Here is a 57,671-nt window from a genome sequence, read left to right as displayed (position 1 = left end):
CGGTTCGTCATGGTGCGCTTACGCATGACCTCGCATGGTTCACCCGTCCGGGGCATGCGGAGCGCACATCAAGGTCCGGGAGCTCTGGACAACGTGGGAGGCCCGTGTCGGCGACCTGGGTCTTCGCGAAAGAGGGACTGGAGGAGACCGCCCTCGTCTACCTCGCGATCGCCTGCCACTGGACCGGTGCGTGGGACGACGCGGCCATCCACGCCGCGGCCGCCGTGACCACCGCCACGACCGGACAGCTCCTGTACGCGTACGGCGGGGTCCACGCGGTCTCGGCCTGGGCCCCGGCCGGGCGGGGGGACGCCGACCGGGCACGGCACCCCAGCAGGGGTGGCAGCGACGGGCACGGCGGCACCCGTCCCGGGAGACGACGCGGCGCGTCGAAGGGGAGGAGCGGCCAGGGTCACTAGGCGTTGCTCCACCCGGCTGTGCCGGAATACAAGTCCAGCAGGTCCACCACGAAGACCAGGGTCGAGCCGGCCGGGATCAACGGCGAGGGCGACTGATTGCCGTAGCCGAGACGCGGGGGAACGATGATCTCGCGCCGACCGCCGACCCTCATCCCCCTCACCCCCCGGTCCCAGCCCTTGATGACCCTGCCACTGCCCAGGGCGAACTTGAACGGCTGGCCCCGGTCCCAGGAGGCATCGAACTCCTTCCCGGACTCGAAGGTCACCCCGACGTAGTGGACCCTGACCACCATGCCCGGCTTCACCTCAGCCCCGTCCCCGACGACCAGGTCCCGGACGGTCAGCTCGGTGGGAGCGTCACCCTCCGGAACGTCGACCTCGGGCTTCGTCAGTTCACTCATCGCTGCCTCATCACTCTCCGTTGGAAGCCCTGGCACGAACCAGCCGGACATGGGTGGCACGGTCTCCGGAGGCCGTCGTGCCGGGTGAGTATGATCGCCTACGCCGGTCTGAGTACGTGAGCGGTTGCCCGCCGCGCGAGGCGCCGGAAGGGTGGACGCATGCGCCGACTGCTTCCGCTCGTCCTGCTGTTGCTGTTCACCGCGGGCTGCGGAGTGGTGCAGTCCTCCGAGGGTGAGGCGACGGACGCCGCACGGGAAGTGGCCAGGAAGGCCGGTGAGCGGCTCTACGGTCAGCGTCCGCGCACGGCGGAGGAGGTCGGGCGCTCCGCTTCCGGCATCGACGGGGTGGAGGTGCTGCGGGTGACGGGTACCTCGACTCACGACGGGAACGGCATCGGCGTGGTCGTCCGTACGTCCGGCTCGGCTTACAAGGGGTGGCTCAACCCTGAGGAGATCGTCGTGCGGCGCTGCTTCGCGGTGCGGGTGTCGCCCAAGTCGGAGTGGCGTGAGGATCCCCGTGACGTGGACTGTCCGGACGGCCCCGCGCTGACCTTCGCCCCGCCACCAGAACCGCCCCGGCTGCCGTACGAGGAGCTCCGCGCGAAACTTCCCCGGGTGCCCGAGGGCGGCCGGGCGGACGAGGCCGACGTGCGCCGTGCGCTCGCCGCCCTGGACCTGGATCCGGCGATCCGTACCGAGGTGAAGACGGTCGGCGGCCGGGTCGGCGTCCTCCTCTCGGTGAAGGGCAACGGCTTCGACGCGCAGGACTGCCTTCTGGCCCGCGTGGGCCCCGGCGCCACCGAAGTGTGGGTGCCGACCCGGATCCAGCGGATGCCCGGAGAGGGCGGCTGCACCGTCGGGAACGCCCTGGACCCGCAACCGCCGCCGCACTGACGCCCGCGCGGCGGCTGCGGCTGCCTTCCCGGTCGCGGGTCGGCGAAGATGGTGGCGTCACCTGTTCTGCGCACGTGAGGAGCGACGGCACATGGCCACTTCCGGGTCCGGCTCAAGGCCACCCACGATCGCCGACGTCGCCCGTGCCGCCGGGGTGTCACGCACGACGGTCTCGCACGCTCTCAACGGGCTGGGCAAGGTCGATCCGCGGACCCGGGAGCGCATCAAGCAGGTTGCCGCCGAGCTGGGTTACCGGCCCAACCTGCGGGCGCAGCGGCTGCGGCGCGGCCAGGCCAAGGCGATCGCGCTCGCCTCGTCGATGCCGTTCGCGGTGGCCGCGGGGCCGTCCCGGCTCGGGTTCTACATGGAGATCGCCGCGGCCGCCGCCGAGAGCGCACTGCTGCACGGGTACGCGCTCGTACTCGTACCGCCCGTCGGTCAGTCCGGTTCGGGTCTGTATTCCGTCGACATCGACGGGGCCATCGTCGTCGAGCCGGATGTCAGCGACGCGGCGGCGGCCCAACTGAAGGACCGTGGGCTTCCGTACGTGGCGCTGGGCAGGCCGGTCTCGCCGGACGAGAGCGCGCCGTTCGTCGATCTGCGGGGCGAGCGCGTCGCCGAACTCCTGCTCAGGCACCTGCACGAACAGGGTGCGAGGCGCCCGGCGCTGATCATCGGAGCGGGGGCACGGCACTCGTCGATCGACGCGCGTGCCGCGTACGAGCGCATCGCCGAGGAGTACGGCTGGGCGCCGATCGTGGCGACCGCGCCGGAGTCGGGCGGCGAACAGGCCGGTTACGAGCGCTGTGCGGCCCTGCTCGCCGAGCATCCCGGGATCGACGCGGTGTGCGCGCTGGTGGACGCCTTCGCCGTGGGGGCGGTCCGGGCGATCCGTGACAGTGGGCGCTCCGTGCCGGCCGATGTCATGGTGGTCACCCGGTACGACGGACTGCGCGCCCGTACGTGTGAGCCGCCGCTCACGGCCGTTGATCTTCACCTGGACCGGGCGGCGTCCGACGCCGTGGAGCTGCTGTTGGGAAGGCTGCGTGGCGACGTGACCACCGCCGCGGTGGTCACGTCGCCCGAGCCCCGGCTGATCCCGCGGGCGTCCTCGCTGAGGGTCACGGCCCGAGCATGAGGACCAGTCCGGAGACCAGCGCGAACACGAGCACGAACAGACGCATCCGACGTGCATCCATCCGGTGGTGCACCAGCCGGCTCAGCCATGCGCCGGCGGCGATCGCGGGGAGCAGCGCGATCGCCCAGCCCAGGTCCTCGGAATGCCCCTTCCCCGTCGCGAACAGCAGTACGAGTGAGGCGACTTCGCCTACGAGGAAGCAGGCGGCGACGGTGGCGCGCAGCTCGGCCGGCGGGCGGTGCTGGTAGACCAGTGCGAGTGGCGGACCGCCGACGCCGGTGGCGGTCTCCGTCAGCCCGGTCACCGAGCCGGCGGCGATGTAGGCGGCCCGGCCTGGGGTGAACGCGGGTGCCGCAAGGCTCACGACCGCCGCCAGGACGGTGGCGATGCCCACGAACAGGCCGATGCTGCGGTCAGGGATCAGCCAGAGCAGCGCCAGTCCGCCGGGTGTGGCGGCGAGCCGTGCGGAGGTGATCCAGCGGGCGCCGCGCAGATCGAGCGAGGCGCGTTCGCGCCAGGCGACGTACAGGTTGAGCGGGATCATCGACGCGAGGACGAACACCGGGAGCAGGCCGGGATCGAGGATGCCCGCGACGGGTGCGACGATGAGCGCGAAGCCGAGCCCGCTGCTGCCCTGCACGAACGCTGCCACGGCCACCGTGCAGGCGAGCACCGCCAGTGTCTCGTAGCTCATCGTGCGATGCTCCGTTCGCGTGCCACCGTGGAGGTGGGGTGCACGCGGATGATGGGCGCTCGTTCCACAGCGGCACGCGCCAGTTCGGCGGCTTGCCGTACGAGTGCGGGGCCGTCCCAGCCGTTGGGCCGGCCGCACCACAGGCGCATCCTGCCCGCGACGAACACGGCGGTGATCTGGTCGCGGTTGCCGCGTCGTACGAGCTCCCAGGGGAGGTCCCAGGAGAGCGCGAGTTCGGGGTTGGTGACGTCGACGAGGAGGAAGTCGGCGGCCAGGCCCTCGGCGATGGCGCCGGTGTGGGCGCCGAGGCCGACGGCGTCGGCGCCGCCGCGCGTGGCGTGCTCTAGCCAGGTCCAGCCGGCGCCGCACGACGAGTCGCCGGTGGCGAGCCCGTAGGCGATCCGCTGGGCGAATTCGGCCGCTTCGGCCAGCCGGAATCCGTCGCCGCGGGTCCCGTCGGTGCCGAGGCCGAAACGGATGCCGCGCTCGGCCATGGTCATGGCGGGGGCGACGGCGTTGCCCTTCCAGGCGCTGGCGACCGGGTTGTAGCTGACGGCGGTCCCGGTGTCGGCGAGCAGGGTCAGCTCGCGGGGTGTGAGCAGAGTGGCGTGCGCGGCGAGCAGGTGCGGGCCGAGCGCGCCGATGTGCTCCAGGTATTCGAGCGGGCGCAGGCCGTGCCTTACCAGGGAGCGTTCGACACCGGCCAGGTGCTCGTTGACGTGGATCTGGAGGGTGGCTCCCGCCTCGGCGGCGAGACCGGCAACGCGCCGCAGGGTCGCTGTGCTCGCCGCCTCGGGAACGGAGACGGCGAGGGAGGGATGGATGAGGGGGTCGCCGTCGTACCAGGCGAGGTGTTTCTCCGCGGTGTCGGAATCGAAGGGGTCGTCGTCGTCCGCGTCGTTGCAGACGAGACCCAGAACGCAGCGGATTCCGGCGTCCCGGGCGGCTGAGGCGACGACATCGACATCCACGGCGGCGCGGGTGCCGGCGTCCGCGACGGTGGTGAATCCGCCACGCAGCGCCTCAAGCGCCGCCAACTTCGCGGCGATGTAAACCGATTGCTCGTCCAGCGCGCCCTCGAGCGGCACCCACACCCGCCGGAAGATCTCCGACGGCTCCCCGAAGGCGAGCGCGGAACCGAAACTCTGCGTCAGGTGGTGGTGGGCGTCGACGAAACCGGGCATGAGCAGGTGGCCCGGCAGCCGTACGCCATCGAGGTGTGGATGCGTGCGCTTGAGCTCCTCCGCGGGTCCCACGGCGCGAAACGAGCCGTCGGCGATGACGACCGCGAAGCCGTTGGCGGGCCCTTCGGGCAACAGCACGGCGTCGGGTATGAGCAGGATCGGGCCGGGCCTGTCGAGGAGTTCGCGGATGAGCTGGTTCATCGGGCACTTTCCGTACGGGTGTTGGCCAGGCGGGCGGCGATGGCCGGCCTGATGTGGTGGAAGAGGATGTTGAGGAAGGCCGCGACGAACGCGCCGACGGCGACGCCGCTTTCGAGGAGGATGCGGGCGGTCGGCGGGAAGCCCGCGTACACCCCCGGGATGAGGATGGGCAGGAGGCCGAGCGCGAGGGCGACGGCGCAGATGAAGGTGTTGCTGTGCTTGTCGAGGTCCGAGCGGCCGAGCATCTGCACGCCGAGGACGGTGATGACGGCGAAGACGACCATGGCGGTGCCGCCGATGACCGCGGCGGGGATGGCGCTGATGGCGCGGGTCACGGGCGCGAGGAATCCCATGACGATGAGGACCACGCCGGCCGCGGCCGTGACGAACCGGCTGCGCACACCGGTGACACGGACGATCCCGATGTTCTCGCCGCTCGTCACCATCAACGGCAGCCCGAAGAACCCGCCGACGAGGGAGGTGAGCGCGTCACCGCGGATGGTCCTGGGGACGGTGGTGCGTCGGTCGATCTCCTTGCCGACGGCCTCCGCGTTGATGACGGTCTGGCCGGTGGCCTCCGCCATGGAGGCGAGGCTGTAGAGCATCAGCGGCAACGCGGCGACGAGGTTGAACTGGGGCGAGCCGAACGGCATCAGCTGCGGCAGGCTGACCAGGCCGCCTTCGGCGGCACCACCGAAGTCGATGTGACCCAGCACTGCCGCCAGCGCGGTGCCGGCGAGCAGGCCCAGCATGACCGCGAGCTGACGCAGGATGCCGGTGAACAGCAGGTAGAAGACGACGGTGAAGCCGATCGTCGCCATGCCGAGCGCGAGATTCGTGGTGTTCGCGAAGGCCGGTTCGCCGGGACGGCCGGTGACGAGGACGGCGCCGACCTTCACCAGGTTGACGCCCACGATCACGATCATCGTGCCGATGACGAGGGCCGGGAAGAAGGCGAGCAGCCGCGAGAAGACCGGCAGCACGACGAAGTAGAAGACGGCGGTGAGGATGACCGCGCCGGTGGCCGTGCGCAGGCCGTGCTGCTCCGCGATGGCGAGGAAGAGGATGAGCGGCGCACCGCCCGGCAGCATCACGAACGGCAGGCGGGGCCCGAACTTCCACGGCCCCAGCGACTGGATCAGTGATCCGGCACCGGAGAGCACGAAGGCCGCGGCGAGCAGGTTGACGGTCAGGCCGGGGTCGAGGCGCAGGGTCGCGCTCATCAGGAAGATCGCCGAAATCGGCGTGGCGGCCATGACGAGGACGTGCTGGATTCCGAAGAGGAGGATCCGCCCCAAGGGGCGGGCCTCGTCGACCGGGTGGATGCCCGCCGGGTCGGCGGGCTCCGGCGCCGGTGGCTGGTCCGTACTGGGAAGGGTCTGGCGGGGACTGGACACGCTCGAGCTCCGTTCGGCTTTCGACACGCTTGAGTTCAGCCGTGATGCGCCCTGGACGGAGAGCCGAATCGACATGGCCAAATCGATTTGGCCGTCAGTATGTAAGGGGCGGCCGACGGGCGTCAAGAGATTCGGCCCACCAGCCGTCCGGGGCCCAACGAGCAGGGCGTCACCGTGTCGGGGTGAAGCCGCCCCAGACCGAGAGGGCGCCGCGGGGACCGGTGGCGTCGACGCGATAGCCGTCGTCCTGGGCCTCGCGTTCGCCGGCGGCGTGGTTGTACTGGCCGGCGAAGACGTGCTGTCCGGCCGGGACCGTACGGCCCGGCTTGAGGACCCAGCGGTAGACCACCGCTCCGCCCCCCTCCTGCACGGTGACGGTGAAGTCGTCGGCGGGCAGCGTCCGCCAGCTGCCGGTGCTCCGCACTCCACCGGTCTGCGTGACGCGCAGTTCCATGGTGAGTGCGGTGAGCGGCTGCGTGGTCTTGAGGGTGATGTCGCTCTGGGCCCAGTAGGTGTTGCTGTCCGCGTCCAAGGAGCCGGCCGACGACAGGGGCCCGTCTTGGACCTGCGCGCTGCCGGGCCGGGTCGAGCCCGCACCGCTCGGCGCGGCGGGGCTGGGACGTGTCGAGCCCGCGCCGCCTGGCGCCGCGGGGCTGGGCCGGGTCGAGGGCGAGCGGTCCGGCGCGGTCGGGCCGCCGGTGACGGGCGCCGACGCCGTCGCGTGGGGAGTCCCGGTCGCGGACGGCCCGGCGGGGGTGGCCGAGATGTCCGGCCGGACCGGCGGGGACCGGACGAGGGCGGCGACGGCGAAACCACCGACCGCCACGATGCCGGCCGTGGCGAGGGAGGCGAGCGCGACCCTGGGCCAGGGCCTCGCGCCCGACGACGAGCGGTGGGCGGCGGGGGCGCCGGACATGCCGCGTTCCACGCGTGCCAGGATCCGGGCGCGGTCGGGCTGGTGGGCCTCGGCGGCTGCGCGCAGCCGCCCGGTGAGCTCCTCGTTCAACGGCTCCTCCTCCCCGCCGACAGTTCCCCGGCCGCTCCTGTGCTGCCCAGGGTCCGTTCCAGTTCGGCCATCCCCTTCGAGGTCTGGCTCTTCACCGTACCGACCGATATTCCGAGCGCCAGGGCGGTGTCCTTCTCCGACAGGTCGAAGGCGTGCCGCAGGACCACGCATGCCCGCTTCCGGAACGGCAACCGGGCGAGAGCGGTACGCACGTCCATCACGGCGGCCACGTCCGGACCGTCCAACGGCTCCGCGCCGCGGGACCAGAACAGGGCGATCCGGCGGCGTTCGCGGACCGCGCTGCGGATCCGTGACCGTGCCAGGTTGGCGACCACGCCACGGGCGTAGGCGAGTGGGTACTCGGCCTGGCGCAGCCGGTCCCAGCGCTGCCACAGTGCGATCAGGGCGTCCGCGGCCAGATCGTCGCCGCCGTCCGCCTCGCCCGTCAGGAGATGGGCGAACCGGGCGAGTCCGGCGTAGTGGCGTTCGAAGAAGTCGTGGAACTCCGCGGACGCGTCATCGAGGACCATGTCCGGCGCTCGCCCCTCCGCGAATGTGTGCGTTAACATCCCCACCGAAACGGCAGCGTACCAGCGCCGGATGCGACCGGGTGCCTCCGGTGCACCCACCCCGGATCCGCCACCCGGCCGCGGTGCGGTTCAGTGCGGGGCGAACTGGACCCGGGTCGGTTGTACGACGTTCGGCAGCAGCGCGGTCCCGTCGACCGTCAGCTGTTCTCCGTAGATGTCGGTGATCCTCATCGTGTCGCCGCACCCGCCGCCGTCGGCGGAGAGGAAGTAGTTGTAGTCGGTACGCGGCAGCTTCCGCCAGCCGTTGGTGGTGCGTACCTCCAGCCCTGCGACCGGGTTCCGGTGGTCGATCACCTGGATGCCGCACCAGTGGGGGTTGGACCCGCTCTTGTACCGGATGGAGATCGTGCCGGACGTCTGGGGGCTCAGCAGGCTCCACGTGATCGGGATGCGGCCGAGCTTGGGATCGGCCAGTTTCGCGAAGGCCTGTTCGCTGAGGTCCAGTTGGCCGGGCGCGCAGGGCAGCGGGCATTCGTTGGTGATCCGGACCGTGATCGAGGCGCCGCTCGCGGCGCGGACGCGCACGTACGCGCCGCACGCCCTGGACGACTCGTAGTCGGTGGTGTTCATCGCCGCGATCATGAGGTCGTCGCTCGGGCCGAACAGGCAGGCGCCGTTGCCGTCTTCGGCGGCGTAGGCGGTGGCGACGCCCTTGTAGGTGGTCTCGGGTTGGATGCGTCCCGCCGACGGCGCCGTGGTGGACGTCGCCCGCGGGGTTCCTTTCGTCGAAGGCCGTGGCGCCGCGGTGGTCGTTGCGACGGGCGTAGCGACGGCCGTCGCGTCGGCCGCGGTCGGGGATTCCGCGGCACGCGAGCTGTCCGTCGAGGGCGCGGGGCTCGTGGGGGGCGGGGGCGTGTCTCCCGCCTGGGTGGCGGCGGGGGCGGCGGGGACGGCCACATCATCGGCCGTGCCCCCGCCCTTGGGGCCGGAGGACATGGCTGTCACCAGGCAGAAGAGGACCCCCGCGGCGGTCACCATCACCGTCGTTGCCGTCATCAGCCGGTGTCTGCGCCTGCGCTGCCGCGCGGCCTGCCGTGCAGTCTGCATGTCTGTCCGTCCGCCGTCCGTTCGAAGGTTCAAGTCGAGGTGCACCGCTTGGTCGCCGCCGGATGCGAAAAGGTTGCCGACGGCGCGAAGCGGGCGCGCGGCGGGTCCTCCGGGGCGGCCGGGCAGCCGCGTCCCGTACCGGTCCGCTCACTGGGCGGGGGACCGCGGGGAAACGGGCTGGGCGGCACGGATGCCGCGCGGAGAAGCGCCGAGTGCGCGACGACAGGCCTTGTTGAACGCCTGTAGGTCGGGAATGCCGACCGATGCGGCGACGGCGGGGACGGAGAGCGTGGTGGCCTGCAGGAAGTGGCGGGCTCGTTCCATCCGCCGGGACCGGATGTAGCCGACGACCGTCTCCCCCGTCGCGGCGCGGAAGAGGCGCGTCAGGTGGTTGTGGGAGACACCGGCCGCCGCCGCGATGTCCGGTACCGTCAGAGGTTGCCCCAGCCGCGCCTCGATGAGGGCCACGGCGGTCGAGACCGCCGGATGAGCGGCCCGCGTGTTCCGCTCCCTGGAAGGGGCGAGCTGGGAGACCCGCCACAGAGCGGCCCACACCTCGGCGGCGGCCCGCGCCGGGGTGTTCGGCCAGGCGGCCAGCGTCTGCTGCAACTGGGCGGTGAGCAAGGCGAGATCGGCGCCGGCTTGCTGGACCACCGGAATGCTGCGGGGAGTTCCGGCTGAGCCGAGGCGGAAGTGGACGTAGAGGTGTGCGGAGCGGCCCCGGTAGCGATAACGGACCTCGGCGCCGGGCGGTACGAGGCTGACCCGGCCGGGGCGGAGCGCGTGCTCCGTGCCGTTCACCGTCAAGTCGGCCTCGTAGTCGTACAGATGGAGCTGCCAGAGGTCCGGCAGTGAGAACACGTCCACGTGGCCGGCGGGCCCGTGCACGCCGATGCCGACGGCGGCGAGGGCCGGAGGCTCGTCAAGGTGGGCGAGGACCGTGTGCATGGTCACGTGTTCTACCACTGTGTCCGCAAGCCCGCTCCAGGGTCGCGACGCTCAACCCCGTGCGCCGGGCACCGTGGTGAGAATCGACCAGTGGAAGGTGAACGTGGCCCACGCGGGCTCGCGGCCGCCGGGCCTAGCGTGGCCGCCATGGAGAAGAGGCAAGAACTACTCGATTCGGTGCGGATGGCGCGGTTCGTGGCGCGGGGGTCGCTGCGCCTGGACGCGGTGGTCCCGGCGGAAATGAACTCCGAGGGCCTGGCGGTACTGGCCGAGGGGGTGCCGCCGGTACGGTACGGGACGCCGCTGTCCGAGGCCTACCCGGAAGGATCCTTCGTCCGTGGGCTGCTGGAGCTTCCGCAGGTGGCGGGGGCCCTGCACAGCCTCGTGGGCCCGGAGCCGTGGGTGGACCACCACTTCGTGCACACCCGTGAGCCCCACGGCGGCGACGCGCAGCCGCTGCACGCGGACGCCATCATCGACGTCCGGCCGGACGCCTTCGACGTGCAGTTGATGTACTTTCCGCAGGCGGTGACGCTGGAGATGGGCGGAACGCTCACCGTGCCGGGCAGCCACCTCCGGCGGATCAACGAGTCCGACACCGGCCGCTATCAGAACCTGCGCGGCCAGGACCGGCTGGTCTGCCCGGCCGGGACGGTGGTGTTTCTGCACCACGGCCTCTGGCACGGGGGCCGGCGCAACGACAGTGACGCGATGCGCTACATGTTCAAGATCCGCTTCAATCCCAGGGTGCGTCAACAGCGCCTGTGGAACACCTCGGACATCGACGACCCACAGGTGGCCGCGGAGCTGGACTCGATGTTCCCGTGGTACGAGGCGGCGACCGGTCGGCTGGAGCGGTACAACCGCATCCTGCTGTGGCGGGTGCTGACCGGCGACGACGACTTCGACCTCGACCACTGGGCGACCAGGGTTTCCAACCGCCCTGAGGAGGCACAGGCATGACGACCGAAGCGATCCTCCCGGAGCGGGCGCAAGGCGCCGCGCCGGAGCTGCGGCAGCAGGTGCTCGTACTGTATCTGGCCACCTCGGCGCTGGACTCCCATGTCGTGGGCTGGTCGCTGTACGACGGCACGGGCCGCACCTCGCCCACCACGGGCGACAGCGACGAGCCGCCGTACGAGTCGGGGGTGGCGGCGCTCCGGGCGGGATGGCGGCTGATCCAGGCCGCTCAGCTGATCCCGCCGTACCCGGGTCATGAGTACGACGTCTCCTTCCTCAAGCACGAGTTCTTCTTCGAGCGGATCGTCGACGCGCGAGCGGAGCCGCAGGAGCCCGGGTCCCGGTAGGGGAGGCACCCCCTCCTCGTGCGGGCGGCCGCGCCGTGCTGATGTCGTCGATGCGCATGGTCGATGCGCATGCTCGAAAAGCATTGTCGAAGCGCTTGAATGTTCGTGACGCGGTCAACGATGGTGTGAGGGGTTCGCCAAGAGCCTGAACAAGGAGGAAACTTGGTGGGCCGGGGATAGTTGACAGTGGCACTGGATCATGTCAGCGTCGAAGCGCTTCGACAAGTGGCCATCACACCCAGCCCGCCGAGGGGGCGTCCACGTGAGTTCCCTGTCCGCGCCCGCAGCCCCGTCCGGCGGGACCGGCTGAGGCCCGTACCCCACGAGACCGGCGGCCCGTCCGAGGGGGGCGGGCCGCCACCCTTCCCGCACCAGTGCCCGGACCTGCGGGGCAAGGCCCCCTGTGGCCGCCGAGCCCCATTGCCCCGTCACCTCTCCGACCGGAGGAAGTCCCCATGCCGCTCACCGACATAGGCCAGGACGAACTCGTCCGCTACCGGCCCGAGTTGCCCGATCCGACCGGTTTCGACGCCTTCTGGCAGCGGACCCTCGCCGAAGCCCGGTCGCACGCCGGGGCGGTCAAGGTGGAACGGGTCACCGCCCAGCACCTGCTGAGCACCATCGAGGTCGACGACGTGCGCTTCCCCGGCTGGAACGGCGAACCGGTGGCCGCCTGGCTGCTGCGCCCGCGCGACGCGGCCGGACCGCTGCCGGTCGTCGTGACCTACATGGGCTACGGCGGCGGTCGAGGACTGCCCACCGATCACCTGCTCTGGTCCGCCGCGGGCTACGCCCAACTCGTCGTCGACAGCCGGGGCCAGGGCCACGACACCCCGGACCGGGGCGTCGGCGACGGCACGCAGTGGGTCGAGGGCTTCATGACCCGTGGCATCGACTCTCCCGACCACTATTACTACCGGCGCTTGGTCACCGACTGCGTGCGAGCCGTGGACGCGGTCGCGGAGCTGCCCGGACTCGACGGCCGGCGGGTCGTGGTGGCCGGCGGCAGCCAGGGCGGCGGTCTGGCGCTCGCCGTCGCCGGTCTCGCCGGGGACAGTGTGGCGGCGGCGATGCCGGACGTCCCGTTCCTGTGCCACTTCCGCCATGCCGCCGCGATCTGCGGCGAAGGCCCGTACCAGGAGATCGCCAAGTACCTGCGCTGGCACAGCCGCCACCGCGTGGAGCCGGCCTTCGCCACCCTCGACCACTTCGACGGCGTCCACTTCGCCCGGCGGGCCACCGCGCCGACGCTGTTCAGCGTGGGTCTGATGGACCCGGTCTGCCCGCCCTCCACGGTCTACGCCGCCTTCAACCAGTACGCGGGCGAGGACCGCACCATGACCGTGTGGCCGTACGGGGACCACGGCGGCGGCTGCGGCTCCAACCCGCCCGTCCAACTGGCCTGGCTGCGCGAGCGCGGGCTGGCGCCGGAGCTCTGAGCGCCCCGCACCACCGGACCGGGCGGGCCGGGCGAGGGCGGCCCGCGCGCCCGGCCGCCCCACGCGCTGAGCCCCGCCCCCGCCCCCGAGACCGAGGAGCACGACAGACCCATGAGGTACCGCCCTTGAGCACCCCGGCCTTCCCGGAACTGCCCGCCGGGTTCCGTTTCGGTGCCGCGACCGCCGCATACCAGATCGAGGGCGCCCACGACCAGGACGGCCGCGGCCCCTCCATCTGGGACACCTTCAGCCACACCCCCGGCCGTACGCTCGACGGCGCCACCGGCGACACCGCCTGCGACCACTACCACCGCCACGGCGAGGACGTCGCCCTGCTGCGCGGGCTCGGCGTCGACAGCTACCGCTTCTCGATCGCCTGGTCCCGCCTGCTGCCGCAGGGCACCGGGCCGGTCAACCCCAAGGGCCTGGACTTCTACGACCGCCTGATCGACGATCTGCTGGCCGCCGGAGTGGCCCCCGCCGTCACCCTCTACCACTGGGACCTGCCCCAGGCCCTGGAGACTCCGTCCGACAGCGGCTCCGCCGCGGGTGGTGGCTGGCGCGTCAGGCAGACCGCCGAGGCGTTCGCGCAGTACGCGGCCCTCGCGGCCGAGCGCTACGGGGACCGGGTGGAGCGCTGGATCACCCTCAACGAGCCGTACTGCTCCGCCTTCGTCGGCTACGCCGAGGGGCGCCACGCACCCGGTGCCGAGGAGGGCCGCGGCGCGCTGGCGGCCGCACACCACCTGCTGGTCGCCCACGGCCTCGCGGTACGGGAGCTGCGCGCCGCGGGCGCCCGGGAGGTCGGGATCAGCCTCAACCTCGACCGCATCCATCTCGCCTCCGCCCTCCCCGAGGACCGGGCCGCCCTGCGCCGTGCCAAGGTCCTCCACAACGAGGTCTGGACCGAGCCGCTCCTCGCGGGCCGCTACCCCGAGCACGAGGCCGAGACCTGGGCCGGCCTCGCCGACGGCCCCTGGCGGCTGCCGGGCGACCTCGAACTGATCGGCGCCCCACTGGACTTCCTCGGCGTCAACTTCTACCGCCCGATCACCGTCGCAGCCGCCCCCCACCGCACGAACGACCTCGAGCAGCGCAGTGCCACGGACATCGGCGTCGTCGAGGTGGACCCGTACGGGACCCGGCACACCACCATGGGATGGCCCGTCGTTCCGGACGCGCTCACCGAACTGCTCCGCGAACTCCACGCCCGCCACCCGCGGCTCCCGCCGGTCTGGATCACCGAGAACGGCTCCGCGGAGGCCGACACCGTCGGCCCCGACGGCAGGGTCCATGACGCCGCGCGGACCGACTACCTCGCGGACCACCTCGCCGCCGTCGCCGACGCCATCTCGGCGGGCGTGGACGTGCGCGGCTACTACGTCTGGTCGCTGCTGGACAACTTCGAGTGGGCGCGCGGCTACGGCCAGCGCTTCGGCCTGGTCCACGTCGACTACGACACGCTGACCCGAACGCCCAAGGACAGTTACCGCTGGTTCCAGGGCCTGATCACCGCGCACCGCGCGCGGACGGAGGAAACGACCCGATGAAGTTCACCGATGGCTACTGGCTGATGCGCCCGGGCGTCACCACGCGGTACGCCGCCGAGGTCGCGGACGTCCGGGCCGACGAGCACCGGATGACCCTCTACGCGCCGGTGAAGCACGTGAGCAGCCGCGGCGGCATGCTCAACAGCGCGCTGCTGACGGTCGAGTGCTGGTCGCCCGCCGAGGACGTGATCGGGGTACGGGTCACCCACCACGCCGGTTCGGGGCGGCGGGAGCCGGAGTTCGCGCTGCCCGGCGCGCAACCGGACGTGGGAAAGGTGCACCGGGACGGCGCGGTGGTCGAGCTCAGTGCGGGTGAGCTGTCGCTGCGGGTGGACACCTCCCAGCCGTGGCTCCTGGAGTTCACCGCCGGCGGGCGGATGCTGACCTCCGTGGGTGAGCGGGGCACCGGCTTCGCCACCGACGACACGGGCCGGCACTTCATGCTCGGACAACTCTCCTTGGGTGTCGGCGAGTTGGTGTACGGGCTGGGGGAGCGCTTCACCCCGTTCATCAAGAACGGGCAGGTCGTGGACATCTGGCAGGCCGACGGCGGCACCAGCAGCGAGCAGGCGTACAAGAACATCCCCTTCCACCTCACGAACCGGGGGTACGGGGTCTTCGTCAACCATCCCGGCAAGGTCAGTTACGAGGTCGGCTCCGAGTCGGTCGGCCAGGTGCAGTTCAGCGTCGAGGACCAGTCGCTGGAGTTCTTCGTCGTCCACGGCCCGACCCCCAAGCGGATCCTGGAGCGCTACACCGCGCTCACCGGCCGCCCCGCGCTTCCCCCGGCGTGGGCCCTGGGCCTGTGGCTGACCACCTCCTTCACCACCGACTACGACGAGGCCACCGTCAACCGCTTCGTCGGCGGCATGGCCGAGCGCGGCATCCCGCTGAGCGTCTTCCACCTCGACTGCTTCTGGATGCGCGAGTATCAGTGGTGCGACTTCGAGTGGCACCCCGACACCTTCCCCGACCCGGCCGGCATGCTCGCCCGGCTGAAGCAGCAGGGGCTGCGGATCAGCGCCTGGATCAACCCTTACATCGCGCAGAAATCGGCCATGTTCGAGGAGGGCATGCGCGAGGGCCACCTGGTGCGCCGCCCGGACGGCAGCGTGTGGCAGTGGGACCTGTGGCAGCCCGGCATGGCACTGGTGGACTTCACCAACCCCGCCGCCCGCGACTGGTACACCGGCAAGCTGCGCACCCTGCTGGACATGGGCGTGGACTGCTTCAAGACCGACTTCGGCGAGCGCATCCCCACCGACGTCGCCTGGCACGACGGCTCCGACCCGGAGCGGATGCACAACTACTACACGCACCTGTACAACGAGGCCGTCTTCGAGCTGCTGCGCGAGGTGCGAGGGGAGGGCGAGGCGCTGCTCTTCGCCCGTTCCGCCACCGCCGGCGGCCAGCAGTATCCCGTGCACTGGGGCGGCGACTGCGAATCCCACTTCAACGCCATGGCCGAGTCGCTGCGCGGCGGGCTCTCCCTCGGCCTTTCCGGCTTCGGCTTCTGGAGCCACGACATCGGCGGCTTCGAGGGCACTCCGACCCCCACCGTGTTCAAGCGCTGGGTGCAGTTCGGTCTCCTCTCCTCGCACAGCCGCCTGCACGGCAGCAAGTCGTACCGCGTGCCGTGGGACTACGGGGAGGAGGCCGTCGACGTCACCCGCGAGTTCACCCTGCTCAAGCACCGCCTCGCCCCCTACCTCCAGCGTGCCGCGCAGCAGGCGCACGGCACCGGTGTCCCGGTGATGCGGGCCATGGTGCTGGAGTTCCCCGACGACCCGGCCGCCGCCACCCTCGACCGGCAGTACATGCTCGGAGACGACCTGCTCGTCGCCCCGGTCTTCACCGACGACGGCACGGTCGAGTACTACGTGCCGGAAGGACCGTGGACGAACGTTCTGACCGGTGCGCGGATCACCGGTCCCCGCTGGGTCCGCGAACAGCACGGCTTCCACACCCTGCCGCTGCTGGCCCGCCCCGACTCCGTCATCCCGCTCGCCGCTGACGACCAGCACCCCGTGTCCGCCTGGGCGGACGGAGTCGAGCTGCGGGTCCACGCCTTCGCCGACGGCGCCGAGCGCACCGTGGTGATCCCGAGCTCCGACGGCCCCGGCGAGGTGGCCCGCTTCCACCTGCGCCGCCGGGGCGACCGCCTCCACGTGACCACCGACAGCCCCCGTCCCTGGCAGCTCCGGTTCGGCGGACCGGCCGGAACCGTCCACACCCAGCCCGCCGGCACCATGGAGGCCGGCCTCGCCTACCCGGCCTGAGCCGGGGGGCCGGACGAGGATGTCGGCCCCTCCGGCGGTTACCGCATGGCGGTCACCGCATGGCGGAGCCGGGCCGTGGAACGTCACGGCCCGGCTCATGGGCGTACCGGCTCAGCGGGCGCCGAGGAGGTGTTCGAGGGCGAGCTGGTCCAGGTGCTCGAAGGCCATGCCCTGGCGGGCGGCGGCATCGACGTCGAACTCGTCGAAGGCGGAGCGGTCGGCCAGCAGCCCGGCCAGGCCGTCCTCGGCGGTGGGAAGGGCGAGCTCGGGCAGTCGGGAGGCGGTGAGCGCGGCCTGGACTTCGGGATCGGACCGGAAGGCGCGGGCGCGTTCCGCCAGCAGCAGGTAGTTGCGCATGCAGGCGGCCGCCGAGGCCCAGACGCCGTCGGAGTCCTCGGTGCGCGGCGGCTTGAAGTCGAAGTGACGGGGACCGTCGTAGCCGGCCGATTCCAGCAGGTCGACCAGCCAGAAGGCCTGGCGCAGGTCGCCCGCGCCGAAGCGCAGGTCCTGGTCGTACTTGATGCCGGTCTGGCCGTTGAGGTCGATGTGGAACAGCTTGCCGTGCCACAGGGCCTGGGCGATGCCGTGCGGGAAGTTCAGCCCGGCCATCTGCTCGTGGCCGACCTCCGGGTTGAGGCCGACCCGCTCGGGCCGTTCCAGCTCGTTGATGAACGCCAGGGCGTGGCCGATGGTGGGCAGCAGGATGTCACCGCGCGGCTCGTTGGGCTTGGGTTCGATCGCGAAGCGCAGGTCGTAACCCTGGGTCTCGACGTACTCGCCGAGCAGGTCGAAGGCCTCCTTCAACCGGTCGAGGGCGGTGCGGACGTCCTTGGCCGCGCCCGACTCCGCGCCCTCGCGGCCGCCCCAGGCGACGTACACCGAGGCGCCGAGTTCCACGGCCAGGTCGATGTTGCGGATCGTCTTGCGCAGCGCGTACCGGCGGACGTCCCGGTCGTTGGCGGTGAAGGCGCCGTCCTTGAACACCGGGTGGGTGAAGAGGTTGGTGGTGGCCATCGGCACCTTCAACCCGGACGTGTCGAGTGCGGTGCGGAAGCGCTTGACCGCCTGCTCGCGTGCGGCGTCGCCGGCGGCGAAGGGGATCAGGTCGTCGTCGTGGAAGGTGACGCCGTAGGCGCCGAGCTCGGCCAGCCGCTGCACGGCCTCGACCGGGTCGAGGGCGGGCCGGGTGGCGTCGCCGAAGGGGTCCCGTCCCTGCCAGCCGACGGTCCACAGGCCGAAGGTGAACTTGTGCGCGGGGGTGGGGACGAGCGGGTCGCTGGTCATGAGGCGCTCCGGATCCATGCCGAGGTCTATTTGTTATGGCGAAAAACAAATTAGTATGCCGAGACGCAAGAAGGAACCCCACCGGAGGAACGCATGTCCGCACAGCGTGTCGTGATCGGTGTCGACAGCTCGACCCAGTCCACCAAGGCCCTCGCCGTCGACCTGGAAACCGGCGCCGTCCTGGGTGAGGGCCGCGCCGCGCACGACGTCAGCGCGGGCGCCGGACGCGAGAGCGACCCCGAACAGTGGTGGCGGGCGCTCGGCGAAGCCGTGGCGCGCACCGGATGGGCGGATCGCGCCGCCGCCTGCTCCATCGCCGGCCAGCAGCACGGCCTGGTCACCCTCGACACGGCCGGCCGCGCGGTGCGCCCGGCGCTGCTGTGGAACGACGTCCGCTCCGCCCCGCAGGCCGCCGAACTCGCAGCCGCGTTCGGCCCGGCAGAGCTCGCCCGCCGCACCGGAAGCGTCCCGACGGCCGCCTTCACGGCCGCCAAGTGGGCCTGGCTGCACGCGAACGAGCCCGCCGCCGCCGACCGCGTCGCGGCCGTCCGCCTGCCCCACGACTTTCTGACGGAGCGGCTCACCGGCGAGGCGGTGACGGACCGCGGGGACGCGTCGGGAACCGGCTGGTGGGGCCCGGACGGCTACGACCAGGACATCCTCGGCCGGATCGGCCTCGACCCCGCGCTGCTGCCCCAGGTCCTGCCGCCGGGCGCCCGGGCGGGCCTCGTCCGCGCCGGGACGCCACTGCGCGAGGGCGCGCTGGTGGCCGCCGGGACCGGTGACAACATGGCCGCCGCCCTCGGGCTCGGCCTGACGCCGGGACGCCCGGTACTGAGCCTCGGCACCTCCGGCACCGTCTACGCCGTGGGCCGGACCCGGCCCACGGACCCGAGTGGAACCGTCGCCGGCTTCGCCGACGCCCTCGGCGGCTGGCTGCCCCTCGCCTGCACGCTCAACTGCACCCTCGCCGTCGACCGCTTCGCCGCCCTCCTCGGCCGCGACCGCGAGGACGTCGAGGGAGGTGGCACGGTGGTGGTGCTTCCCCATCTGGACGGCGAGCGCACTCCGAACCTCCCGGACGCTTCCGGCCTCGTCCACGGCCTGCGCCACGACACCACGCCGGGGCAGGTGCTCCAGGCCGCCTACGACGGCGCCGCCCAGGCCCTGCTCTCGGCCCTGGACGACGTGCTGCGTGCCGGAGGCGAGAATCCCGCCCCCGACGAACCACTGCTGCTGATCGGCGGCGGAGCCCGCGGCAGGGCCTGGCAGCGGACCGTCCTGCGGTTGTCCGGCCGAGCGGTTCAGGTGCCCGTGGCCCAGGAACTGGTCGCGCTCGGGGCCGCCGCCCAGGCGGCCGCACTGCTCACAGGCGAGCCCGCCGACGCCGTCGCCCGGCGCTGGCGGACCGCCGAGGGCCCGGTGCTGGAACCCGTGGCCCGTGACGAAGGCGCGCTCGAACGGATCACCAGTACGCTGCGGCGGGCGCGGGCGTTGCAGGAGGTCCCGCCGGGAGAACGATAGGAAGGTCGGCTCAATGGCGGGGATCGGCAGGGCGAACGGGCGCGTGGAAGCCGCGCCCGCCTCGCAGCAGGGGATGCGGCGGCAGAACCTGGCGATGGTCATCGGCGCGGTCGCCGCGCACGGCCCGCTCTCCCGTGCGGACGTCGCCGGGCACACGGGCCTGACCAGGCCGGCCGTCTCCTCCATGGTCGACGAGCTCATCGGTCGCGGAGCGCTCACCGAGACGGAGAGCGCGCCCAGCGGACGGGTCGGCCGCCCCGGGCGGGCGCTGACCCTGAGCGATCGGGGTCCCGCGGGCCTCGGACTGGAGATCGGCGTCACCCATCTCGCCGCGTGCGTCGTGGACCTGCGCGGTGAACCCCGGGTGTGGCGCCGGGTGGAGCGGGCCAACGCGGGCCGTCCGGCCGGGCAGGTGCTGGCGGAGGCCGCCGCGCTGGGCGCCGAGGCGGAGTCCGAGGCCGCCGCCCTCGGACTGCGCGTCGAGGGCCGCGTCCTGGCCGTACCGGGGGTGGTGCCGAACGCGTCGAGCGGACTGATCGCGAACGCGCCCAACCTCGGCTGGCAGGCGGTCCGCCCCGCCGACCACTGGCCCGACCCCGACACCGTGCCCGAACCGGAGAACGAGGCCAACCTCGGGGCGCTGGCCGAGCAGTGGCACCGGGGACACTCCACCGAGACCTTCGTACACGTCTCCGCCGAGGCCGGAATCGGTGCCGCACTGGTCATCGGCGGGAAGCTGTTCCGGGGCTCACGCGGCTTCGCCGGCGAACTCGGCCACCTGCCCGTCCATCCGGAGGGCGCCCGCTGCGCCTGCGGGGCACGCGGCTGTCTGGAGCAGTACGCGGGCGAGGCGGCCGTACTGCGCGAGGCCGGGCTCGCGCACGTCGGCGACCCGGTGGCCCTGCTGGCCGAGCGGGCGGGCGCCGGGGACGCGGCGACCCTGCGCGCCCTGGACCGCGCCGGACGGGCCCTGGGCCTCGCCCTCACCTCGGCGGTGAACCTGATCGACCCGGACGGCCTCGTTCTGGGCGGCGCCTACGCCGAACTCGCCGACTGGCTCCTCCCGTCGATCCGCGCCGAACTGGCCGCCCGGATCACCGTAAGACCCTGGACCCCCGAGGCGGTCCGGCCCTCCGCCCTGGGGCGGCGCGGACCGGTGCTGGGCGCGGCATGGTCGACCGTCCGGCAGATCATCGCCGATCCCACCCGCCTGCCTGACCGCTCCTAGTGCTGTGGCCGGGCGGCGTCCGACGGCTCGTAGCAGAGGCTCGCCATCGGGGAGCGCACGGTCCAGCCCAGCGAGGAGTAGAGCGCCCGTCCCTCGGGCGTGCCGACCAGGAGGCCCGTCCTTGCACCGGCCTCGTAGGCGGTGTTCTGCAGCGTGCGCATCACCAGGCGGCCGAGGCCCTTGCGCCGGTGCTCGGCGGCGCTCTCGACCTGGTCGACGACGATGTGGTCGCCGACATGGGCGATCTGTCCACGGGCGGCGAAGTGTCCGTCGCGCGTGCGGACCAGCACCCGGCTGAGGCCGCTCCGGGTCCAACTGGTGAGCGTGTAGCCGGCCGGCACCTCGGTGCGCTCCGGTTCGAGGTGACGGGTCATCAGGAAGCCGGGACCGTCGAGCCGCCAGCCAGGCCCGACCCAGGGCAGGACCACCTGGTCCTCGGCGAACAGCTTCAGCCACGTCCCGGGCGCGCTCGTCGCGGCGACGATCTTGCGCACGTCGCCCTCGGAGGGCTCCGGCAGCACGTGCCGGGCGACGTGCTGGGGCTGTCCGACGTCGATCGTCCATCCCCACGGCTCGTCGATCGGGTCCGAGCTGCCGCGGGAGACGACCCAGCCGTCGATCCACTTCCGTACGAGCTCACTGATCCTGGTGTCCGGCATCGCCGCCCGCCCCCCTGCTCGGTAATAGCTAATAGCGCTAAGCAGGCCTTACGTGACAGAGGTGGGATGTGACCATGGGGGCAGGCCGTTCGGCCGAGGGAGCACGGATTGCGGCACCGCTCGGCTGACCGCCGTCGGTACCGCGGGGCGGTCAATCGTCGATCGCTCGCAGCGGGTCGTCGCTCAGGCTGGCGGCCAGCCACTGCTCCACGGCCGTGATGTGGACGGTCGCGGCGGAGACGGCCAGCAGGGCGTCGCGCGACTGGAGCGCGCGCAGGATCTGCTCGTGGTCCTGGTGGGCGTTGTCCAACGCGTGACGGGTCCGGCTGCCGCGGACGATGCGGACGCGCTGGGTGCGCGTGGACAGTACCCGCAGGAGCATCTCCAGTACGGGGTTGCCGATGGCTTCGACGATCCTGAGGTGGAAGGCGATGTCGTGGGCGACGAACTCCTCGACGGTGGTGGCGGCCCGGGACCTGTCGAGGATGTCGCGCAGTTCAAGTAGGTCCTCCGGCGTCAGCAGCGCAGCGGCCAGCCCGGTCGCCTGCGGTTCCAGCAGGCGGCGCACCTGGAGCAGTTGCAGTGCCGTGCGGCCCTGGGAGACGTCGGCGGCGAAGGAGAGGCTCTCCAGCAGGAGATGGGGCTCCAGGCTGGAAACGTACGTGCCGTCGCCCTGACGGGTGATCAGGATCCGCATGGCCGTCAGCGCCCGGACGGCCTCGCGCAGCGAATTGCGGGACAGGCCGAGTTGTCCGGCGAGGATCTCCTCCTTGGGCAGGCGGGAGCCGGGCGCGAGTTCGCCGTTGAGGATCATCGCCTTGATCTTGTCGATCGCCTCGTCCGTCAGTGCCACTAACGTGCCTCTCAGTGCCGGGTATGTGCGGGGCGGTGGCGGCGCCGGACCCGGATCGGGGCCCGCGGTGCCGCTTGCGGGACGTGGCTATTCCTGCTTCTCGGCTATTCCTGCTTCTCGCCGGACGCGAATCGGGAGATGACCAGGGCGACGATGATGATGGCGCCGTTGAGGAACTGGTTCCACAGGGGCGGTACGCCCGCCAGCGTCATGACGTTGACGACGAGCTGGAGGGTGAGGACGCCGGTGAGAGCGCCGAAAACGGAACCCTTGCCGCCGTTGAGGCTGACTCCGCCGATGACCGTCGCGGCGAAGACCTGGAAGATCCAGCCGCTGCCCTGGGTGGCGGAGACGGAGCCGTAGTGCCCGCTGTAAAGTATACCGGCGAACGCGGCCAGCACGCTGTCGAGGATGAGCACGACCCACACGATGCGGTCGACGCGGACGCCCGCGGTGCGGGCGGCCTCGGCATTGCCGCCGATCGCGTACAGCGCCCGGCCGTGCCGGAGCCAGGCCAGCACACTGCCGCCGATCGCGAAGAGCAGCGCGCACACCCAGATCGCTGCGGGCACGCCCAGCCAGGACGCCCTGCCCAGGTAGGTGAAGGACGAGGGCAGCTCGACGATGGACTGGCCTTCGGACAGGGCGACTTGCAGCCCGCGGAGCATGGTCAGGGCGCCGAGGGTGACGATGAAGCCGTTGAGGCGCAGCTTGAGGATGAGGAAGCCGTTGACGGCGCCGATCAGCGCCCCGACCAGCAGGCAGAGCGGGACGGCCGTCCACTCCGGGAAGAGGCCGAGTCCGGTGAACCGGCCCCCGCTGGAGGGCAGGATCAACCACACGGCGATGACGGGAGCCACGCCGATGGTGGACTCCAGGGACAGGTCCATCCGGCCGGCGATCAGGACGAAGGTCGTGGCGAGCGCCAGCAGGCTCAGCTCGGTGGACTGCTGGGCCACACCGATCAGGTTGTCGGCGGTGAGGAAGGCCGGCGAGACGATGAACCCGATCAGGCCCAGGACGAGGATCGCCGGGACCAGGGACAGTTCGCGCAAGCGCCCGGGGCCGACCCGGCGGCGGACGGTGTCCGCCGCGGCCGGCGCCGCCGTGCCCGGTGCCTGCTCGGTGAGATCTGTGGTGGCGGACATGACTACCTTCCGTGCTCGTCTGCGCCGGGGGAGGCGGGTAGGGCGGATGTGGGAGACGTGGTGGCAGGAGCCGGGTCGCCGGCTAGGCCCTCGATGGCGGCGACGACGTCCTCGTCCTTCCATCTGTGGTCGAACTCGGCCACCACCCGCCCGTGGAACATGACGACGACCCGGTCGCAGACCTTGAGGTCGTCCAGCTCGTCGGAGACGATCAGCGCGGCCTTGCCGCCGTCCGCGACCTGCCGGATCCTGCCGAGCAGGAACTCCTTGGACTTGACGTCCACACCGTTGGTGGGGCGGATGGCCACGAGCACGTGCGGATCGGTGGCCAGGGCGCGGGCGACGACGACCTTCTGCTGGTTGCCGCCGGAGAGGGCGGAGACCGGGGTGGCCGGTCCGGGAGTCTTGATGTCCAGGTCCCGGATCACGCGCTGCGCGAAGGCCCTGGTGCGGGCGGGCAGCACGGTGCCGAACGGGCCGAGCTGGTCGGTGACGGTGAGCGTCGCGTTCTCTGCCACGCTGCGGTTGCCGACCAGTCCCTGGCGGTGGCGGTCCTCGGGGACCAGGCCGATGCCGGCGGTGAGCGCGGACGGCACACTGCCGGTGCGTACGGTCTTGCCGCCCACCGAGATACGGCCGCCCTCGGCGCGGTGCAGACCGGCGACCGCCTCACCCACCTGCACGTTGCCGCTGGCGGTGGCTCCGGCGAGCCCGACGACCTCGCCGGAGCGTACGGAGAGGGAGATGCCCTCGCACACACCGGGCAGCGTGAGGCCGTCGATCGCCAGCAGTTCCGTCGAGTCGGCCCGTGTGCCCGGGGGGCGGCCGGCGGTGGCGGTGACGGTCGAGGCGGATTCGCCGGTCATGGCCTCCACCAGCGCCGGACGGTCGAGCCGGCTGACGGGCGCGGTGAGGATGTGGGCCGCGTCGCGGTAGACCGTGACCGTGGTGCAGAGGTCGTACACCTCTTGCAGGTGGTGGGAGATGAAGAGGAAGGCGACACCCTGGCCCTGGAGGTCGCGGAGTTTGTCGAAGAGACGGCCGATGCCCCGGCCGTCGAGCTTCGCCGTCGGCTCGTCGAGGATGATGAAGCGGGCGCCGAACGACAGGGCCCGGGCGATCTCCACGAACTGCCGCTGCTCTACGGTGAGTTGCCCGGCCCGGGCGGCGGGGTCGACGTCGACGCCGTACTCGCCGAGGAGCTCCGCGGCGCGGTGGCGCAGACGCTTCCAGCGGATGGGCCGCAGCGGGCCGCCGCTCTGCCGGTTCAGGAAGAGGTTCTCGGCGACGGTCAGCTCACCGATGATCGTGGAGCGCTGGTAGACGCAGGCGACGCGGGAGCGCCAGGCGTCGATGTCGCCGAAGGCGGGGGCCGGCTCACCCGAGAAGCGCAGCGCTCCGGTATCGGGCTGCTGAAGGCCGGTGAGGACGGACACGAGCGTCGACTTGCCGGCGCCGTTGCGTCCGACCAGGGCGTGCGACTCGCCCGGGGCGATGGTGATACGGGCGTCGCGCAGCGCGACGGTCGCGCCGAAACGTTTGCTGATGCCGGTCGCCTCGGCCACTGGGGCCGGGGTGCCGGGACCGGCCGCCGGGGCGGTCGCGGTGTCCGCCATGGTGGATACCGTCCTTCGTGTACGGAGGCTGGGGCGCCGAGGTGCGCGGGCGTGCACCTCGGGCCCGGAGGGGGAGAGGACGCGGTGGGGGACGGGGGGTGGTCCGTTCCGACCGCGCGCGGGGCGGGGACCGCCGGCCGTCAGCCGACGTGGTTGCCCCACAGGGTCGTGTCGTCGACGTTGTCCTTGGTGACCAGGGGAGCGGGGATCTGGTCCTCCAGGCCGTTGGGCAGCTTGATGATGGTGGAGCCGTGGTCGGTCGCACCCGGCTGGAAGGTCTTGCCCTCGGCGGCGGCTTTGGCGTAGTGCAGCGCGTACTTGGCGTAGAGGTCGGCCGGCTGGGAGATGGTGGCGTCGATCTGTCCCTTGCGGATGGCGTCGAACTCCTGCGGGATGCCGTCGTTGGAGACGATGCTGATGTGGCCCTCCTGCCCGGCGGGCTTGAGCAGTCCCTTCTGCTCCAGCAGGGCGAGAGTGGGCTGCAGGAAGACGCCGCCCGCCTGCATGTAGATGCCGTTCAGGTCCGGGTGCTGCGCGAGCAGGCTCTGCAGCTTGGCGGAGGCGACGTCGCCCTTCCAGTCGGTGGGCAGCTCGAAGACCTTGATCTTCGGGAACTTCGACTTCATGCACTCCGCGAACGCCTCGGAGCGGTCGCGGCCGTTGATGGAGTCGAGGGCGCCCTGGAACTCGGCGACCTTCCCCTCACCGCCCAGCTGCGCGCCGAGGAACTCGCACGCCTTCGTGCCGTACGCCCTGTTGTCGGCTCGGACGACCATGTAGACACTGCCCTTGTCGGGTCTGGTGTCGACGCTGACCACCGGGATCTTCTTCGACGCGAGGGTCTCCAGGGTGGAGGCGATGGCGCCGGTGTCCTGGGGTGCGATGACGACGGCTTTGGCGCCCGTGTTCTGGAACACCTGCACGTTGGCGACGAGCTTGGTGACGTCGTTCTGCGAATTGCTCAGCGGTAGCGCGTTGATGCCGTCGGTCTTGATGTCGTTCTTCAGGTACTGCGCGTAGGAGTTCCAGAAGTCGGAGTCGGAGCGGGGCAGGTCGATGCCGATGACGGACTTGTCGCCGCCCGACGCTGCCGAGCCCGGGCTCTCGCGATTGCATGCGGTGGCGAGGGCCAGCATCGCGAGGACGGCGGTGGCGGCTGCGGCGGTGGAGCGGGTGCGGGTGGGGTTCATGGCCGTGTTCTCCTTAGCCAGGGGCGCTGCGACGTGGGGAGGGGGACGTACGCGCCGTGCGGAAGGCGGCGGGGGCGCCGGACGGCGCACCCAGCGATCCGGCCATTCCTCCGATGTATCTGGGACGGGACGTTACGACGACGTTGCCGAAGTTGGCAAGGGTCCTGGACCGGCTTGATGTGCCGGGTCCTCGCGCCACAGAGCGTCGCGACGCTGCCCTAGCCGTCTGACCCCGCCCGACGTCCGCCTGCTCACGAGCAACGGCGCTTCGGGGATGTGCCGCGGACGGCTCCGGGAGAGCTGCCCTTCGAGAGCGGCGGTGGGTGACGGCGAGGAAATACATCCGAGGAATGCATTGTCAGCTGCGATCTCCGCGTCTATGTTCGCTGTGGCCGCCGATACATCCGATGACTGACTGGCCATCGGATGACCGGGGCCCTGGCGAACGGCCCGGACCGGACCGGCGCACCTCAGGTCGCCCGGCCATCACGGCCGATCGCCCCGAAGACGAAACCGAAACCCGCTCGGCGAGGGAGCTGCCCGGTGAAACTGCTACGAGTCGGATCCCCAGGTCAAGAGCGGCCCGCTGTACGCACCGACGACGGCCGGCTGCTGGACCTGTCCTCCGTGACCCGGGACATCGACGGTGCCTTCCTCGCCGGCGGGGGGATCGACCGGGCCCGCGCAGCGGTCTCGGCGGGGGAACTGCCCGAAATCGACCGGGACGGGCTGCGCATCGGGCCGCCCGTCACCCGCCCCGGCAAGGTCGTCTGTGTCGGCCTCAACTACCGCGATCACGCCGCCGAGACCGGCGCGGCGATTCCCGCGCGTCCGGTGGTGTTCATGAAGGACCCGGGCACGGTGGTCGGCCCGTACGACGAGGTGCTGATCCCCCGCGGATCGGTGAAGACCGACTGGGAGGTCGAACTCGCGGTCGTCATCGGCCGCCGGGCGCGCTACCTGGACGGACCGGATGCCGCGCGGGCCGTGATCGCGGGGTACGCGGTCAGCCACGACGTATCGGAGCGGGAATTCCAGCTGGAGTACTCGTCGCAGTGGGACCTGGGCAAGTCCTGCGAGACCTTCAACCCGCTCGGCCCGTGGCTGGTCACCGCCGACGAGGCCGGCGACCCGCAGAACCTCGGCCTGTACCTGAGCGTCAACGGTCTGAAGCGGCAGGACGGTCACACCAGCGGCATGATCTTCCCGGTCGACCACATCGTGTGGTACCTGAGCCAGTACATGGTCCTGGAACCGGGCGACGTGATCAACACCGGCACGCCCGCGGGCGTGGCCCTGGGCCTTCCCGGCACTCCCTACCTGCGCCCCGGCGACACGGTCGAGCTCTCCATCGACGGCCTCGGCAGCCAGCGCCAGACCTTCACCCAAGCGTGAGAGGCAGCACCACCGTGACGACAACCCCCGCCCGGATCATCGCCGTCGACACCTACGACGTCCGCTTCCCCACCTCGCGGGAACTGGACGGCTCCGACGCGATGAACCCGGACCCCGACTACTCCGCCGCCTATGTCGTCCTGCGCACCGACGCCGGCGACGGGCACGAAGGACACGGCTTCACCTTCACCATCGGACGCGGCAACGAGGTCCAGGTCGCCGCGATCGACGCGCTGCGGCCCCATGTCATGGGCCGCTCCGTCTCGGAGCTGTGCGCCGATCCCGGAACGGTCAGCCGGGATCTGATCGGGGACAGTCAGCTGCGCTGGCTCGGCCCCGAGAAGGGCGTCATGCACATGGCGATCGGCGCCGTGGTCAACGCCGTGTGGGACCTGGCGGCCAAGCGGGAGGGCAAGCCGCTGTGGCGGCTGCTCGCCGACGCCTCGCCACAGTGGCTGGTCTCCCAAGTCGACTTCCGCTACATCGCCGACGTCCTCACCCCCGAGGACGCCCTCACGCTCCTCCGCGAGGGCCGCACGGGACTCGCGGAACGTGAGAAGACCCTGCTGGAGCGCGGATATCCCGGCTACACCACCTCCCCGGGCTGGCTCGGCTACACCGACGACAAGCTCACCCGGCTGGCCAAGCAGGCCGTGGCCGACGGCTTCACGCAGATCAAGCTCAAGGTCGGCGCCGACATGAGCGACGACATCCGGCGCCTGCGCACCGCCCGTGCCGCCGTCGGTGACGGCATCCGCATCGCCATCGACGCCAACCAGCGGTGGAACGTGCCCGAGGCGATCAGGTGGACCAACGCGCTCGCCGAGTTCGACCCGTACTGGATCGAGGAGCCGACCAGCCCCGACGACGTCCTCGGCCACGCGGCGATACGGAAGGCCGTCGCTCCCGTCAAGGTGGCCACCGGCGAACACGTGCAGAACCGGATCGTCTTCAAGCAGCTCCTCCAGGCCGGCGCCATCGATGTCCTCCAGATCGATGCGGCCCGGGTCGCCGGGGTGAACGAGAACCTCGCGATCCTGCTGCTCGCCGCGAAGTTCGGGGTGCCGGTGTGCCCGCACGCCGGCGGAGTGGGGCTGTGCGAGCTGGTGCAGCACCTGTCGATGTTCGACTACCTGGTCCTCTCCGGAACCACCGAGAACCGCGTCATCGAGTACGTCGATCACCTCCACCAGCACTTCGTCGAGCCGGTGGTGATCCGGGACGGCCACTACACCGCGCCGCTCGCCCCCGGCTTCTCCGCCACCATGCGCGAGGAGTCCATCACCGAGTACCGCTACCCGGACGGCACGTTCTGGGTGGCCGACCGCGCCGCGCAGGAGGAAGTGGCATGACCGAACTGACCGAACTGACCGGCCTCAGGGCTCTCGTCACGGGCGGCGCGTCCGGCATCGGCCTCGCCACGGCCCGCGCGCTGGCGGCGCGGGGCGCGGCCGTCGCCGTACTCGACCTCGATCCGCAAGGCGTACCCGAACCGCTGCTCGGCCTCAAGGCCGACGTCGGCGACGACGCCTCCGTACGCGCCGCCGTGGAAGAGGCGGCCACGCGGCTCGGCGGGATCGACATCCTCGTCAACAACGCGGGCATCGGCGCCGCCGGCACCGTCGAGGACAACTCCGACGAACAGTGGCACCGCGTCCTGGACGTCAACGTCATCGGCATGGTCCGCACCACCCGGGCCGCCCTGCCCCACCTGCGCCGGTCCGCGCACGCGTCCGTGGTCAACACCTGCTCCATCGCGGCCACCGCCGGACTGCCGCAGCGCGCCCTGTACTCCGCCAGCAAGGGCGCCGTACAATCCCTCACCCTGGCCATGGCCGCCGACCACGTCAGTGAGGGCATCCGCGTCAACTGCGTCAATCCCGGCACCGCCGACACCCCGTGGGTGGCCCGGCTGCTCCACGCCGCCGACGACCCCGCGGCCGAACGGGCCGCCCTCGCCGCCCGCCAGCCCATGGGCCGTCTGGTGACCGCCGACGAGGTGGCCGCCGCCATCGTCTACCTGGCCGGTCCGGCCGCGGCCTCCGTCACCGGCACCGCCCTCGCGGTGGACGGCGGCATGCAGGGACTGCGGCTGCGCCCGGCGGCCCGGTCGTGAGGACCACCGGGCTGGGCGGCAGCGCGGCAGCGGTCTCGGAGCTCGCCCTGGGCTGCGCGGCCCTCGGCAACCTCTACCACCCGGTCACCGACGAGGCCGCCCGCGCCACGGTGGACGCGGCCTGGGACGCCGGCGTCCGCACCTTCGACACCGCCCCCCACTACGGACTGGGCCTGTCGGAACGGCGGCTCGGTGCCGCCCTGCGCGAGCGCCCCCGCGACACCTACACCCTCTCCACCAAGGTGGGCCGGCTCCTCGTGCCGAGCCCCCAGGGCAACCGCGGGGACGACCTCGCCCACGGCTTCGCCGTCCCGGCCACCCACCGCCGGGTCTGGGACTTCAGCGCCGACGGAGTGCTGCGCTCCCTCGAGGCGAGCCTGGAACGCCTGGGCCTGGACCGCGTCGACATCGCGCTGCTGCACGACCCGGACGACCACGCCGAACAGGCGCTGCGGGAGGCATATCCGGCGCTGGAGCGGCTGCGCGGCGAAGGCGTGGTCGGGGCGATCGGCATCGGCATGAACCAGTCCGCCCTGCCCGCCCGCTTCCTGCGCGAGACCGACATCGACGTGGTGCTCCTGGCCGGCCGCTACACACTCCTCGAACAGGACGGGCTCACCGAGCTGCTCCCGGAGGCGGCCGCCCGCGGCCGCAGCGTCGTCATCGGCGGAGTGTTCAACTCCGGACTGCTGACCGCCCCCCGGCCGGGCGCCACCTACGACTACGGGCCGGTCCCGCAGCCGGTGCTCGACCGGGCACTGCGGCTGCTGGCGGTCACCGAGCGCCACGGCGTGCCGTTGCGGGCCGCCGGGCTGCGCTTCCCGTTCGGCCACCCGTCCGTGGCGAGCGTCCTGACCGGTGCCCGTTCCCCCGAGGAGGTGCGCGACACCGTGGAGCAGCTGCGGCGCCCGATCCCGGAAGGCCTGTGGGACGAGCTGCGCGCCGAGGGCCTGCTGGACCCGGACACCCCCGTACCCGTCACCGCGCCCATCGGGGAAACCCCCTCACCGAAGGAGCCGTCATGAAGGTCGCCCTGCACACCAAGGTCCGCGCCGACCGCACCGAGGAGTACGACGCCGCGCACCGGCAGGTGCCCGAGGAGCTGACCGCCGCCATCCGCGCCGCGGGGGTCAGCGAGTGGACGATCTGGCGCAGCGGCACCGCCCTGTTCCACGTACTGGAAGTCCAGGACTACCAGGCGATGATCGCGGAGCTCGAGAAGCTGCCGGTCAACATCGCCTGGCAGGCGCGGATGGCCGAGCTGCTGGACGTCGTCCACGACTACTCCACGCAGGGCGCGGACGCCTCGCTGCCGGTGGTGTGGGAGCTGTGACCGGGGCGGACCACGGGCCGGGAACCGTGGACGCCCACCACCACGTGTGGGACCTGTCCGTCCGCGACCAGCCCTGGATCACCGGGCCCGAACTCGCCCCGCTGCGCCGGGACTTCTCCCTCGCCGACCTGACACCGCAGGCCCGCGCGGCCGGCGTCACCGCCACCGTGCTGGTGCAGACGATCACCGCGGCGGAAGAGACCCCCGAGTTCCTGGCCATGGCCGCGCGCAGCGACCTGGTCGCCGGGGTCGTCGGCTGGACCGACCTGACCGCACCCGACGTCGCCGACACCCTCGCCGGGCTGCGCGCCGCCACCGGCGGGGAGCACCTGGTGGGGATCCGCCACCAGGTGCAGGACGAGCCGGACCCCCGCTGGCTCGTGCGCCCGGAGGTACTGCGCGGCCTGGCCGCGATCGCCGAGGGGGGACTCGTCTACGACCTCGTGGTGAAGCCGCACCAACTCGAGGCCGCCGCCCTGGCCGCGCAGCGCCTGCCCGGCCTCACCTTCGTCCTCGACCACCTCGGCAAGCCGCCCGTCGCGTCCGGCGAACTCGCTCCCTGGGCGGAGCGGATCAGGCGCCTCGCCGCCCTCCCCAACACCGTCTGCAAACTCTCGGGCATGGTCACCGAAGCCGACCGGGGCTCCTGGACGGTCGATGACCTGAGGCCGTACGCCGACACCGTCCTGGACGCCTTCGGTCCCGGGCGGCTGATGTTCGGCTCCGACTGGCCCGTCTGCCGGCTCGCCGCCACCTACGCCGAAGTCGTCGCCGCCGCCGACGACGTGACGGCCGAGCTCAGCCCGGCCGAGCGCCGCGACGTCTTCACCGGCACGGCCGTGCGGACCTACGGCCTGACCATCACCGCACCCCCGGTCCCGCCCGAGGAAACCCCATGCGCATAGCCCTCTTCATCACGTGCTTCAACGACACGATGTTCCCCCGCACCGGCCAGGCGGTGACCGCCCTGCTGGAACGCCTCGGCCACACCGTGGAGTTCCCGCAGGGCCAGACGTGCTGTGGCCAGATGCACTTCAACACCGGCTACCGGCCCGAGACCCTGCCCATGGTGCGCCGCTTCGCCGAGGTCTTCGCGGGCTACGACGCCGTCGTCGTTCCGTCCGGGTCCTGCGCGGGCATGGTGCGCGAGCACCACCGGGTGGTGGCCGTCCAGTACGGGGACGCCGCCCTCACCGAGGCGGTCGAGCGAGTGGCGGCGACGGTGTACGAGCTGTCGGAACTCCTCGTCGACGTCCTCGGCGTCACCGACGTCGGCGCGTACTTCCCGCACCGCGTCACCTACCACCCGACCTGCCACTCGCTGCGCATGCTCCGCGTCGGCGACCGGCCGCTCAGCCTGCTGCGCGCCGTGAAGGGCATCGACCTCGTCGAACTGCCTGCCGCCGAGTCCTGCTGCGGCTTCGGCGGTACCTTCGCGCTGAAGAACGCGGACGTGTCCAACGCCATGCTCGCCGACAAGATGCGCCATGTCCTGAACACCGGCGCCGAGTTCGTGTGCGCGGGCGACAACTCCTGTCTCACGCACATCGGCGGCGGCCTGTCGCGCCTGCGTACCGGCGTCGGCACGATGCACCTGGCCGAGATCCTGGCCTCGACGGAAGGAGACGTGCGGTGAGCGGAGCCGACAACGTCGTATGGCTGGGCACGCCGGCCTTCCCCCAGGCGGCGCGTGCCGCGCTCGCGGACACCCAACTGCGGGCGAACCTGCGCCGGGCGACCGGCACCATCCGGGACAAGCGCCTGGCGGTCGCCGCCGAGCTGGAGGACTGGGAGGAACTGCGGGAGACGGCCGCAGCCGTCAAACGTCACACCCTGCGCCATCTCGACCACCATCTCCTGCGCCTGGAGAGCGCGGTGACCGCCGCGGGCGGAGTGGTCCACTGGGCGGCGGACGCCGCCGAGGCCAACCGCATCGTCACCCACCTGGTGAGGGCGACCGGCGAGAGCGAGGTCGTCAAGGTCAAGTCGATGGCGACCCAGGAGATCGGTCTCAACGAGGCGCTCGCCGAGGCCGGCATCCGCGCCTACGAGACCGATCTCGCCGAACTCATCGTGCAATTGGGCCACGATCGCCCGTCCCACATCCTGGTGCCGGCCATCCACCGCAATCGCTCCGAGATCCGGGAGATCTTCCGGCGGGAGATGGGGGAGTGGGGAAGGCCGGCTCCCGAAGGGCTCTCCGACGATCCCCGCGATCTCGCCGAGGCGGCCCGGCTCCACCTGCGGGAGAAGTTCCTGCGGGCCAAGGTGGCCGTCTCGGGCGCCAACTTCGCCGCTGCCGACACCGGAACGGTGGTGGTGGTGGAGTCGGAGGGCAACGGGCGGATGTGCCTGACCCTGCCCGAGACGCTGATCACCGTGATGGGCATCGAGAAGGTCCTGCCGTCCTTCGCCGACCTGGAGGTCTTCCTCCAGCTCCTGCCCCGCTCCTCGACGGGCGAGCGCATGAACCCGTACACCTCCCTCTGGACGGGCGTCACCGAGGGCGACGGCCCCAGGAACTTCCACCTGGTCCTCCTCGACAACGGCCGCACCGCGACGCTGGCCGACGAGGTCGGCCGTCAGGCCCTCGCCTGCATCCGCTGCTCGGCGTGCCTGAACGTCTGCCCGGTGTACGAGCGCACGGGCGGCCACGCCTACGGATCCGTCTACCCCGGCCCGATCGGCGCCGTACTGACCCCCCAGCTCGTCGGCATCGAGAACGCGGCCTCCCTGCCCTTCGCCTCCACCCTGTGCGGCGCCTGCTACGACGCCTGCCCCGTGAAGATCAACATCCCCGAGGTGCTGGTCCATCTGCGCGCGGAGGCCGTGGAGGCGGGGCGGCGCGGCAGACGCCTGCCCACCATCGAGGGGCTCGCCATGAAGGCCGCGGCCGCCGTCATGTCCTCCCCGGAGCGATTGGCCACGGCCCAGAAGCTCGCCGGACTCGGGGCCCGGCTGCTGGCCCGTGACGGCCGGATCGGCGTCCTGCCGGGTCCGTTCGCCCGCTGGTCCGGCAGCCGTGACACGCCCCTGCCGGCCCGGGAGACGCTCCGTGCCTGGTGGCGCCGGACGAGGCCACCCGCGAAGGAAGACAGCCCTGCGACGGTGGAAGGGAAGGGACGACGATGAACGGTCGCGAGAGCGTCCTGAGCGCGGTGCGCAGAGCCCTGGCCGGAGTGCCCGGAACGGAGAACCCCGACGACGTACCGCTCCCGGACACGCCGCGCGCCGACCACGCGGGACCGGACGTCGTCGGGCTGTTCGCCGAGCGTGCCGCCGAGTACCGCGCCACGGTGGTCCGCGTTCCGGCGGCCGATGCGGCGGCGGCCGTCGGGCGCGCGCTGGCCCGCACCGGAGCACGGTCCCTGGTGGTGCCGCCCGGGTTTCCCGAAGACCTGGTCCCGCAGGGACCCTGGACCCGGCTGGCGGACGCTCCGCCGCTGACGGTGGGGCAGCTCGACGGGGCGGATGCCGTGGTCACCACCGTCGCCACCGCGATCGCCGTCACCGGCACCGTGATCCTCGACCACGGACCCGGCCAGGGGCGCAGGGCCCTGACCTTGTTGCCGGACCAGCACGTCTGCGTGGTCCGGGTGGACCAGATCGTCCCCGACGTGCCCGAGGCGCTGAGCCGGCTCGACGCTTCTCGGCCGCTCACGCTCATCTCCGGTCCCTCGGCCACCAGTGACATCGAGCTGGAGCGTGTCGAGGGCGTGCACGGGCCCAGGACCCTGGACATCGTCCTGGTGGTCGACGCATAGCGGCCGGTGCCGTGCCCCGTCACTCACTGAACGGACCGAGACGCACATCCGATGTCCGAGCACGTTTCGCCATCCCTTGTCCCTCACTCTCCAGGAGTCGAACGATGTCCTCCTCCCCCCTCAGCCGACGCTCCCTGATCAAGGGCGCCGCCCTCGCCGGCGGCGCCGTGGCGTTCGGTCTGCCGCAGGCCCTGTGGCCCGCCACCGCCCAGGCCTACACCGTCCCCTCGAAGCTGGACTGGTGGTACCAGGCCAGGTTCGGCATGTTCATCCACTTCGGGTCCTACTCCTACCGCGGCCACGGCGAGTGGGCTTTCTCCACCGAGAACTGGAACAAGGCCGACTACCAGACCCAGGTGACCACCCCGTTCAACCCGGCCGGCTTCAACGCCGCCACCATCGCCGAACTGGCCAGGAGCGCCGGGATGAAGTACCTCGTGATCACCGCCAAGCACCACGAGGGCTATGCGATGTGGGACTCCGACGTCGCGGGCTTCACCGACACCACCGGCACCAAGCAGTACAACCTGCGCGACTACAACGGCTACCAGCCCGACCTGCTGGCGCAGCTGAAGACCGAGTGCGAGAAGCGGGGCGTCAAGTTCGGGCTCTACTACTCGATCCTGGACTGGAGCCACCCCTCCCAGACCATCAACCGGGGCACCCTCTTCTCCGACATGTCGTCGCAGACCGCCCGCACCGCCTACATCAACGACATGAAGGCCCAACTGCAGGAACTGCTGGACCGCTACGACCCCGCCGTCCTGTGGTTCGACGGCGACTGGTGCGGCAACCCGTCCGGCCCCACGCTCACCGACTGGTGGACCAAGGCCGACGGTGAGGACCTCTACGGCTGGCTGATGGCCCGCAAGCCCGGACTCGTCGTCAACGAACGTGTCAAGCGGGACCTCGGTCTGGGTGACTTCGCCTGCCCGGAGCAGACCGTGCCGGTCAGGCCGCTGGACCGGCCGTGGGAGACCTGCGCCACCATGAACGGCCAGTGGGGCTACACCGACTGGGCCGAGAACAACTACAGGTCCGTGAAGGACATCATCCAGGAGATGGTCACCGTCGTCTCCCGGGACGGCAACTACCTGCTCAACATCGGCCCCAAGGGTGACGGCACCGTGACGGCCGGAGCGACGACGGTACTGGGCGGGCTCGCCTCCTGGATGGCCACCCACGCCGACAGCATCCACGGAACCAGCGGCAGCCCCTTCGCCACCGAGCCGTCCTGGGGCAGGATCACCAAGAAGAACGGCAAGCTCTTCGCCCACGTCTTCACGTGGCCGACGGGCGGCACCCTGCAGATCCCGGTGGTCCACAACACGATCAGCCGCGTCTACTTGATGAACAATCCCTCGGTTTCGCTCGCCCACACGGTCAGCGGCGGCCAGATCAACGTCAGCGTGCCGCCCACAGCGCCCAACGCGAACGACTCCGTGGTCTGCGTGGAGGTCAGCGGCATGCCGGCGGTCCTGGCGGGCGGCGTCTACCGGCTGGTCAGCGCTCACAACGGCAAGGCCCTCGACAACAGCAACACCACCACCGAGGGCGGCCAGGTCGCCCAGTGGACCCCCAACGGAGGCTCCCCGCAGCAGTGGACGGTCACCGACCTGGGCCACGGCTACTACAAACTGGTCTGCGTCCGCAGCGGCAAGGCCCTCGACGACAACGGCAACACCTCCGACGGCGCGGTGATGGTGCAGCGCACCGACAACGGCGGTCAGGGGCAGCAGTGGGCGGTCACCGCGCTGGGCGGGGGTGCGTTCCGGCTCACCAACCGGCACAGCGGGAAGGTGCTGGACAACGCCTACGCGAGCGGGGACGCAAGCCCGGTCATCCAGTGGTCCGCCAACGGCGGCCCCGCGCAGAACTGGAACATGACCAAAACCGGCTGAGCCCGCCCGGGAGTCCGGCACCGGAACCTTCCGGTGCCGGACCCCTGCGCGACGACTCCCGTGCACACGGGGCCGATTGGCTTGATGCTGCCTCAGACGGTGAAGGCGACGCGCGCGAGCCGCACCGGGCCGCGCAGGCCGAGGCGGACGTCGTGCACTCCGGCAGCCGCGACGACGGGGGCGGTCACCGTGGCGTAGTCGTGGGGCCCGGCGGTAGCGGGGGAAAGCGTGAGCACCGCCAGTACCGGGCCGTCGTCCAGCGAGAGTTCGACCGCGCCCTCACCCGCGGCCTCCACCGTGATCCCGGCAGCACCCTTCCCGAAGTCGCAGTCTCGGAAGACCAGTTCGCCCCTCCGGCCGGCCACAGGGGTAACGGAGTCACCCGATGTCTTCGCGCGATCCACGATCTCCGTGCCGCTCTGGTCGTCGAAGTCCACCGCGTCCAGGCCGCCCGCCATGACCGGCCGGGGGAGGGACGGCTCGCCGTCGAGCTCGACGGTCCGGGCCAGGCGGACGTCCTCGCTGGACGCTCCGACGAGGATCTCGTAGTGGCCCGGTGCCACCCGCTGACGTCCCTGGGCCACGTCCCAGAACGCGAACGCCGACATCGGCACCCGGAAGGCGATCTCCGTGACCTCGCCGGCCGCGAGCGTCACACGCCGGTGCGCGGCCAGTTCCCTGCGGGGCCGTGGCACCGACGGCTCCACGGCCCGGGTGTAGAGCTGGACGACCTCGTCCGAGGTGACGTCACCGGTGTTGCCGACCGTGAAGGACACGTACAGTGTCCCGTCCTCGACGCGCGTCGTGAGGCCTTCGTAGGAGAAGGACGCGTACGACAGGCCGTGGCCGAACGGGAAGAGGGGCGTGCCCTCGAAGTAGAGGTACGTCTGGCGGCCCCCGATCACGTCGTAGTCGAGGAGGTCGGGCAGGTCGGAGTCGTCGGCGTACCAGGTCTGCGGGAGACGGCCGGCGGGGGAGACGTCGCCGGCCAGGATCCGGGCCAGGGCGCTGCCGGCCGCCTGGCCGCCGTGGGCCGTCCACAGCAGCGTCGGCACGTCCGCGTGATCGACCGCGTACGGGTACGCCGACACCAGCGCCAGCACCGTGTTCGGGTTGGCCGTGCGGGCCGCGCGCAGGAGGCGCTCCTGGTGGGCGGGGAGGGTCAGCGTCGTACGGTCCTCGGTCTCCCGTCCGTTGATGTGCGGGTCGTTGCCCGCGACCACCAGGACCACGTCCGCCTGCGCGGCGGCCCTGCGCACCGCGTCCTCGCCGTTCTCGACGACGACGACCTCGAAGATCTCTCCGTTCCCGTCGGCAACCTTGACGCCGTCGGCGGCGACAGAGACGGGGTGGCCCGTGGCGATGTGGCGAAGGAGGTGCCCGTTCTCGTGCGGTTCCAGGCGGAACGTCTCCTGGACGACCCAGCCTCCGGGCTGGTCGGCGGAGGCTCGGACACGGCCGTCCTCGGCGACGGAGAGATAGCGGCCGTCGGGGGCGCGCAGGGTCAGCACGCCCTCGCCCCAGTCGATGAGGGAGAGCTCGGTGCCGGCCGCGCGGGTGGTGAGCGGGGGCAGGTCCGTCCGGCCCGTGAGCAGGGCCGGGTCGAGGGCGCCTCCGGCGCCGCGCACCTCGTCGTGGGCCTCCGCCTCGGGGACGTGCAGGAAGGCTCCGGCCGAGGTCTTCAGCAGGATCCGGTCCACGCCCTCCGCGAACTGCACGCGCTCCGAGCCGAACCGCTCGTACAGGGCCGCCAGCGGCGTGGAGCGGTGCAGGAGCGTGCCGCTGTACCAGTCGAGCTTGCACTCGTCGGCGAGCAGGCCGACCACCGCGAGCCGGGTGCCGGGCGCGAGCGGCAGCACGCCACCGCTGTTCTTGAGCAGCACGACCGCCTGCTCGGCCGCCTCCTGGGCGAGGGCCCGGTGGGCCGGGGTGTCGAAGTCCGTGGTGAGCGCGTGCGGATCGTACTCCGGGTCGAACTCGCCGAGGCGGAAACGGACCGAGAGCTGGCGGCGCACCGCCGCGTCGACGTCCGGCTCGGTCAACAGGCCCTGCGCCAGGGCGCCCCGGACCCGTGCCGTGATCTCCGAGCTGTCGGTGCCGTGGTCGGTGAAGCTGTCGACGCCGGCCAGCAGGGCGGCGGCCGTGGCTTCCTCGTGGGTGTCGAAGTAGTGCTCGGAGTCGACCAGGTTGGAGGGCGCGCCCGCGTCCGAGCAGACCAGCAGCTCCTCGTCGGTCCAGGTGCGCAGCTGCTCGCGCAGATACGGCGAGAGATGGTTCGGGCGGCCGTTGACCAGGTTGTACGCCGGCATCACACCGGCCACGGCGCCCGCCTCGACCGTCTCGCGGAAGGCGCGCAGGTCGTATTCGTGCAGGACGCGCGGGCGGACCGAGGAGGACGTGACGTCGCGGCCCGTCTCGTTGTTGTGGGCCAGCCAGTGCTTGAGGACGGGGGCGGTGCGCCAGTACGTCGGGTGCTCGCCGCGCAGGCCGTGCGTGTAGGCGGTGGCGATGGCCGAGGTGAGCTTCGGGTCCTCCGAGTAGCCCTCCTCGTTGCGGCCCCACAGGGGATGGCGCAGCAGGTTCACGGTCGGGGCCCAGACGTTCAGCCCCACGCGGTCGTCGCGGGCGCGCATCGCCCGGGCCTCCTTGGACACCGCCTCGCCGACCCGTCGTACGAGATCCGTGTTCCACGTCGCGCCCAGGCCCACCGCCTGCGGGAAGACGGTGGCCGGACCCATCCAGGCCACACCGTGCAGGGCCTCCTGGCCGGTGCGGAACGCGGCGACGCCGAGCCGCTCCACGGCGGGCACGAACTGGTGCAGGAATCCGATCTTCTCGTCGAGGGTGAGCCGCGACAGGAGGTCGTCGATGCGCTTCGCGAAAGGCAGTTGCGGATCGCGGAAAGGCGGTGATGTGTGCGGCGTCTGTGCGGACACGTGGGATCCCCTTGAGATGGAGCGGCGGGTGCTTTCGAAGCGCTTCGATGCTCACCAGATAGCAGGGTGGATGTCAAGGGATCAACCCCCTTGCGTCAAGCAGCATATAAGGAGCATTCACCTCCAGGCCGCGGAGGAATCTCGGAAGCGACCCTTGTGCGCCTATGGGTGTTCACTTAACCTCACTGCAACATCGAAGCGCTTCGACTGCGAATCGCGTCGCAGGTGTTGGATGTCCGGTTCAGCCAAGTCAGTTCCAGTCACGACACCGCAGCCGACGGCCCACCGCCGGGTGTTCAGGTGCGCCATGAAGGGTTGACGCAATGACGCCGAATGCCGCCTCCTCCGGACCGAGCCGGAGAAGCTTCCTCGCCTCCACGGCGGTCGCCACCGCAGCGGTGGCCGGGGGAATGCCGCTGCTCACCGCCTGCGGCGGTTCGAAGAGCGGGTCACCAGACGGAACCACGGGGGGCAAGGGCGCCGACAAGCTGCTCCCGACCTACGTCGCCAGCACGATCGCGACGCCCGACCTTCCGTCGAAGAACGGTTCGTCGGCCGGCTACCTCGCCAAGGTCGACCTCGCGGCCCTCGCCACCTCGGTCCCGGACAAGCTCGGCACCGGCGCTCCCCTCAAGATCATGTCCCCGCTCTGGGGAACCCCGCCGAAGGCCGGGTGCGCGTACTACGAGGCGGTCGACGCCGCGGCGGGCACCAAGGTCACCTGGCAGAATCAGGACGGCAACACCTACGGCGAGAAGCTCGGCGCCGTCCTCGCCTCCAGCTCCATACCCGACATGGTGGTCGTGGCCAACTGGCATCTGGTCGGCAAGATCGCGAACGCGGTCACCGCGAAGTTCATGGACCTCGGCCCCTACCTGGCGGGCGACAAGGTCAAGAAGTACCCGAACCTGGCCGCGATTCCGTCCGACGCCTGGCGCATGGGCATCTTCGGCGGCGCACTGCGCGGCATTCCGATGCCCGCCGCCCCCGCGAGCTTCATCGTGCCCTACTACCGCAAGGACCTCTTCGACCAGAAGGGCTGGTCCGTACCCAAGTCGGCCGACGAGTTCCTCAGCTGGGCCAAGGAAGCCACCAGTGCCAAGGCCAAAGTGTGGGCCTGCGGTGACATGAGCTGGGTCTCGGGAAGCATCTTCGGCGCCTGTCCCAAATGGAACATCGATGACGACGGCAAGCTGAGGTACGCCATCGAGCGGCCCGAATACCTCGAAGCCCTGGAGTGGACCCGCAAGCTGTTCGACGCCGGCGTGGTCCATCCCGACGACAGTGCCCGCTCCGGCGACGCGGGCCAGCGCTTCACCGCCGGACAGATCCTGGTCTTCAACGGCGACATGTCCGCCTGGTACCAGAAGACGGCCGAACAGGCCCAGGCCAACCCGGGCTTCCAGATCGAAGCCATGGACATCTTCGGCGCCGACGGCGGCAACCCGACGCTGTGGGCGTCCTCGCCCGCCACCATCTGGTCGCTGATCAGCAAGGACGCCTCGAAGGAGACCGTGGAGAACGCGCTGGCCGCCGCCAACTTCTCGGCCGCGCCCTACGGCACCAAGGAGCGGATGCTCGTCGACTACGGCGTCGAGGGCACCCACTACGCGGTCAAGGACGGTGTCCCCGTCAAGAACGACCAGGGCAACTCCGAGGTGATCAACGCCTGGCCGATGCTGGCGGCCCCGGCTGCCTACTACGCCCACCCCGACTTCCCCGACGTCGCCCGCAAGCAGGTCGAGTGGCAGCAGCGGATGGGCGCCTTCATGAAGAAGACGTCCACGTACGGCATGACCATCGTCGAGCCGACCCGCTACGCCAACCTCGCCAGCCAGCACGAGCAGCTGCAGATCGACTACGTGCGCGGAAACAAGAAGCTGTCCGACGTGCAAGCCGCCATCTCCACCTGGCGGTCCTCCGGCGGCGACGAGCTGCGCGACTGGTACAAGGAACTCCTCGACAAGAACGGCAGCGGCAACTGATGTCCGTCACGGCCGGGAGCAGGCCCGACAGGACTCGTCCCCCCGCCACCGTCGAGGAGCGGACGGTCACGGTCGCCACCACGGGGGCGAAGGTGCGGGCGTCGAGCAGGACGACCAAGGGCGGCAAGGTTCCGTTCCGGATCCGGCTGCGCCGTGACCGCACGCTCATCGTGATGACGGTGCCCGTCATCGCGCTGCTGTTGCTCTTCAACTACGTCCCGCTGCTCGGCAACGTCGTCGCCTTCCAGGATTACGACCCGTACGTCTCCAGCAACGGTGTCACGGCGATCTTCCACAGTCCCTGGGTCGGCTTCGAGCAGTTCGCGCGGGCGCTCGACGACCCGCTGTTCTGGAGCGCCACGAAGAACACCCTCCTCCTGTTCGCGCTCCAACTGGTGCTGTTCTTCCCGATCCCCATCGCCCTCGCGCTGCTCATCAACAGCGTGGTCCGGCCCCGGGTGCGGGCCGTGGCGCAGGCGATCATGTATCTGCCGCACTTCTTCTCGTGGGTCCTCGTGATCACCGTGTTCCAGCAGATCTTCGGCGGCGCGGGCATCATCGCGCAGACGCTGGAGGATCACGGGTGGAGCGGCTTCGACCTGATGACCAACGCGGACCTCTTCAAGTACCTGGTCACCGCGCAAGCCGTGTGGAAGGACGCCGGCTGGGGGATCATCGTCTTCCTCGCCGCCCTGTCCGCCGTCAGCACCGACCTGTACGAGGCCGCCGCCATGGACGGCGCGGGGCGCTGGCGGCGCATGTGGCACGTGACGCTGCCCGCACTGCGCCCGGTGATCGCGCTGCTGCTGGTCCTGCGCGTGGGTGACGCGCTGAGCGTCGGATTCGAGCAGTTCCTGCTCCAGCGGGACGCGGTCGGTGCGGGGGCCGCCGAGGTCCTCGACACCTACGTGTGGAGCGCCGGCATCAAGTACGGCGACTTCAGCTACGCGGCCGCGGTCGGCCTGGCCAAGGGACTCATCGGAATCTGTCTCGTCCTGGGTGCGAACAAGTTCGCGCACCTGCTGGGCGAGCAGGGGGTGTACAAGAAATGAGCCTCAACACGCAGCTCGTCCGCAGCCTCAAGGCTCCCGCCCGCCCGGTGTGGGAGGAGCCGCCGAGCAAGGCGGGACTCACCGCCAAGAGCGGCTTCCTCCTGCTCTGCTGCCTGGGGGTGCTCGGTCCGCTGTGGATCGTGATCGTCACCAGCCTCTCTCCCAAACCGGTGATCGACCAGGCCGGCGGCCTCGTCGTGATCCCCCGGGGCGTCACCTTCGTCAACTACACCGAACTGCTCAGCGGTGGCCAGGTCAGCCGGGCCATCATGGTCTCGGCCGGTGTCACGCTCTTCGGCACGCTGTTCTCGATGACGGTGTCGGTCCTGGCCGCCTACGGCCTGTCGCGGCCAGGGAGTCTGGGGCACCGGTTCTTCCTGATGACCATGATGGCGACCATGTTCTTCGGGGCCGGGCTCATTCCGACGTACCTCCTGGTGCAGTCGCTGGGCCTCACCGACAGCTATCTGTCGCTGGTCCTGCCGAGCGCGGTCAGTGTCTTCAACATCCTGGTCCTGCGGGCCTTCTTCATGGGGATCTCACCCGAACTCACCGAGTCGGCCCGCATCGACGGGGCCAGTGACCTGCGCATCCTGCTGACCATCACCATGCCGCTGTCCCGCGCGGTGCTGGCCGTCATCTCGCTGTTCTACGCGGTCGGGTACTGGAGCGCCTGGTTCAACGCGTCCATCTATCTCAGCGACCAGGGGATGATGCCGCTGCAGAACGTGCTCATCCAACTGGTCCAGAAGAACACCGAGGCGCCGACCGGCCTCCAGCAGGCCGTTCGTACTGGGGAATTGTCCGCGCTGGGACTGCAGATGGCCGTGATGGTCCTCGCGCTGATCCCCGTAGCGATCGCGTCCCCCTTCGTCCAGCGGCACTTCAAGAAGGGCATGCGCACCGGAGCCATCAAGGGCTGAAGCCCCTTGGTCCCTGATCCCCGCTCGACTTCCCCCTTCGTGAGGACCGAGGTATGTCATGAGCACGTTTCATCTCAGCAGACTCAGCAGACGCTCCGTTCTTGCCGGTTCCGCCGCCACCGCCGCGTTCGTCTCCCTGCCGACGGTTTCGGGCAGGGCGCAGGCCGCCGCTTCCCCTTTCGCTCCCACGGCCGTGGCGAAGAGCGGCTACCGGTGGCGCAACGCCGTCATGGGCGGCACCGGCTTCATCACCGGGGTCCTGTTCCACCCGTCGGTGCGAGGGCTCGCCTACGCCCGGACCGACATCGGGGGCGCCTACCGCTGGGACGACCGGACCGACCGCTGGATCCCGCTGACCGACCACCTCGGCTGGGACGACTGGAACCTCCTCGGCGTCGAGGCCATGGCCGTCGACCCCGCCCACCCGGGCCGTGTCTATCTCACCCTCGGCACCTACACCCAGTCCTGGGCCGGCAACGGGGCCGTGCTGCGCTCCGAGGACCGGGGGGCCACCTGGAAGCGCACCGACCTCACCGTGCGGTTCGGCGCCAACGAGGACGGGCGCGGATGCGGTGAACGGCTGCTGGTCGATCCACGGAGCGGCGACACCCTGTGGCTCGGCACCCGGCACGACGGGCTGCTCAAGTCGACCGACCGGGGCGCGACCTGGAAGCCCGTGAGCTTCCCGGCCACCCCGAGCGCCACCGGCCAGGGCGTCACCTTCCTCGTCGCCGCCAGCCGCAGCGTATACGCCGGTTGGGGCGACTGCGACGGCGCCGCCGACCACCCCAACCTGTACCGCACGTCCGACGGAAAGACCTGGGAGCCCGTCCCCGGACAGCCCACCGGCGCCGCTGCCAAGGTGCCGATCCGCGCCGCGTACGACCGCCACACCCGCGAGCTGTACGTGACGTACGCCAACGCTCCCGCCCCCAACGGGCAGTCCGACGGCAGCGTGCACAAGTTGCGTACGACGGACGGGAAATGGGCCGAGATCACCCCCGTGAAGCCCGGCGGGGCGACGAGCGACGGCGGGACCGACGCCTTCGGCTACGGCGGTGTCGCCGTCGACGCCCGCCGGCCCGGGACGCTCGTCGTGTCCACCAACAACCGCTGGGCCGAGATCGACACCGTCTTGCGTTCCACCGACGGCGGCCGCACCTGGAAGTCCCTGAAGGACGAGGCCGTCCTCGACGTCTCCGAGACCCCCTATCTCAAGTGGGGCCAGGCCACACCCAAGTTCGGCTGGTGGATCCAGGCCGTCGGCCTCGACCCGTTCGACTCCGAGCACATCGTCTACGGCACCGGCGCGACCCTGTACGGCACGCGCGACCTCAAGCGCTGGGCCCCGCAGGTCCGTGGTCTGGAGGAGGCGTCCGTGGTGGCGATCGTGTCACCTCCGACGGGAGAGGCCCATCTGATCAGCGGGTCGCGGGACATCGGCGTGCTCTACCACGAGCAGCTGACCGCCTCGCCGTCGCGCGGTTTGGCCACGCACCCCGTGTTCGGGTCCTCCATCGGACTCGCCCAGGCCGCGGCCAGGCCCTCGTACGTCGTGCGCACCGGCTCCGGCGATCAGGGCAACGGCGCCTGGTCGAACGACGGAGGAAAGACCTGGGCGCCCTTCGCGTCGCAGCCGGCCGTCGCCAAGGACGCGCCCGGGCCGATCGTCACCAACGCCGACGGCAGCGTGCTGCTGTGGTCCCTCGCGCACTGGGACGGCACGGTGTATCCGGCGCACCGCTCGGCGGACAACGGCGCCGCCTGGTCCGAGGTCACCTCTCTCCCGAAGGGCTCCGTCCTGGTCGCGGACCCCGTCGACCCGAGGTGCTTCTACGCCTTCGACACGAGTGCCGGCACGCTCTACGCCAGCACCGACAGCGGTCTGACCTTCACCGCCCGGGCCACCGGCCTGAGCTCCGGTGACGCGGGGTTCCAGCTGGCCGCCGCCCCGGGACGCTCCGGTGACCTGTGGCTCAGCGTCAAGGAGAACGGTCTGTTCCGCTCCACCGACGGCGGCGCCGGCTTCACCAAGGTCGGCAGCTGCCGGGCCTCGCACACCCTGGGCTTCGGCAAGGCAGCCGAGGGCGCCTCCTACCCGGCGATCAACATGGCCGGCGGGATCGCGGACTTCAACGCCATCTACCGCTCCGACGACGAGGCCGGGACCTGGACGCGGATCAACGACGACCAGCACCGGTGGGGCTGGACCGGCGCGGCCATCACCGGCGATCCGCGCGTCCACGGCCGGGTCTACCTCGCCACCAACGGGCGCGGCGTGCAGTACGGGGAGCCCGTCTGATGGCCGGCCTGAGTGACGCGACACGAGGCCGTCTGCTCTTCGGCGGCGACTACAACCCGGAGCAGTGGCCCGAGGAGATCTGGCACGAGGACGTCCGGCTAATGAAGGCGGCCGGGGTCAACTCGGTCACCCTCGGCGTCTTCTCCTGGTCGACACTGGAACCGCGCCCCGGGGCAAGGGAGTTCGGCCGTATGGACGCGCTGATGGACCTGATGCACGAGAACGGCATCGGCGTCGTCCTCGCCACCCCCACCTCCTCGCCCCCGCCCTGGATGGGCCGGCTGCACCCCGACACCCTGCCCGTCACCGAGGACGGCCGCACCGAGTGGTGGGGCGGCCGGCAGCACTTCTCGCACTCCAGCGCCACCTACCGGCGCTACGCCGCCGCCATCACCGAGGACCTCGCCGCCCGCTACGGCGGCCACCCGGCGCTGACTATGTGGCACATCAACAACGAGTACTGCACCTTCGACTACGGAGACGAGGCGGCGGCAGCCTTCCGCCGCTGGCTGCGCGAGAAGTACGGCACCCTCGACGCCCTCAACGAAGCCTGGGGCACCGCCTTCTGGAGCCAGGGCTACGACACCTGGGACGGCATCCTGCCGCCCCGCCTGCCCCACTACATGCGCAACCCCACCCAGGTGCTGGACTTCCGGCGCTTCACCTCCGACATGCTCCTGGAGTGTTACGTCGCCGAGCGGGACATCGTCCGCCGCCACACCCCGCACCTGCCGGTCACCAGCAACTTCATGCCGCTGTGGATCGGCCAGGACGCCTGGCGCTGGGCCGACGAGGAGGACGTCGTCTCCGTCGACATCTACCCGGATCCGCACGACCCGCTGGGTGCCCAGAGCGGCGCCCTCGTCCAGGACATGACCCGTTCCCAGGCGCGCGGGCCGTGGATGCTCATGGAGCAGGCCGCCGGGCCCGTCAACTGGCGGGGCGTGAACCACCCCAAGCCCAAGGGCCTCAACCGGCTCTGGTCCTTGCAGGCCGTGGCCCGGGGCGCCGACGCCGTCTGCTACTTCCAGTGGCGCCAATCCCGGCAGGGCGCGGAGAAGTTCCACTCCGGCATGGTCAGCCATGCCGGGGAGGAGGGCCGGACCTACCAGGAGGTCAAGCAGCTCGGCGCGGACCTGGAGCGGATCGCCTCCGGGGTGACCGGCCGGAACATCACCGCGGACATCGCGGTCCTGCACGACTGGCACTCCTGGTGGGCCGGCGCCCAGGACGGCCGCCTGTCCCACCAGGCGGAGTACCCGGACATCCTGCGCGCCTGGCACCGGGCCCTGTGGCAGGCGCACCTGACCACCGACTTCGCCCACCCCGAGCACGACCTGACGCCGTACTCGGTGGTCATCGTGCCGCAGCTGTACGCGCTCACCGACGCGGCGATCGACAACCTCCTCGCCCATGTCCGCCGGGGCGGCACCCTCGTCTGCGGCTTCCAGACCGGCGTCGCCGACGAGTACGACCGGGTCCGCGCCGGCGGCATGGATCCCCGGCTGCGCGAGCTGTTCGGCATCCGCACCCTGCACGAGTGGTGGCCGCTGGACGCGGGGGAGACCGTCACCTGCGAGGGCTTCGGGGCGTCCCTGTGGTCGGAGGAGCTGGAGGCCGACGGCACCGCAGATGAGACCGTGCCGTACAAGGGCGGTGAACTCGACGGACTGCCCGCCGTCCTGCGCAAGGACCGGGCCTGGTACGTCTCCACGCTCCCGGAGCCGGAGGCGCTGCGCGACCTGCTGGCCCGGATCGCCTCCGGCGCGGGCGTCCGGCCGGTGCTCGACGGCCTCCCCGAGCAGGTCGAGGCCGTCCACCGGGGCGAGGCGCTGTTCGTGCTCAACCACGGCCGCGAGCCGGTGACCGTCGAGGTGCCCGGCACCCACCACGACCTCCTGACGGGCACGGCCGTCACCGACCGGGTGACCCTCGGCCGCTACGGCGTGGCGGTGCTCCGGCCATGACCGCGGCCGACGGGCCGAGCCGGGCGCCCCGGCCGGGCGACGGCGGTTCCTGAGGGCCGGCCCGCACGGTCCGTGGCGAAATCAGAACTTCTTCCGGTGACGCGGACCCGATCGATCTCGTCACCGGAGAGGACCACGCCCTCAGCCAGGGGCGTGGTTGCACCCCCCCCCACGATTTTCCCCCCACCCATGGAAGGGACACCATGGTCAACAGCGCGATACGCAGGATCACCATGGCGGTACTGGCGCCGGCGATGGCTCTCGGTGCCACCGTCGGCCTGGCCTCCGCCCCCGCTTCGGCAGCGGTCTGGAACTCCTGCGACCAATGGGGCAGCACCAGCCTCGACGGCTACAAGCTCTACAACAACGTCTGGGGCTCCGGCACCGGCAGCCAGTGCGTCTGGGCCAACTCCGGGACCTCCTGGGGTGTCTGGGCCAACCACCCCAACACCGGCGGCATCAAGTCCTACCCCAACTCAACGAAAACGATCAACAAGACGATCGACTCCCTCGGCTGGCTCACCAGCAACTACAACGTCAGCGTCCCGTCGTCCGGCGCGTACAACACGTCGTACGACATCTGGGACACCGACCACCAGTACGAGATCATGCTCTGGGTCAACTACAACGGAGCCGTCGGGCCGATCGGCACGCGGCAGGCCAGCGTCACGCTCGGCGGCCACAGCTGGAACGTCTACAAGGGCACCAACGGGTCGAACCAGGTGTTCTCGTTCCTGCGGACGTCAGACTCCAACTCCGGCACCGTGGACGTCAAGCCGATCCTCCACTGGATCGCGCACACCAAGGGCTGGATGCCCGGCAACGAGACGATCGGCGACGTCCAGTTCGGCTATGAGATCACCTCGTCATCCGGCGGCCTCAACTTCACCACCAACAACCTGACCATCAGCGGAGGCTGATCCCGACCCCAAGGGCCGAGGTCGGTCCGCGTGCTTCCTCAGGCGCGGTCGATCTCGGCCCGTCCGGTTTCAGGAGGCGGCCGAAGGCGCCGGCCCCGTACTCGCTCGTACCGTCAACTCGGGTGCGATGAGCACGACTTCGTCGGTGCCGCGGCCGTCGAGCTTGGCGACCAGACGCTCCACCGCCTGCCGGCCCATCTCCTGCGCGGGGATGGAGACCGACGTCAGCCGCACCGAGGCCTGGACGGCCACCTGGTCCGGACACACCGCGACCACCGACACGTCCTCGGGCACGGCGCGGCCCTGTCGGCGCAGCAGGGTGAGCAGCGGCTCGACCGCCTGCTCGTTCTGCACGACGAACCCGGAGGTGCGCGGGCGCTCGTCGAGGATGCGGGCGAGGGTGACGGCCATCGCGTCGTAGCCGCCCCCGCACGGCCGGTGCAACACCCGGATGCCCAACTCCCTCGCCCGGGAACGGAGTCCGTCGAGGGTGCGCTCGGCGAAGCCGGTGTGCCGTTCGTAGACCGAGGGGGCCTCGCCGATGACGGCGATGTCGCGGTGGCCGAGCATCGCCAGATGCTCGACGCACAAGGCGCCGGTCGCCTTGAAGTCGAGGTCGACACAGGTCAGGCCCGAAGTGTCGGCGGGCAGTCCGATCAGCACGGACGGCTGGTCGGTGCCGCGCAGCAACGGCAGCCGCTCGTCGTCGAGTTCGACGTCCATCAGGATCATCGCATCGGCCAGCCCGCTGCCGGTGACGCGGCGGACGGCGTCGGGACCCTCCTCGCCGGTCAGCAGCAGCACGTCGTACCCGTACGTCCGGGCCGTCGTGGCGACCGCGATGGCGATCTCCATCATCACCGGCACGTACATGTCGGTGCGCAGCGGAACCATCAGCGCGATGATGTTCGACTTGCTGCTGGCCAGGGCCCGCGCGCCCGCGTTCGGGTGGTATCCCAGCTCACGGATGCTCTGCTCCACCCGCAGCCGGGTGGCCGTGGAGATGGACCGCTTGCCGCTGAGGACATAGCTCACCGTGCTCGCCGACACTCCGGCGTGCTGGGCGACCTCGGCGAGGGTTGCCATCCAGCTCTCCCAGGTTTGTGAAACGCTTCGACAGTGCACGCGCATCGTTTACGCGTGTCATGCACACCGACCCTAGCGTCAGCCTGGACGCGTGTCCATCGATATGTCGAAGCGCTTCGACGCGCGCATGGGGTTGCCCTGGCCGCCCGGGGGAGCGGGCGGCCAGGGCGAGGACGCCGCAGGTCAGGAGAGCGTGCCGGTGACCGAGCTTCCGGACTTGGTGACGTGGTAGGTGGCGGTGGCGCCGCTGTAGAAGTGGAAGACCAGCGTCGCCGGTTCCCCGTCGCGCAGCGCGCCCAGGAACTCGGGGGTCAGCACGATCGTGCCGTTCGCGTAGTCCGGCGAGAACGCCTTGTTGAACTCCTGGAACGGAGTCCAGTCGGTCGGGCCGGCGTTGGTGCCGTCGGCGTACGTGGCGTGCATGGTCGCCAGGTCGTTGCCCCGGTACTGGGTGGGGACGGAGAACGAGCCGGTGGTGCCGGCTGCGTCCGACACCGTCGGGGCGTCATTGGTGACGATGTCGATGTCCCAGGGCAGCCCACTGGTGAACCGGGCCTGGAGCGTCGCGTTGACGCCGTAGGCACGGTTGCCGACCAGGCTGGTCAGCGCCTTGGCGGTGAAGGTCAGCCGGCTACCGGAGACGGTGTAGTCCCGTCCGGCGACCAGCTTGGTGCTGCCCTGCCACACCCCTCGGAAGTAGGTGCCGTTGAGGTTCAGGGTGAGCGACTTGTCCGTGACCGGGCTGGACTTCGCCACGAAGACCTTGTCGAAGGAGGCCGTGCCCGAGCGGGTGGTCCAGCTCGACTTGATCACGGCGAACAGGGCCGGGTCGCGCCACTGGAGGGTGTCGCGGTTCAGGTAGGCGAACGGGTCCCACAGGGCGGTGGTGATGCCGTACTTGCGCGCCCCGTAGCCCACGTGCTCGAAGTACTTCAGCGCCTCACCGCGCTCGACGCGGGAGGGGTTGAAGTGGTTCGGGTAGTCGAGCAGACCGTACTCGCCGAGATAGAGCGGGATGCCCTTGGCGACGAAGGTGCGGTGCATGTTGGCGAAGGAATCCTCCAGGTGCTTCTGCGCGACGGCGTCGTACAGGGTGCCGCCCGCGACGTTCACGCTGAACGGGTACCAGCTGTAGAAGTGCACCTGCGCGATGAGCTGACGGTCCTTCAGCGAGGTGATCGTGGTGTACAGGTTGTCCAGGTGGACCTGGTCACCACTGCCGCCCGGCGTGGTCAGCGACAACATGCGGCTCGCGTTCGCGCCGCCCGAAGCGCGGACCACGGAATGGAACGAGGTCTGCAGCTCCTTCAGGAAGGAGACCTTCTGCGCGTCCGTGGCGTTGGCGAAGCTCGGCTCGTTGATGCCCTCGAAGACCAGAGTGCGCGGCGCGTCACGGAAGGTCGCGGAGATCTGGGACCAAGTGGAGTCGAACCGGGCCATCACGTTGTCGTGATCGCTCGTGATCTTCTCGACCCACATCCACGAGTCGTGGTGGACGTTGAGCACCACGTACAGGCCGTCGGCCAACGCCCAGTCGACGAGCTGCTTGACCCGGGCCATGTAGGCGGCGTCAACGGTGTACGGCGCGGTGGTGGACTGGTGGTCGGTCCAGGTCACCGGGATGCGGACGCTGCGGAACCCCTGTGCGGCGATGGTGTCGAACGTTGCCTTGGTGGTCTGCCCGTTGTCCCAGGAGGACTCGTTCGGGAAGGCGTCCAGGGTGTTGCCCAGGTTCCAGCTGGGCTGCATCTGCGCGACGGCGTCCATGGGGTTGTCCGGAACCCGGACCACCGGCCAGGACGGCTTGTCGTGGGCGTCCGGTGCGGCGAGCGCGGTGCCGCCGGTCAGCCCCAACACGACGACCAGCGTCAGCAGCAGGGCGGCCAGGCGGCCCGGGCCCCGGCTGCGGTGTTGCGCGGGGTGGCGTATGTCCTTCATGCGTCATGCCTTTCGGTCGGTCCAGCAGAGCGAGGGGCGCCTGGTTCAGCCGTCGAGGGGCTCGTAGTCGAACCAGTCGAAGTGGACGGTGCCTTCCGCGGCGTACATGCCGATGACGCGTCCGGTGAAGCCGCCGGCGACCTCGGTCGAGAGGTAGCGGCCGTCGAGGGTCGCGAGCTCGGTGAACGTGCCGTCGGCCTCTTCGACGCCGAGGGAGACGACGTCGGGTCCGGTGCACGGTCCGTGCGCGGACGACGACTGCGTGATCGTGACGGTGAGGACCACCGGCCCCGCGGGCACGGACCGTGCGGCCATGACCGTGCGCAGGGAGCCGACGCGCGCGATCACCCGTACCTCCGTGCCGGACACCTCGATCGCGTAGTGGTGCTGCTCGTCGAGCCGGACGGCAAGGCCGCCGCGCCCTTGTGACGGGTCGGTCAGGGTCCGTGCCCGGCACGCGAGGTGCTGCTGGCGCCGGCCGGTGAACACCACGTCGGGCTCGTCCAGGGAGCCGCCCCGCCCGCGGAGGGTCAGCCAGCCGGGGCGCTCCTTGGTGGTGCAGAGTTCGGCGGGCCGGTCGCGCACGGAGATCCAGGACGGTCGCAGTTCGGCGAGCTCGAAGTCGTCGCGCTGCTCCTCGACGGGGCCGGGGAAGAGCGGCCACGGGGGCTCGGGCAGGTCCATGGCGACCTCGCCGACGACCGGCCAGTCGTCCACCCAGGTCACGGGCGCCAGGAAGGTCTCCCGGCCGAGTACGTGCCAGCCCGGCGTACCGCCGCCCGGTCGGACGCCGAGCAGGATCAGCCACCAGGAGCCGTCGGGGCCTTGGACCAAGTCGGCGTGCCCGGTGTTCTGGACGGGGTGGTCGGTGCCGCGGTGGGTGAGGATCGGGTTGGCCGGGCACGGCTCGAACGGGCCGGCAGGCGTACGGCCGCGGGCGATGGACACGGCGTGACCGCGTTCGGTGCCGCCCTCGGCGATGAGCAGGTACCAGTAGGCGCCGATCCGGTACAGGTGCGGCGCCTCCGGGGCCCTGGCGCCGGGCCCGCCGGACCAGAGCCTGTGCGGTGTTCCGTACGTCTGCCCGGTGGACGGGTCGATGCGGACCTGCGAGACCCCGGCGACCGTGCACCAGCAGGTGCCGTCCTCGTCCCAGACCAGATCGGGATCGATGCCGGGGACACCCGGCGCCCAGATGGGGTCCGACCACGGCCCCGCGGGGTCGGTGGCCGTGACGATCAGGTTGCCGCCGCCCTCGCTGCAGTTGGTGACGATCAACCAGAAGCGGCCGTCGTGGTGGCGGATGGTGGGGGCGTAGATCCCGCCGGAGGACGCCATGGAGGTGGGCAGACGCAGTTGCTCCGGCCGGTCCAGGGCGTTGCCGATCTGCGTCCAGTGCACGAGGTCGCGGCTGTGGAAGAGGGGTATGCCGGGGAAGTACTCGAAGCTGGAGCAGGCCAGGTAGTAGTCGTCGCCGACGCGGCAGACGCTGGGGTCGGGGTGGAAGCCGGGGATCACGGGGTTGGTGAGTCGTCCGGCCGGCTGGGGCAGAGGGGGCACCCTATGGGTCCTCTCGTCGATTCGTGATGCGGGCGTGGGGGCGGTCCCTTCACGGTCCCTTCGAGATCACTGCCCGCGCAGAACCGCGCAGCCGCCGGGGGGCAGTTCGTGCGCGAGGGCGTCGGTGAGCAGGTCGTGGGCGGGTTCCGGCAAGGGCACGGCCTCGGAGGTGTGGTTGAGCAGGACCCGCCACTGGCGGCCGTCGGGTGCGTGCCGGGTGACGGCTTCGACGCCGGCCGGCAGGCCCGGCACGTCCGGCTCGACGCCGGCCTCCTTCAGCAGACGGCCGACCAGGGCGGCGTAGTCGGCGCCGTCCAGGCGGGTGGAGAGGTACCAGCCCTGTCCGGTGCCGAAGTGGTGCCGGGTGAGCGCGGGGCTGTCCGTGAGCATGCCGTGGTTGTAGGCGGCGAGCGTCTCCGCGCCCTCGGTGCGCAGGGACTCGCTCCAGACCGTGCCGTGCGACCCGTCCGACAGGGTGATGCGTTCATCCGTCCGCAGCGGCCGGTGCTCCTCTACGCGGATGCCCAGCGCCTCGCGCAGCGGGCCCGCGGGATAACCGCCCAGCCGGGCGTGCACGCGGTCGTCGACGAATCCGCTCGCGTGCTGGACGAGGAGCGTGCCACCGCCCTCGACGTAACGGCGCAGGTTCTCGGCGCCCTTGTCGGACATCAGGAACAAGGACGGGGCGATGACCAGCCGGTAGCCGCTCAGCTCGTGCTCCGGGTGAGCGAAGTCGACCGTGACGCCCGCGTCCCACAGCGCCCGGTGCGCCTCGGCGAGCGGCGCGTGGTAGTCGAGCCGGGCGGAGGGCAGGCCGTCCACCTCCAGGGCCCACATGGCGTCCGGGTCGTCCAGTACGGCGACCGGCGCGGTGACCGTGGATCCCGCCAGCTCGCCGAGCCGGGCGACCGCCTCGCCGGTCTGGGTGACCTCGCGGAAGATGCGGCTGTCGGGACCCGCGTGCGGCAGCATCGCCGAGTGCCACGTCTCGGCGCCGGCCCGGGACTGGCGCCACTGGAAGAAGAGGGCCCCCTCCGAACCGCGGGCGATGTGGCCCAGGCTGTGGCGCAGGATCTCGCCGGGCTCCTTGCCGAGCACCTGCTCACCGTCGTAGAGGGTGCTGGTGCCCTGCTCCATCAGCAGCCACGGGCGGCCGCCGGCCAGGGAGCGGGAGCGGTCGCCGTAGAAGGCGACGTGGGCGCAGGAGTCCAGGCCCGGCTCGGACGGATACTGGTCGGAGGTGACCACGTCGAGTTCGCGCGCGAAGGCCCACAGGTTGAGCCTCAGGTAGTAGGGCAGCATCAGGTTCGTCGTCACCGGGCGGTCGCTGTGCTCGCGGATCGCGTCGCGCTGTTCGCAGTACGCGGCGATGATCTCGTCGCCCCAGAAGCGGTGGAAGTCCACTGTCTGGCCGGGGTTCTTGTGGTAGTTCGTCGCGCGCGGCGGCAGCACCTGCTCCCAGGAGGTGTAGCGCTGGCTCCAAAAGGCCGTTCCCCAGGCTTCGTTGAGGGCGTCCAGCGAGCCGTGGCGGGCGCGCAGCCACACCCGGAACGCGGCGGCCGCGTGGTCGCACCAGCAGAGCGTGCCGTACTCGTTGTGTACGTGCCACAGCGCGAGGGCGGGGTGGTCGCCGTACCGCTCGGCGAGCGCGGAGGCGATCCGGCGGGCCGCGCTGCGGTAGGAGGGCGAGGCGAGGCAGTAGGTGTCGCGGCTGCCGTGGACGAGGCGGGTGCCGTCGGCCCGGACCGTCAGCGCATCGGGGTGGGCCAGGGTGAACCAGGGCGGGGGGGAAGCGGTCGGGGTGGCCAGGTCCACGGCCACGCCGTTCGCGTGCAGGCGGTCGATGTGGGCGTCGAGCCAGGCGAAGTCGTAGCGGCCCTCCTCCGGTTCGAGCAGGGCCCACGAGAAGACACCCACCGTGGCCATGTTGACCCTGGCCCGGCTCATGAGCTCGTCGTCCTCCTTCCAGACCGGCTCGTCCCACTGCTCGGGGTTGTAGTCCCCGCCGAAGGCCAGGCCGGCCAAGCGGTCGGTGATGCTGCGAGTCGTCATGACGGTTCCTCGGTTATGGAGAGTCAAGTGTGCCGGGGGGTTGTCGAAGCGCTTCGCTTCCAGATTCAAGCTAACGGACAACTTTCCTGTGAAACAAGGGTCTGGAACACAGGAGGGTTTCGTCTACTAGTCAATTGACGTACCGTCAGCACGAATGGTCGGTATCGAAGCGCTTCGACAACTATGCTTCGGATCCGGCTCCACCCTCGGCTTCCGAGGGGTGGGCAGGGGTCATCCGGCGGTGAGGGTGGTCCACTTCTGGTTGGAGCCGCCGTGGCAGTCCCACAGGTGGAGCTGCGTACCGTCGGCCGTGGAGAAGCCCGGATCGTCGAGGCAGCGGCCGGAGGCGGGGTTGCGGTAGCCGCCGTTGTAGGGCTGCCAGACCTGGTTGGAGCCGCCGTGGCAGGACCAGATCTGCACCTTGGTGCCGTTGGCGGTGCCCCCGCCGGCGGCGTCGAGGCATTTGCCCATGGAGCGCAGGGTGCCGTCGTTGTAGGCGGACCAGAGCTGGTTGACGCTGCCGCCGCAGCCCCAGATCTGGACAGCGGTCCCGTCGGCCGTGTTGGCGCCGCTGACATCCAGGCACTTGCCGGCGATGCCGGACTCCACGCGGGCGGCGGCGGGGGCGGGGTTCCTCAGCCACCCGGCGCTGTCCGCGGCCCGGATGCCGCGGTGGAAGGCGTCTGCCATCTTCCGGTAGCCCGCGTCGTTGGGATGCAGGGCGTCGGCCAGGTCGGCCGTGGTCAGGCTGCTCATGTCCACGTACGCGACGTGCTTGCCCGCGGCCTGTGCCTCGCTCACGATCTGCGGAATGGCCTGGTTGTACGCGGCCCTGTACTGCTCCTCCGAGCCGCTGGTGGAGACGACCAGGGAGGCCACGAGGACGGTCGCGTCGGGGACGGCGGCGGTGATCTGGTGGACCAGCGACTTCAGCCGGGCGGCGGCGGTGGAGGGCTGGTAGCTCCCGTTGAGGTCGTTGGTGCCGATCTCCAGCGTCACGACGTTGGGCCGGTAGCGGGTCAGCGGGGCGTCGGCCAGTGCGGCGATCTGGTCGATGCGATATCCGGAGTGGCCTTCGTTGTCGGGGTCGGACATCGGACCGCCCCGCAACGTGCCGACGAAGTCCACCGGATGGCCGTCCGCCGCGAGCTTGTCCCACAACGGGCCCCGGTAGCCATTGCCCGTACTGCTTCCCACACCCCAGGTGATCGAGTCGCCCAACGGCATGACCCGCACCGGCGTGGTCGAGGCGGCGACGGCAGGGGTCGCACCGGCCGCCGTCACCCCGAGCGTGGCAGCGGCGAGCGCGATCAGGGGGAGGTGCCAAAGCTTTCTCATACAAGTTTCCTCTTCTGCGAGTGATGCCGGCTGACCGCCAACCGACACCCCGCCGGGTGAGTTGCCCGCGGGGTGCGTGGTGGCTCGATGATGGTTCAGGCGGTCAGCAGGGGGAGTTGGTCTGGGTGAGCAGGCCCATCCGCCAGGGCAGGCGGATGTAGTCGCCTCCGGCTCGCGGGTCAATGCCCTGGTAGACGTACTGCAGTCGGCACGGATTGATGGTCAGGGTCTGGTCGTTGCCGTCGCGGACCATCTCGCCGTGACTGATGTCCTGCGTCCAGGCGCCGCCGGGGAAGGTGACGTTGTCGCGGCCGGCGAACGGTTCGTTCTCCGTGGCGGCCAGGGGGGTCCAGTCACCGGTGAGGCTGGTCGAGGTGAAGGAGCGGAAGTAGCGTCGGCCCGAGGTGTTGCCGATGGCCTCCTGGAGCAGCAGGTACTGGTTGCTGCCGGCGACCTTGTACACGTTGGTCGCCTCGAAGAGGTTGTTCTTCGTGTCCGACATCACCATCTGCGTGTTCCCGAAACCGTTCGGGAAGTTCGCCAGGCTGGCCTGGGCGCGGTAGATGTGCCCGTTGTCGTCACTGAAGAACAGGTGGCAGTCTGTGGTGTCGCAGATGACCCAGAAGTCGATCCAAGTGCCCTTGCCCTTGTTGTCCTTGACGATCTGCGGCTCCTCGGACATGAGGAGGCGAGGCGCGGACCACGAGCGCGGGTCGGCCGGGTTGGTGCTGGTGGAGTAGGTGGGCGGACCGGTCTGGTAGACCATGTACCAGAGGTTCTGCGGCGCGAAGTAGAACACCTGGGGCGCGGCCCGGTAGCCGCCCACGGGTGAGGTGTCGAGGTAGGCGTGCGGTGCGGAGGCGGCCTGGGACCAGTCGCCGAAGCTGAACTGCGCCAGACCCCAGCCGGAGGGGCCGGCGGTGGTCGCGAAGGTCAGCCACTGGTCGTTGTACCGCACGATCGAGAAGTCCTTGATCGCCGTCACGTCCGGGTGCTGGGCGTCGGGCTTCGGACCGGCCAGGACGCCGCTGGAGGACCATCGGAACGTCGACGGCAGTGCGCCGCTCTCGCTGCCGCTGTCGACTCGGACCAGTTGCCATTGCTGGT

47 protein-coding genes are annotated in these 57,671 nt (G+C 70.9%); 26 read left to right on the top strand and 21 right to left on the bottom strand.

The window, feature by feature from the left end; all coding sequences use genetic code 11:
- Positions 1 to 104: 104 nt before the first annotated feature.
- The gene (locus J7E97_RS15900; protein ID WP_215027525.1) at positions 105 to 419 is read left to right on the top strand and encodes a hypothetical protein; all 315 of its coding nucleotides are present in this window, start codon (positions 105 to 107) and stop codon (positions 417 to 419) included.
- Here J7E97_RS15900 and J7E97_RS15895 read toward each other — a convergent pair.
- The gene (locus J7E97_RS15895; protein ID WP_285428258.1) at positions 416 to 820 is read right to left on the bottom strand and encodes an FKBP-type peptidyl-prolyl cis-trans isomerase; all 405 of its coding nucleotides are present in this window, start codon (positions 818 to 820) and stop codon (positions 416 to 418) included. The two genes, J7E97_RS15900 and J7E97_RS15895, sit on opposite strands and share 4 nt — an antisense overlap.
- 159 nt (positions 821 to 979) lie before the next feature.
- Here J7E97_RS15895 and J7E97_RS15890 point away from each other — a divergent pair, with 159 nt between their 5' ends.
- Entirely contained in the window at positions 980 to 1,714 is a 735-nt protein-coding gene (locus J7E97_RS15890) for a translation initiation factor IF-2 (protein ID WP_215027523.1), read from the top strand.
- 91 nt (positions 1,715 to 1,805) lie between these two features.
- The gene (locus J7E97_RS15885; protein ID WP_215027521.1) at positions 1,806 to 2,852 is read left to right on the top strand and encodes a substrate-binding domain-containing protein; all 1,047 of its coding nucleotides are present in this window, start codon (positions 1,806 to 1,808) and stop codon (positions 2,850 to 2,852) included.
- Here J7E97_RS15885 and J7E97_RS15880 read toward each other — a convergent pair.
- The 7 genes from J7E97_RS15880 to J7E97_RS15850 form a co-directional block, all read right to left on the bottom strand.
- Entirely contained in the window at positions 2,836 to 3,546 is a 711-nt protein-coding gene (locus tag J7E97_RS15880) for a sulfite exporter TauE/SafE family protein (protein ID WP_215027520.1), read from the bottom strand. The genes J7E97_RS15885 and J7E97_RS15880 overlap by 17 nt on opposite strands.
- Positions 3,543 to 4,931, bottom strand: a complete 1,389-nt coding sequence (locus J7E97_RS15875) for an amidohydrolase family protein (RefSeq protein WP_215027519.1) — start codon at positions 4,929 to 4,931, stop codon at positions 3,543 to 3,545. Before J7E97_RS15875 ends, J7E97_RS15880 begins: the two co-directional genes overlap by 4 nt.
- Positions 4,928 to 6,328, bottom strand: a complete 1,401-nt coding sequence (locus J7E97_RS15870) for a uracil-xanthine permease family protein (RefSeq protein ID WP_308346523.1) — start codon at positions 6,326 to 6,328, stop codon at positions 4,928 to 4,930. Before J7E97_RS15870 ends, J7E97_RS15875 begins: the two co-directional genes overlap by 4 nt.
- A gap of 169 nt (positions 6,329 to 6,497) precedes the next feature.
- Positions 6,498 to 7,334 carry a hypothetical protein gene (locus J7E97_RS15865; protein ID WP_215027517.1) on the bottom strand — a complete coding sequence of 279 codons (837 nt, stop codon included), beginning with the start codon at positions 7,332 to 7,334 and terminating at the stop codon, positions 6,498 to 6,500.
- Positions 7,331 to 7,864, bottom strand: coding sequence for a SigE family RNA polymerase sigma factor (locus tag J7E97_RS15860; RefSeq protein ID WP_215027561.1), 534 nt, complete (start codon positions 7,862 to 7,864; stop codon positions 7,331 to 7,333). Before J7E97_RS15860 ends, J7E97_RS15865 begins: the two co-directional genes overlap by 4 nt.
- A gap of 129 nt (positions 7,865 to 7,993) precedes the next feature.
- On the bottom strand, positions 7,994 to 8,971 hold the full coding sequence (locus tag J7E97_RS15855; RefSeq protein ID WP_215027516.1) for an expansin EXLX1 family cellulose-binding protein: 978 nt from the start codon (positions 8,969 to 8,971) through the stop codon (positions 7,994 to 7,996).
- A 147-nt stretch (positions 8,972 to 9,118) separates the two neighbouring features.
- On the bottom strand, positions 9,119 to 9,919 hold the full coding sequence (locus J7E97_RS15850) for a helix-turn-helix domain-containing protein (protein WP_215027559.1): 801 nt from the start codon (positions 9,917 to 9,919) through the stop codon (positions 9,119 to 9,121).
- 147 nt (positions 9,920 to 10,066) lie between these two features.
- On the opposite strand from J7E97_RS15850, the gene J7E97_RS15845 reads away from it, so the two are divergent.
- The 5 genes from J7E97_RS15845 (at position 10,067) to yicI (ending at position 16,494) form a co-directional block, all read left to right on the top strand.
- Positions 10,067 to 10,882 (top strand): phytanoyl-CoA dioxygenase family protein, encoded by an 816-nt coding sequence (locus J7E97_RS15845; RefSeq protein ID WP_215027515.1) that lies wholly within the window; start codon positions 10,067 to 10,069, stop codon positions 10,880 to 10,882.
- Positions 10,879 to 11,226: a hypothetical protein gene (locus J7E97_RS15840; protein WP_251054614.1), complete on the top strand. Its 348-nt coding sequence runs from the start codon at positions 10,879 to 10,881 to the stop codon at positions 11,224 to 11,226. Before J7E97_RS15845 ends, J7E97_RS15840 begins: the two co-directional genes overlap by 4 nt.
- A 455-nt stretch (positions 11,227 to 11,681) precedes the next feature.
- Entirely contained in the window at positions 11,682 to 12,665 is a 984-nt protein-coding gene (locus J7E97_RS15835; RefSeq protein WP_215027513.1) for an acetylxylan esterase, read from the top strand.
- A gap of 125 nt (positions 12,666 to 12,790) precedes the next feature.
- Positions 12,791 to 14,215, top strand: a complete 1,425-nt coding sequence (locus J7E97_RS15830; RefSeq protein WP_215027511.1) for a GH1 family beta-glucosidase — start codon at positions 12,791 to 12,793, stop codon at positions 14,213 to 14,215.
- A complete protein-coding gene (gene yicI, locus J7E97_RS15825; protein ID WP_215027509.1) occupies positions 14,212 to 16,494 on the top strand; it encodes an alpha-xylosidase in 2,283 nt (760 codons plus the stop codon). Before J7E97_RS15830 ends, yicI begins: the two co-directional genes overlap by 4 nt.
- A 111-nt stretch (positions 16,495 to 16,605) precedes the next feature.
- Here yicI and xylA read toward each other — a convergent pair whose 3' ends face one another.
- Positions 16,606 to 17,778: a xylose isomerase gene (gene xylA, locus J7E97_RS15820; RefSeq protein ID WP_215027507.1), complete on the bottom strand. Its 1,173-nt coding sequence runs from the start codon at positions 17,776 to 17,778 to the stop codon at positions 16,606 to 16,608.
- 93 nt (positions 17,779 to 17,871) lie between these two features.
- On the opposite strand from xylA, the gene xylB reads away from it, so the two are divergent.
- Entirely contained in the window at positions 17,872 to 19,302 is a 1,431-nt protein-coding gene (xylB, locus tag J7E97_RS15815; RefSeq protein ID WP_215027505.1) for a xylulokinase, read from the top strand.
- Positions 19,303 to 19,315: 13 nt separating this feature from the next.
- Positions 19,316 to 20,530, top strand: coding sequence for an ROK family protein (locus tag J7E97_RS15810; RefSeq protein ID WP_215027503.1), 1,215 nt, complete (start codon positions 19,316 to 19,318; stop codon positions 20,528 to 20,530).
- Here the strand turns inward: J7E97_RS15810 and J7E97_RS15805 are convergent.
- The 5 genes from J7E97_RS15805 to J7E97_RS15785 all read right to left on the bottom strand — a co-directional run bounded on the left by J7E97_RS15805 (position 20,527) and on the right by J7E97_RS15785 (position 25,996).
- The gene (locus J7E97_RS15805) at positions 20,527 to 21,189 is read right to left on the bottom strand and encodes a GNAT family N-acetyltransferase (protein ID WP_215027501.1); all 663 of its coding nucleotides are present in this window, start codon (positions 21,187 to 21,189) and stop codon (positions 20,527 to 20,529) included. The two genes, J7E97_RS15810 and J7E97_RS15805, sit on opposite strands and share 4 nt — an antisense overlap.
- A gap of 151 nt (positions 21,190 to 21,340) precedes the next feature.
- Entirely contained in the window at positions 21,341 to 22,042 is a 702-nt protein-coding gene (locus J7E97_RS15800; RefSeq protein ID WP_215027499.1) for a FadR/GntR family transcriptional regulator, read from the bottom strand.
- Between the two features lie 104 nt (positions 22,043 to 22,146).
- Entirely contained in the window at positions 22,147 to 23,190 is a 1,044-nt protein-coding gene (locus tag J7E97_RS15795; RefSeq protein ID WP_215027497.1) for an ABC transporter permease, read from the bottom strand.
- Positions 23,191 to 23,192: 2 nt separating this feature from the next.
- Positions 23,193 to 24,806: a sugar ABC transporter ATP-binding protein gene (locus J7E97_RS15790; protein ID WP_215027496.1), complete on the bottom strand. Its 1,614-nt coding sequence runs from the start codon at positions 24,804 to 24,806 to the stop codon at positions 23,193 to 23,195.
- Positions 24,807 to 24,946: 140 nt separating this feature from the next.
- A complete protein-coding gene (locus J7E97_RS15785; RefSeq protein WP_215027494.1) occupies positions 24,947 to 25,996 on the bottom strand; it encodes a sugar ABC transporter substrate-binding protein in 1,050 nt (349 codons plus the stop codon).
- A 543-nt stretch (positions 25,997 to 26,539) separates the two neighbouring features.
- On the opposite strand from J7E97_RS15785, the gene J7E97_RS15780 reads away from it, so the two are divergent.
- From J7E97_RS15780 to J7E97_RS15735, 10 genes are all read left to right on the top strand, one after another.
- The gene (locus J7E97_RS15780; protein ID WP_215027492.1) at positions 26,540 to 27,391 is read left to right on the top strand and encodes a fumarylacetoacetate hydrolase family protein; all 852 of its coding nucleotides are present in this window, start codon (positions 26,540 to 26,542) and stop codon (positions 27,389 to 27,391) included.
- Between the two features lie 14 nt (positions 27,392 to 27,405).
- Complete coding sequence (locus J7E97_RS15775; RefSeq protein WP_215027490.1) at positions 27,406 to 28,743, top strand: L-fuconate dehydratase; 1,338 nt, start codon at positions 27,406 to 27,408, stop codon at positions 28,741 to 28,743.
- Positions 28,740 to 29,507 (top strand): SDR family NAD(P)-dependent oxidoreductase, encoded by a 768-nt coding sequence (locus J7E97_RS15770; RefSeq protein ID WP_215027488.1) that lies wholly within the window; start codon positions 28,740 to 28,742, stop codon positions 29,505 to 29,507. The genes J7E97_RS15775 and J7E97_RS15770 overlap by 4 nt, the downstream gene beginning before the upstream one ends.
- Positions 29,504 to 30,532 (top strand): aldo/keto reductase, encoded by a 1,029-nt coding sequence (locus J7E97_RS15765; protein ID WP_215027486.1) that lies wholly within the window; start codon positions 29,504 to 29,506, stop codon positions 30,530 to 30,532. Before J7E97_RS15770 ends, J7E97_RS15765 begins: the two co-directional genes overlap by 4 nt.
- Positions 30,529 to 30,840: an L-rhamnose mutarotase gene (locus J7E97_RS15760; RefSeq protein WP_215027484.1), complete on the top strand. Its 312-nt coding sequence runs from the start codon at positions 30,529 to 30,531 to the stop codon at positions 30,838 to 30,840. The genes J7E97_RS15765 and J7E97_RS15760 overlap by 4 nt, the downstream gene beginning before the upstream one ends.
- Positions 30,837 to 31,745, top strand: a complete 909-nt coding sequence (locus J7E97_RS15755; protein ID WP_308346522.1) for an amidohydrolase family protein — start codon at positions 30,837 to 30,839, stop codon at positions 31,743 to 31,745. The genes J7E97_RS15760 and J7E97_RS15755 overlap by 4 nt, the downstream gene beginning before the upstream one ends.
- On the top strand, positions 31,736 to 32,476 hold the full coding sequence (locus J7E97_RS15750; RefSeq protein WP_215027482.1) for a (Fe-S)-binding protein: 741 nt from the start codon (positions 31,736 to 31,738) through the stop codon (positions 32,474 to 32,476). The genes J7E97_RS15755 and J7E97_RS15750 overlap by 10 nt, the downstream gene beginning before the upstream one ends.
- Entirely contained in the window at positions 32,473 to 33,972 is a 1,500-nt protein-coding gene (locus J7E97_RS15745) for a LutB/LldF family L-lactate oxidation iron-sulfur protein (RefSeq protein WP_215027480.1), read from the top strand. The genes J7E97_RS15750 and J7E97_RS15745 overlap by 4 nt, the downstream gene beginning before the upstream one ends.
- Positions 33,969 to 34,604, top strand: a complete 636-nt coding sequence (locus J7E97_RS15740) for an LUD domain-containing protein (protein ID WP_215027478.1) — start codon at positions 33,969 to 33,971, stop codon at positions 34,602 to 34,604. The genes J7E97_RS15745 and J7E97_RS15740 overlap by 4 nt, the downstream gene beginning before the upstream one ends.
- A 104-nt stretch (positions 34,605 to 34,708) precedes the next feature.
- Positions 34,709 to 36,505, top strand: a complete 1,797-nt coding sequence (locus J7E97_RS15735; protein WP_215027476.1) for an alpha-L-fucosidase — start codon at positions 34,709 to 34,711, stop codon at positions 36,503 to 36,505.
- A gap of 92 nt (positions 36,506 to 36,597) precedes the next feature.
- On the opposite strand, the gene J7E97_RS15730 is transcribed toward J7E97_RS15735, so the two are convergent.
- Positions 36,598 to 39,441: a glycoside hydrolase family 3 C-terminal domain-containing protein gene (locus J7E97_RS15730; protein ID WP_215027474.1), complete on the bottom strand. Its 2,844-nt coding sequence runs from the start codon at positions 39,439 to 39,441 to the stop codon at positions 36,598 to 36,600.
- Positions 39,442 to 39,764: 323 nt separating this feature from the next.
- Between J7E97_RS15730 and J7E97_RS15725 the strand changes: the two genes are divergently transcribed.
- The 6 genes from J7E97_RS15725 to J7E97_RS15700 all read left to right on the top strand — a co-directional run bounded on the left by J7E97_RS15725 (position 39,765) and on the right by J7E97_RS15700 (position 48,590).
- On the top strand, positions 39,765 to 41,426 hold the full coding sequence (locus tag J7E97_RS15725; RefSeq protein ID WP_215027472.1) for an extracellular solute-binding protein: 1,662 nt from the start codon (positions 39,765 to 39,767) through the stop codon (positions 41,424 to 41,426).
- Positions 41,426 to 42,478, top strand: a complete 1,053-nt coding sequence (locus tag J7E97_RS15720) for a sugar ABC transporter permease (RefSeq protein ID WP_215027470.1) — start codon at positions 41,426 to 41,428, stop codon at positions 42,476 to 42,478. Before J7E97_RS15725 ends, J7E97_RS15720 begins: the two co-directional genes overlap by 1 nt.
- On the top strand, positions 42,475 to 43,401 hold the full coding sequence (locus tag J7E97_RS15715; protein ID WP_215027468.1) for a carbohydrate ABC transporter permease: 927 nt from the start codon (positions 42,475 to 42,477) through the stop codon (positions 43,399 to 43,401). The genes J7E97_RS15720 and J7E97_RS15715 overlap by 4 nt, the downstream gene beginning before the upstream one ends.
- Positions 43,402 to 43,459: 58 nt before the next feature.
- Complete coding sequence (locus tag J7E97_RS15710) at positions 43,460 to 45,703, top strand: sialidase family protein (protein WP_215027466.1); 2,244 nt, start codon at positions 43,460 to 43,462, stop codon at positions 45,701 to 45,703.
- Positions 45,703 to 47,670, top strand: coding sequence for a beta-galactosidase (locus J7E97_RS15705; protein WP_215027464.1), 1,968 nt, complete (start codon positions 45,703 to 45,705; stop codon positions 47,668 to 47,670). Before J7E97_RS15710 ends, J7E97_RS15705 begins: the two co-directional genes overlap by 1 nt.
- Positions 47,671 to 47,873: 203 nt before the next feature.
- Complete coding sequence (locus J7E97_RS15700; protein ID WP_215027462.1) at positions 47,874 to 48,590, top strand: hypothetical protein; 717 nt, start codon at positions 47,874 to 47,876, stop codon at positions 48,588 to 48,590.
- Between the two features lie 69 nt (positions 48,591 to 48,659).
- On the opposite strand, the gene J7E97_RS15695 is transcribed toward J7E97_RS15700, so the two are convergent.
- From J7E97_RS15695 to J7E97_RS15670, 6 genes are all read right to left on the bottom strand, one after another.
- Positions 48,660 to 49,676 carry a LacI family DNA-binding transcriptional regulator gene (locus tag J7E97_RS15695; protein ID WP_215027460.1) on the bottom strand — a complete coding sequence of 339 codons (1,017 nt, stop codon included), beginning with the start codon at positions 49,674 to 49,676 and terminating at the stop codon, positions 48,660 to 48,662.
- 183 nt (positions 49,677 to 49,859) lie between these two features.
- On the bottom strand, positions 49,860 to 51,614 hold the full coding sequence (locus tag J7E97_RS15690) for a cellulase family glycosylhydrolase (RefSeq protein WP_215027458.1): 1,755 nt from the start codon (positions 51,612 to 51,614) through the stop codon (positions 49,860 to 49,862).
- A 45-nt stretch (positions 51,615 to 51,659) separates the two neighbouring features.
- Positions 51,660 to 53,174: a glycoside hydrolase family 43 protein gene (locus J7E97_RS15685; protein WP_215027456.1), complete on the bottom strand. Its 1,515-nt coding sequence runs from the start codon at positions 53,172 to 53,174 to the stop codon at positions 51,660 to 51,662.
- Between the two features lie 66 nt (positions 53,175 to 53,240).
- Positions 53,241 to 55,226, bottom strand: coding sequence for a beta-galactosidase (locus J7E97_RS15680; protein WP_215027454.1), 1,986 nt, complete (start codon positions 55,224 to 55,226; stop codon positions 53,241 to 53,243).
- A 231-nt stretch (positions 55,227 to 55,457) separates the two neighbouring features.
- The gene (locus tag J7E97_RS15675) at positions 55,458 to 56,564 is read right to left on the bottom strand and encodes an SGNH/GDSL hydrolase family protein (protein WP_215027452.1); all 1,107 of its coding nucleotides are present in this window, start codon (positions 56,562 to 56,564) and stop codon (positions 55,458 to 55,460) included.
- A 103-nt stretch (positions 56,565 to 56,667) separates the two neighbouring features.
- Positions 56,668 to 57,671, bottom strand: a 1,004-nt coding sequence (locus tag J7E97_RS15670) for a non-reducing end alpha-L-arabinofuranosidase family hydrolase (RefSeq protein WP_215027450.1), incomplete at its 5' end; no start/stop codon positions are given.

This window comes from Streptomyces sp. ISL-66 (assembly GCF_018614135.1).
Taxonomy (GTDB): Bacteria; Actinomycetota; Actinomycetes; order Streptomycetales; family Streptomycetaceae; genus Streptomyces.
Note: the sequence above shows the minus strand (reverse complement) of the source record. Positions and strands in the feature narration are given on the sequence as shown.

Excerpts from the sequence above, each read along its gene's own strand:
- J7E97_RS15710 (WP_215027466.1), top strand. The coding sequence starts at position 43,460 with ATGAGCACGTTTCATCTCAGCAGACTCAGCAGACGCTCCGTTCTTGCC.
- J7E97_RS15770 (WP_215027488.1), top strand. The coding sequence starts at position 28,740 with ATGACCGAACTGACCGAACTGACCGGCCTCAGGGCTCTCGTCACGGGC.
- J7E97_RS15695 (WP_215027460.1), bottom strand. The coding sequence starts at position 49,676 with ATGGCAACCCTCGCCGAGGTCGCCCAGCACGCCGGAGTGTCGGCGAGC.
- J7E97_RS15875 (WP_215027519.1), bottom strand. The coding sequence starts at position 4,931 with ATGAACCAGCTCATCCGCGAACTCCTCGACAGGCCCGGCCCGATCCTG.
- J7E97_RS15760 (WP_215027484.1), top strand. The coding sequence starts at position 30,529 with ATGAAGGTCGCCCTGCACACCAAGGTCCGCGCCGACCGCACCGAGGAG.
- J7E97_RS15790 (WP_215027496.1), bottom strand. The coding sequence starts at position 24,806 with ATGGCGGACACCGCGACCGCCCCGGCGGCCGGTCCCGGCACCCCGGCC.
- xylA (WP_215027507.1), bottom strand. The coding sequence starts at position 17,778 with ATGACCAGCGACCCGCTCGTCCCCACCCCCGCGCACAAGTTCACCTTC.
- J7E97_RS15675 (WP_215027452.1), bottom strand. The coding sequence starts at position 56,564 with ATGAGAAAGCTTTGGCACCTCCCCCTGATCGCGCTCGCCGCTGCCACG.
- J7E97_RS15715 (WP_215027468.1), top strand. The coding sequence starts at position 42,475 with ATGAGCCTCAACACGCAGCTCGTCCGCAGCCTCAAGGCTCCCGCCCGC.
- J7E97_RS15740 (WP_215027478.1), top strand. The coding sequence starts at position 33,969 with ATGAACGGTCGCGAGAGCGTCCTGAGCGCGGTGCGCAGAGCCCTGGCC.
- J7E97_RS15720 (WP_215027470.1), top strand. The coding sequence starts at position 41,426 with ATGTCCGTCACGGCCGGGAGCAGGCCCGACAGGACTCGTCCCCCCGCC.
- J7E97_RS15805 (WP_215027501.1), bottom strand. The coding sequence starts at position 21,189 with ATGCCGGACACCAGGATCAGTGAGCTCGTACGGAAGTGGATCGACGGC.
- xylB (WP_215027505.1), top strand. The coding sequence starts at position 17,872 with ATGTCCGCACAGCGTGTCGTGATCGGTGTCGACAGCTCGACCCAGTCC.
- J7E97_RS15810 (WP_215027503.1), top strand. The coding sequence starts at position 19,316 with ATGGCGGGGATCGGCAGGGCGAACGGGCGCGTGGAAGCCGCGCCCGCC.
- J7E97_RS15705 (WP_215027464.1), top strand. The coding sequence starts at position 45,703 with ATGGCCGGCCTGAGTGACGCGACACGAGGCCGTCTGCTCTTCGGCGGC.
- J7E97_RS15750 (WP_215027482.1), top strand. The coding sequence starts at position 31,736 with ATGCGCATAGCCCTCTTCATCACGTGCTTCAACGACACGATGTTCCCC.
- J7E97_RS15840 (WP_251054614.1), top strand. The coding sequence starts at position 10,879 with ATGACGACCGAAGCGATCCTCCCGGAGCGGGCGCAAGGCGCCGCGCCG.
- J7E97_RS15845 (WP_215027515.1), top strand. The coding sequence starts at position 10,067 with ATGGAGAAGAGGCAAGAACTACTCGATTCGGTGCGGATGGCGCGGTTC.
- J7E97_RS15890 (WP_215027523.1), top strand. The coding sequence starts at position 980 with ATGCGCCGACTGCTTCCGCTCGTCCTGCTGTTGCTGTTCACCGCGGGC.
- J7E97_RS15795 (WP_215027497.1), bottom strand. The coding sequence starts at position 23,190 with ATGTCCGCCACCACAGATCTCACCGAGCAGGCACCGGGCACGGCGGCG.
- J7E97_RS15850 (WP_215027559.1), bottom strand. The coding sequence starts at position 9,919 with ATGCACACGGTCCTCGCCCACCTTGACGAGCCTCCGGCCCTCGCCGCC.
- J7E97_RS15880 (WP_215027520.1), bottom strand. The coding sequence starts at position 3,546 with ATGAGCTACGAGACACTGGCGGTGCTCGCCTGCACGGTGGCCGTGGCA.
- J7E97_RS15885 (WP_215027521.1), top strand. The coding sequence starts at position 1,806 with ATGGCCACTTCCGGGTCCGGCTCAAGGCCACCCACGATCGCCGACGTC.
- J7E97_RS15785 (WP_215027494.1), bottom strand. The coding sequence starts at position 25,996 with ATGAACCCCACCCGCACCCGCTCCACCGCCGCAGCCGCCACCGCCGTC.
- J7E97_RS15725 (WP_215027472.1), top strand. The coding sequence starts at position 39,765 with ATGACGCCGAATGCCGCCTCCTCCGGACCGAGCCGGAGAAGCTTCCTC.
- J7E97_RS15835 (WP_215027513.1), top strand. The coding sequence starts at position 11,682 with ATGCCGCTCACCGACATAGGCCAGGACGAACTCGTCCGCTACCGGCCC.
- J7E97_RS15860 (WP_215027561.1), bottom strand. The coding sequence starts at position 7,864 with ATGGTCCTCGATGACGCGTCCGCGGAGTTCCACGACTTCTTCGAACGC.
- J7E97_RS15855 (WP_215027516.1), bottom strand. The coding sequence starts at position 8,971 with ATGCAGACTGCACGGCAGGCCGCGCGGCAGCGCAGGCGCAGACACCGG.
- J7E97_RS15700 (WP_215027462.1), top strand. The coding sequence starts at position 47,874 with ATGGTCAACAGCGCGATACGCAGGATCACCATGGCGGTACTGGCGCCG.
- yicI (WP_215027509.1), top strand. The coding sequence starts at position 14,212 with ATGAAGTTCACCGATGGCTACTGGCTGATGCGCCCGGGCGTCACCACG.
- J7E97_RS15735 (WP_215027476.1), top strand. The coding sequence starts at position 34,709 with ATGTCCTCCTCCCCCCTCAGCCGACGCTCCCTGATCAAGGGCGCCGCC.
- J7E97_RS15895 (WP_285428258.1), bottom strand. The coding sequence starts at position 820 with ATGAGTGAACTGACGAAGCCCGAGGTCGACGTTCCGGAGGGTGACGCT.
- J7E97_RS15690 (WP_215027458.1), bottom strand. The coding sequence starts at position 51,614 with ATGAAGGACATACGCCACCCCGCGCAACACCGCAGCCGGGGCCCGGGC.
- J7E97_RS15680 (WP_215027454.1), bottom strand. The coding sequence starts at position 55,226 with ATGACGACTCGCAGCATCACCGACCGCTTGGCCGGCCTGGCCTTCGGC.